Here is a 56,017-nt window from a genome sequence, read left to right as displayed (position 1 = left end):
GCCGCGGCCAGTGCAGCGAGACGATCTGGACCACTGACCTGTCCCACGAGTACGTGAAGATCAACGCCGAATACCGGACCTGATTCGCCGGTCACCGGGGCGAGGCCGTCCTGAGGGGCGGCCTTTCCCATACCCTCTGGAGCGCAACCATGAGTTACCAACTGATCATCGGCGACAAGCTGTATTCCTCCTGGTCACTGCGCGGTGCCCTGGCCCTTGAGCTTGCCGGCGTCGCGTATGAAGAAACGCTGATCAAACTCAGGCAGCCCGATACCCGCGCGCGCCTCCTCGCATTCTCCGCCACCGGCAAGGTGCCGCTGCTCAAGACCGAGCACGGCACCATCGCCGATTCGCTGGCGATCGGCGAATACCTGGCCGAGCGCCATCCCGAGGCGCAGCTCTGGCCCGCCGACATTGCCGCACGGGCGCAGGCGCGTTCGGCCTGCGCGCAGATGCACAGTGGTTTCGACGCCCTGCGCAGCCACATGCCGTTTGATCTGTCGCGTTCACAGCCGCTGGAAAACATGCCGCTGGAGGTGCAGGTGGACATCGACCGCATCGTCGCGCTGTGGTCCGAGTGCCGGCTGGTGGCCAAGGAGAGCGGGCCGTTCCTGTTTGGCAAGCCGAGCCTGGCTGATGCGTTCTTCGCGCCCGTGGCCGTGCGTCTGCGCACCTACCGGGTCGACGTGCCTGCCGAGGCCGCCCTGTATATCGAGACGATCTACCAATGGCCGGCCTTCCAGGCCTGGCAGAAAGCAGGCCTGGCGGAGCGGACAGGGTGAAACGCATTCATGTGGTGGCGGCCGTGATTCGGGGCGCCGATGGCCGAATCCTGATCGCCCGCCGTGCTGATACCCAGCACCAGGGCGGGCTCTGGGAGTTCCCCGGCGGCAAGGTCGAGGAGGGCGAATCCGTCGCTGCGGCCCTGGCGCGCGAGTTGCGCGAGGAGCTGGGCATCGAGGTGACAGCCTCGCGGCCATTGATCAAGGTGGGGCACGACTATCCCGACAAGCAGGTGCTGCTGGACGTCTGGGAAGTGTCGGGTTTCAGCGGCGAGCCGCACGGTGCCGAGGGCCAGCCCTTGGCGTGGGTGTCACCGCGTGAGCTTGCGCAGTACGATTTTCCCGAGGCCAACCAGCCGATCGTGGCCGCCGCCAGACTGCCAGACCAGTATCTGATCACCCCCGAAGGCCTCGAAGTGCCGCAGATGCTGCGCGGTATCCAGAAGGCGGTGGCCGGGGGGATCAGGCTGGTCCAGTTGCGCGCGCCGGACATGTACGACCCCAAGTACCGCGATGTGGCGGTGGATGCGGCGGGGTTGTGCGCCGGCAAGGCCCAGCTGATGCTCAAGGGACCGCTGGAATGGCTGGGTGATTTTCCGTCGGCCGGCTGGCATCTGACGGCCGCGCAGCTGCGCAAGTATGCGTCCAAGGGGCGTCCGTTCCCGAAAGAGCGCTGGCTGGCGGCGTCGTGCCATACCGCTGAAGAGCTGGCGTTGGCCGAGCAGATGGGCGTGGATTTCGTCACCTTGTCGCCGGTGCAGGCCACGCGGACGCATCCTGATGCCGTGCCGTTGGGATGGGATCAGGCTGCGGGCTTGATAGCCGGGTTCCGGCATCCGGTGTTCCTGCTGGGTGGGGTAGGGCCAGAAGACCGCGAGCGCGCCTGGCAGGCCGGGGCGCAAGGGGTTGCAGGGATTCGGGCGTTCTGGCCTGAGGGCTGAGATATGCGTTGATCTCTCCGGCCCCTTCGCTGGCAAGCCAGCTCCCACGGGCTCGGTGCAGACTTCCAAACCGGCGCTGTATCCCTAGCGTCAGCGCCGCGCTTGTGGGAGCTGGCTTGCCAGCGAAGGGGTCGGCATGGGCACTGCAAGACTCACGGCTTCACCGCCGCCTGCCACAACACCTCGGCCACCCCCTGGCGCCGCCCGATGATCCGCGCGGCAACAAACAGCAGGTCCGACAACCGGTTGATATACGCCAGCCCAACCCCCGCCAACGGCTCCTCCCGATTCAACTGCTGACACCGCCGCTCCGCGCTGCGCGCCACGCTGCGGCACACATGCGCCTGGGCAATCAGCCCCGAGCCACTGGGCAGGATGAAGTTCTCCAGCGGTCCTAGCTCATCGTTCCAGCGATCGATCGCCGTCTCCAGCCGATCGATTTCCACCTGGCTCAGCGCCTGATAGGTGGGCATCGCCAACTCGCCCCCCAGGTCGAACAGCCGGTGCTGGCAGGGCGCCAGAACCTCGATCACCTCGCTCAGCCCATGCTCGGCCAGTCCCGCCAGCAACACGCCCAGCTGACTGTTGAGGCTGTCCACCTCGCCAATGGCCTCGATGCGTGGATGGTCCTTGGGCACCCGGCGGCCATCGCCAAGGCCGGTTTCACCTTTGTCCCCGGTACGCGTGTAGATCTTCGACAGGCGAAAGCCCATGGTCGTGACTCCGTCTAGGCCTGCGCCACCGGCGCGGGCTGGGCGAGGGGCAGGCGCAGGGTGAAGCAGGTACCTTGTCCTGGCGTCGACTGCACTTCCATCTGGCCCTTGTGGTTGTTGGTGATGATGAAATACGACACCGACAGGCCAAGGCCCGTGCCCTGGCCGATCTCCTTGGTGGTGAAGAAGGGCTCGAAGGTGCGCTTGCGCACGGCCTCGGGCATGCCGACGCCATTGTCCTCGACCTGGATTTCCGCCCAGGGCGGGTTGAGGCGGGTGCGCAGGATTATCCGTCCAGGCTCCGCGCCTTCGGGACGCAGATGGATGGCCTGCGCGGCATTCTTCAGCAGGTTGAGGAGCACCTGTTCCAGCTCGTTGGCGGTGCACGGCACCGGTCCCAGGCCGGGATCGAACTGGCGCACGATCGCCTGGCCCTTGAAGTCGAAGCCGATGGCCAGGTCAAAGTCGTTGCCGGCGATCTCCAAGGCCTGGTCGATCAGTGCCGGCAAGTCGCACGGCACCAGCTGGCGGTTGCTGAGGCGGCTGAAGCTGAGCATGTGGGTGACGATCTTGGCAGCCCTCGCGCCGGCCTGCTGGATGCCGTCCAGCAGCTGCGGCACTTCGCGGCTCTCCAGGTAGCGATTGATGGTCATCAGGTCCAGGCCCAGCTCGCCGGCCTGTTGCTGGTTGCGCGGAAGCTCTGGCGAAAGGCGCCGGCGGATGTTCTGCACGTTGTGCAGGATCGCGCCAAGCGGGTTGTTGATCTCGTGGGCCATCCCGGCGGCCAGGCCACCCACCGAGAGCATTTTCTCGGACTGCACCATCATCTCCTCGAGCGACAGGCGCTGGGTGATGTCATCGATACGGATCACCACGCCACGCCCGCCACCGCCGGTCAGCGGGTAGAAGGTGAGGGCGTAGTGGCGGGATACATCCCCGTGGGTCCAGGTCACCCGCTCGATCTTCACCACCCGGTGTTTCTCGACGCTGTCGCGCAGTTGCGTGAGGTAGGGCTTGAGCGGCTCGAAAGCCAGGAAGATCGGCTGGTTCAACGCCTCGTCCAGTGGCGTTCCGGAAAGCACCGTGGCCTCGTGGTTCCACTGGGTGACGTAGAGCTGCTCGTCCAGAGCGATCAGGGCCGAGGGCATGGAGTCGATGATGCTGTTGAGGTAGTTCTGGAAACCCGTGAGCTTTTTCTCGATCTTGCTGCGCACCTGGACCTCGAGTTCCAGCTTGCGGTTGGTGTGACGGGTTTCCTCGGCCAGGCCCTGGGCCTGGTCAAACGCGTCCTGGAACTCGTCGCGGGTACGCTTGAGCTGCTGCTCGCGGGCCTCGATGCGCGAGAGCATGGTGTTGAAGGCGTCGGCCAGGCTGCCGATCTCGTCGTCGTTGCCACGGCGGGCGCGCAGGGCGTAATTCTCTTCGCGGGTCACCTGGCGTGAAAGCTGTTCGAGCTGATAGATCGGCTGGGTGATCAGGCGCTTGATCTGCCGGGCGATGACCAGCCACAGCAGTACGCTGAACACCAGGATCCCCAGGCTGGCGGTGAGGGTGCCGGTATAGAAGGTGGTCGGCAGCTCGCTGCTCGCCACCAGCAGCAGGTGGGCGGGCGGCTTGCCCGGACGTGGCAGGCGGATCAGCTGGGTGCTGCGAAACTCGGTAAGGCGCCAGCCATCGATGTTGCGAAAGCGTTTGGGCAGCGCCAGCGGCACGCCGTGCTGCAACTGCGCCAGCATGCTGCCATCGCTCCCGTAGAGGGCGGCGGCGCGCAGCGGCGAGTAACTGTCGAGCTCGTCGAGCAGGGCCGAGGCGTTTTCCGGTGAGTCCCCGGCGCGCGCGGCCAGCTGCGGGTTCGACACCAGCCGGCCGATGGTGTGCAAGGCCTGGGGCGCCATGCTTTCCTGGGTGATCCAGTAGGCGGCGCTGATGAAGGTCAGGTTGGCCACCAGCAGGATGGTCACCAGCAGCACCAGCAGGGCCGCCAGCAGTTTTTGCCCGACCGGCAGGTTGTCCAGGCGTTGGCGCAGGGTCATGGGCAAGGCAAGGTCCGCATCAGAGGGTTGAAGGGCTGTGCCCCTGTCAGTCGCCAGGCAGCCCGCGCGACGTGAGGTTATCGACCAGCCGCCGCTGCAACCGTTCCAGGTGCGGCAGCGCCTGGCCATGGCGGGCCGCGACACGGCACACATGGCCGAGCAGGTAGTGGACCTCGGTGCGGCGCCCGCCGCGCACGTCCTGGTACATGGAAGAGTAGTTGGCCGCGGTGGCCTGTATCACCCGCTGTACCTCGGCGTACAGGTCGTCGGCGGCTTGCGGCTGGCCGCAGCGCTGCAAGAGCTCGCCGAGTTCGCCGCACAGGGTCGCGATCTCGCACGGGTGCTCGAGCAGCCCACCATTGCGGCAGTCATTGAGCACGGTGAGGGGGTTGATCGCGCAGTTCAGCGCAAGTTTGCGCCACAGGCGGGTGAGGATGTCGACCGTCCATTGCGCGGGAATGCCTGCATCGTGCAAGTCCTCGAACCACTCCGGCACGCCGGGGTTGGCCGGATCGCCCAGCCAGTTGAAGCCGTGGCCGGCGAACCTGACCCGCCAGGCGTCTTCGCGGTAGGCGCCTTCGGTGCTGGAGGCGAAGATGCAGCGGGCGTGTGGGGCCTGCTCGGCGACCTCTTCCTGGCTGCCCATGCCATTCTGCAGCAGGACCAGTTCGGCGCCCGGCACCAGGCGCGGTGCCAGGCGCGCGACCGCGGGTGCGGCGTCGTAGGCCTTGCACGCCAGCACCAGGCGGTGGATCGGGCCGCTCGTCTCGGGGACCTGGGCCGGGACCGCATAGTGGCTGGCCTGGTCATGCTCGACCAGGGTCAGGCCGCCCGCCGCCTCGTACGCCTGCAGGCGCTGGCGGTCGCGCAGGATCAGCTGGACCGCCTTGCCGGCGCGTGCCAGCCGGCAGGCCCACAGGCTGCCCAGGCTACCAGCGCCGAGAATATGCCAGGTGCTGCTCATCTGCGTTTGCCAACCGTTTATAATGAGTCCGCATTTTAACCGTCAAACCCGCCGCGCTCCATCTTCAGACGAGCGCGCGTTTTTTATTTGGAGAACAACCATGCCTTCGTTCGACGTGGTATCGGAACTGGACAAGCACGAAGTCACCAACGCGGTCGAGAACGCCGTCAAGGAACTGGACCGTCGCTACGACCTCAAGGGCAAAGGCACCTTCGAGTTCAAGGACAAGGAGCAGACCGTGCTGCTGACCGCCGAGGCCGAGTTCCAGCTTGAGGCCATGGTCGAGATCCTGCGCCTGGCCCTGGTCAAGCGCAAGATCGACGTCAAGTGCCTCGAGGTCAAGGACGCCTATGCCTCGGGCAAGGAAATGAAACAGGAAGCCAAGTTCCGCGAGGGCATCGACAAAGAGCTGGCGAAAAAGATCGTCGCCCACATCAAGGACGCCAAGCTCAAGGTCCAGGCCTCCATCCAGGGCGAGCAGGTCCGTGTCACCGGCAAGAAGCGCGACGACCTGCAGGAAGCCATCGCGGCCCTGCGCGCCAAGGAATTCGACATGCCGCTGCAGTTCAACAACTTCCGCGACTGATCGGCCCGCCAGGAACCTGGGATATGACCTGATGTCCCAGTTTCCTGTGGCCGCTGCAATCCTGGCGGCCGGCTTTTACTGTTTCACGCCGCTTGGCATCAGGAGACGAACATGGATTTGAACGCTGAAGTGGATCACCTGGTCAGGACCTCCCAGGCCTGGCTTCCGTTGATCATGGAATACAGCAGCCGGGTGCTGCTGGCGCTGGTGACCCTGGCGATTGGCTGGTGGATCACCAACAAGCTCAGCGACAGGCTCGGCAAGCTGATAGGCCTGCGCAATTCCGACCCGGCCTTGCAGAGCTTCATCAGCACGCTGGCCAACATCATCATGAAGATCCTGCTGTTCGTCAGCGTGGCGTCGATGATCGGCATCGAGACCACCTCGTTCGTCGCGGCGATCGGTGCCGCGGGCCTGGCCATCGGCCTGGCGCTGCAGGGCAGCCTGGCGAACTTCGCCGGTGGCGTGCTGATCCTGCTGTTCCGTCCGTTCCGCCTGGGCGACTGGATCGAGGCGCAAGGCGTCAGCGGTACGGTCGACACCATCCAGATCTTCCATACCGTGCTGCGCACCGGTGACAACAAGACGGTGATCGTGCCCAACGGCAGCCTGTCGAACGGCATCATCACCAACTACAACCGCCAGCCCACCCGCCAGGTTGTGTTCAACGTCGGGGTCGATTACGACGCCGACCTGCAGAAGGCGCGTGCAGTGCTGCTGGAGCTGGCCAAGGACCCGCGCGTGCTGCCCGAGCCCGCGCCCCAGGCCGTGGTGTCGGAGCTGGGTGACAGCTCGATCACCGTCTCGCTGCGGGTCTGGGTGAAGACGCCGGACTACTGGAGCCTGATGTTCATGCTCAACGAGCAGGCCCGCGATCGTCTGAAGGCCGAAGGCATCGAGATCCCGTTCCCGCAGCGCGTGATCCGCGTGGTGCAGGAAGCGCCTGCGGCTCCAGGAGCGCCAGCAACTCAGGCAACTCCAGTAACGCCTGCCGCGCAGTAGTCCAGGCAATGCGAGGGGGCGCCGCGTCCCCTCGCATTTGTTCATGGCATGAACACCGCTTTTCTGGCATATAGCCCAGTCACTCGCCTGACCTGACGCCTGCCATGACCCCGCTGATCAACATCACCCCTCTGCGAGCCCTGGGTTTCGCGCTTACCCTGGCCCTCTTCGAACTGCTCACCTACCTGGGCAGCGATGTCATCATGCCCGCCATGCCCTCGGTGGTTGACGACCTGAACGCCAGTCCCGACTTCATCCCTCACGCACTCAACCTCTACCTGCTCGGCGGCGTGGTACTGCAATGGCTGATCGGCCCGTTGGCCGACCGCTACGGCCGCCGCCCCCTGTTGCTGACCGGCTGCGTGGTGTTTGGCATCGCTTGCCTGGCCACCTACTGGGTGGACGATATCGGCCTGTTCAACCTGCTGCGCCTGCTGCAAGGCATCGGCCTGGGCTTCGTGGTCACGGTCAGCTATCCGGCGCTGAACGAGGCCTTCAGCGAGGCCGATGCCGTGCGCATGATGGCGTTGCTGGCCAACATCGCGCTGCTCTCGCCGCTGCTGGGCCCGCTGGTCGGGACCTTGCTGCTGGAGATGATGGGATGGCGCTGGCTGTTCGTCGTGCTGGCGGTGGGGGCGGTGTTGACCTGGCTGGCGCTGTTGCGCTTCATGCCCGAAACCTTGGGTGTGCAGCGCCGCGACGGCTCGCGTCTGCCGTTCACGCCCATCGAACTGTTGCCCCTGCTGTCGGGCTATGGCCGGTTGCTGGCGAACCGGCGCTTCGTGGCCGGGAGCGCAGCGCTGGGCCTGGTCAGCCTGCCGCTGATCGGCTGGATCGGGCTGTCGCCGGTGCTGCTGATCCATGACGAGGGCTTGAGCACCTTGGCGTACGCGCTGTGGCAATTGCCGGTGTTCGGAGGGCTGATTGCCGGCAACCTGATCATCAACCGCATTGCCGACCGCTATCCGCTCACCAGCCTGGTCCGTGGCGCGCTCTGGCCCTACCTGCTGGGATTGGCTGCGATGGCCGTGCTCACGTGGATCTGGCCCACCGTCACCAGCCTGGTGGCGGGACTGTCGCTCAACGCTTTGGGCCTGGGCGTCGCCAACGCGGTGCTGTACCGGATGACGCTGTTCTCCAGCGACCAGAGCAAAGGCCTGGTCTCGGCGATGCTGGGCATGATCACCATCACCTTGCTAGGGGTCGGTGGCGCGCTGCTGGCGATGATCGGTGCCGGCGCCAGCCTGCTGCACTTCGCGGTGCTGGCGGGAATCGGCGGTGCACTGGCGCTGTGGCCCTTGTGGGTGCTGCTGGATGGACGCGAGGCGTCGGGGGAGGGGGCCGCGGCTCGGTAGCCCCCTGCGCGGGATTCAAGGCCGCTCGACGGCCTGTTCCTTGCCTTCATCCAGCGGCGCCTGGGTGCCGCGGCCTGCTTCCTGGCGCCACTGCAGGGCGATCAGGACCAGCGTCGGCACGCCAAGCAGGGCGGTGATCAGGAAGAAGTCGTGGTAGCCGAATTTCTCCACCATGACCCCCGAGTAACCGCCGATCAGGCGCGGCAGCAACAGCATGATCGAGCTCAGCAAGGCGTACTGGGTCGCCGAGAACTTGAGGTTGGTCAGGCTCGACAGATAAGCGACGAACGCCGACGTGGCCAGCCCAGAGCTGAAGTTGTCGAGCGAGATGGTGACGATCAGCATCTGCAGGTTCGGGCCCATGTCGGCCAGCATCAGGAACAGGATGTTGGTCGCCGCCGATGCCGCGCCGCCGATGAACAGGATCGGCATGATGCCGAACCGCACGATCAGCAGCCCACCGAAACCGGCGCCCACCAAGGTCATGATCAGGCCGAAGATCTTGCTGACGCTGGCGATCTGGTCCTTGGTGAAACCCTGGTCGATGTAGAACACGTTGGCCATCACGCCCATCACCGTGTCGGACATCCGGTAGGTGGCGATCAACCCAAGCAGGAGCAAGGCCTGCCAGCGATAGCGCAGGATGAAATCGTTGATTGGCGTGAGCACCGGCGCCAGGCCGCGGCGGCCCATGGCCGACAGGCACAGCCAGGTCAGCAGCGCGTAGAGGATCAGGCGCAGGAAGGCACGGTCCTGGAGCAGCAGGTCGAGCGGGGTGGAGTCGCCGAACATCACGCTGGCCCAGTCGGTGTTGTACATCTGGGTGAAGGTCGCGGGCACCGAGACCAGCAACACGATCAGCACGAACACCGAGGCCAGCTGGTGGACCAGGCCGTAGCGCGCCGCCGACAGCTGGGTGCGCAGCGGCACTGGCGGCTCACGCATCACCAGCGTGGTGAGCACCGCCGGCACCATGAGCAGCCCGAACAGCACATAGGTCCCGGTCCAGGCTTCGTGCAGGTAGCTGAAACCGGTGGAGCCGAACCATTCGGCGAAGAACAGCGCACCGGCGGTGGCCAGCAGCGCGGCGATACGGTAGCCGGCCATGTAGCTGGCCGCGAGCGCTGCCTGGCGCTGGTCATCGGCGATTTCAAGACGATAGGCGTCGACGGCGATGTCCTGGGTGGCCGAGGCGAATGCCACCAGTACCGCCAGGGCGATCAGCCAGGACAGGTGCTTCTGCGGGTCGCAGAAGCCCATGCCGACCAGGCCGATCACCACCAGCACCTGGGCCAGCAGCAGCCACGAGCGACGACGCCCCATTTTGCCGAGCAACGGCAGGCGCCACTGGTCAAGCAGTGGCGACCACACCCATTTGAAGGCATAGGCCAGGCCGATGAGGCTGGCGTAGCCGATGGTTTCACGGGCCACGCCAGCCTCGCGAAGCCAGACCGAGAGCGTGGAGAACACCAACATGTACGGCAGGCCTGCGGCGAAGCCGAGCAGCAGCAGCACCAAGGTAGACGGGCTGGCATAGGCAGCGAGCGCAGCGCGCCAGGTTTTACGGGGCATGGGCCAACATCTGCCTCAAGTTTGCGAAAACAAAGCGCGCACTCTAACCGCTGTGCTCCATTGGGCGCCAGCCGTGGCGCGTCATATCCACACGATTATTGTGCACGTTCACGCCCTCTGCACGCAGCCGGGCACGCTGTTCTTCGCCTGACGGGGTGCCGGGCTTCAGGCTCAGCCGGCCGCTGGCGCCGATGACCCGGTGCCAGGGCAGGCGGGTATCCTCCGGGAGCTGCCCCAGGGCCCGGCCGACCCAGCGCGCCGCGCGGCTCATGCCAGCGTATTCGGCCACCTGACCATAGCTGACGACCTTGCCGGCCGGGATCTGGTCGAGCACCAGATACAGTGCCATTCGTCGGGCATGTGCTTGTTCCGGTGTAAGGCTGGAGGACGCGGGCATCAAGGGCTACCGGGGAATGGGAGGGTGATGGGAATGCTGACGCCGGCAAATGAGAATTGAACTCGATGGCATCATGTTTGTCTTTCCTTGCTCTGGGCACGGGTATCTGGATAATGCCCGGCCTTTCTCGTCAGTTCGAGCCTTTCTCTTGCTTATGTATTCTAGATTCCTGTTGTGCGTTGCTGCAGCCACCCTGTGTACCCCGACCCTCGCCGACACCGTCTGGATGAAGAACGGTGACAAGCTGAGCGGCAAGATCAAGGTCTTCGATGGCGGCAAGCTGCTGCTGGAGACCGCCTATGGTGGTTCCATCCCTCTGGACTGGAAACAGATCAAGACCCTGGAAAGCGACCAGCAGTTGCTGGTCAAGCAGGATGCCTACACCGGCGAGAAGGCGAAGTCGCTGCAGGCGGCGGAGGACGGCAAGGTGACGCTGGCCAATGGCGACGCGCCAAAGACGGTCGAGCTCGCCAGCATCGCGCAGATCCTCAAGCCCAAGCCGGTCGTGGAAGACCTGGTGTGGAAGGGCAACGTCGACCTGGCGCTGGACTACAAGCGCGCCGAGAACGACACGGACGACTACGACGTCGGCTTCAAGACCACGGCCCGCCATGGCCGCTGGCGCCACACCGCCGAGGGCGAGTACAACCGCGAGACCGAGGACGACGTCACCAACACCAACAACTGGAGCGCCGAGTACGCTCTGGACCGCTTCATCACCGACAAGTGGTTCTGGCAGGGCCGCCTGAACTACAAGCGTGACCAGATCGAAGACCTGGCCCGCCAGCGCACGGTCGGTACCGGTCCTGGCTACCAGTTCTGGGACGACGAGCTGGGTGCCTTCTCCCTCGGCTCGCTGATCAACCGCACCGACTACCAGTACCGCGACGGTGGCAAGGACAACTTCTATTCCGCGGCCGTGAAGTGGGACTACAACCGCTACCTCATCGGCAAGACGGTCGAGCTGTTCACCAATGGCGAAGTGGGCAAGCCGCTGGGCGATGTTGCCAACTACTCCCTGGATGCCGAGATCGGCCTGCGCTACAAGGTCACCGAATGGGCTTCGCTCAACCTCAAGGCCGAGAAAGACATCATCAGCGGCACGGACGACAGCGACCTGGACAAGACCCGCTACACGGCAGGCTTCGGCGTAGCCTGGTAAGCGGCGGACGCGGGGTGGCTGGCACCTTCTGGTGATAATCATTATCTTGTCACCACCGTCCACCGCCCCAGGAGCTCCCCGTGAGTGACAACGCCATTCGGCCCGCGCGAGAACTGCTGCTCAAGGAATACCGCGGGGTCCTGTCGACCCATTCAAAGTCGATGCCCGGCTATCCCTTCGGCTCCGTGGTGCCGTACTGCCTCGACGCCCAAGGCCAGCCGCTGATCCTGATCAGCCGCATCGCCCAGCACACCCACAACCTGCGACAGGACCCAAAGTGCTCTTTGCTGGTAGGGGAGCGTGAAGCCGAGGACGTGCAGGCGGTCGGCCGCCTGACGGTGATGGCCGAGGCGCGCAAGCTGGTGGACGAAGCAGCGATCGAAGCGGCTGCCGAGCGCTACTACCGTTTCTTTCCGGATGCCGCCAACTACCACCGCGCCCACGACTTCGACTTCTGGGTGCTGCAGCCGGTGCGCCATCGCTACATCGGCGGCTTTGGCGCCATCCACTGGCTCGACCAGGTTACCCTCGCCAACCCGTTCGCCGGCAAGGCCGAGGCCAGCATGATCGAGCACATGAACGGCGACCATGCCAGTGCCATCGCCCACTACGTCGAACTCAGCGGCCTTCCCGGTACGCCAGCGGCGTGCCTGGTCGGCCTCGACAGCGAAGGGATGCACCTGCGCATTGGTCAGGGCGTGCATTGGCTGCCTTTTCCACGCATTTGCAATACGCCGATACAAGTCCGCGAAGCCCTGGTTTTGCTGGCTCGCGCTGAACAGTGGCCGACCGCGGCGAACGTCCAGGGTTGAAATAGCGACTGATCGTAACCATTTGAGGTCCTACAGGAAGGTTGACTTCCGTCGAGGAACCTTTGATGCGCGCTTTTCTACTGCTGTTTCTGATTTTTCCGGTGCTGGAGCTGTATGTCTTTTTCAAGGTCAGCACCGCGATAGGCTTCTTCCCCGCGTTGCTGCTGATCATTGCCGGCTCCGCGCTTGGTGTGCTGGTGATGCGCGTGGCGGGCCTGGCCACCGCCCTGCGCGCCCGTTCAAGCCTGCAACGCGGCGAGCTGCCAGCCGAGGACATGTTCCAGGGCCTGATGCTAGCCTTGGGCGGCGGCCTGCTGTTGATACCCGGCTTCATCAGCGATGTGCTCGGCCTGCTGATGCTGTTGCCGTTCACCCGCAAGCTGGTGGCGCGCAAGCTGCGCCAGCGTGTCGAGGCCCAGGCGATGCGCCAGCGGGCCTTCAGTGACGATCCGTTGAACCCGCAACCGGGCGCACCTGCCCGCCGCCCCGATGTGATCGAGGGCGAGTACAAACGCCGCGATTCCTGAACCCGGCGCTTCGTTACACGACGGTCCCCACTGCGGGGCCGTTTTTATTTGTAGGAAATTTCGCGAAAAATTTTATCGCCCCAGACTTGTAATTACCCTTGGCGGCCTCATGTATGGGTCACCGCAAGGTTTCTGGTCTTTTGCACCAGACATGACACACGTGGACCGCACTTGCGAGCCACACCGGCAACGCCGGAAAGCATCAACCCGCCGGTGTCGACACCGGCCGATGAAAACCACAATTGGGAGAGATCGACAATGAAGCTTCGTCCTCTGCATGACCGCGTAGTCATCCGTCGCAGCGAAGAAGAATCGAAAACCGCTGGCGGTATCGTCCTGCCGGGTTCGGCCGCTGAAAAACCAAACCGTGGCGAGATCGTCGCCGTCGGTACCGGCCGCGTCCTGGACAACGGCGAAGTACGTGCGCTGGCCGTGAAAGTGGGTGACAAGGTGGTTTTCGGCCCGTACTCGGGCAGCAACACCGTGAAAGTCGACGGCGAAGACCTGCTGGTGATGAGCGAGAACGAAATCCTCGCTGTCATCGAAGCTTGATTCTCCGGTTTCCCGTTACTTCAAGTATTAAGGATTAAACGATCATGGCTGCTAAAGACGTAAAATTCGGCGACTCCGCCCGTAAGAAAATGCTCGTTGGTGTCAACGTCCTGGCTGACGCTGTAAAAGCGACCCTGGGCCCGAAAGGCCGTAACGTGGTCTTGGCCAAGAGCTTCGGCGCGCCGACCATCACCAAGGACGGCGTTTCCGTCGCCAAGGAAATCGAGCTCAAGGACGCCTTCGAGAACATGGGCGCCCAGCTGGTCAAGGAAGTTGCTTCCAAGGCCAACGATGCTGCCGGTGACGGCACCACCACCGCTACCGTCCTGGCCCAGGCCATCGTCAACGAAGGCCTGAAAGCCGTCGCTGCCGGCATGAACCCGATGGACCTCAAGCGCGGCATCGACAAGGCCACCATCGCCGTTGTCGCCGAGCTGAAGAACCTGTCCAAGCCATGCGCTGATTCGAAAGCCATCGCCCAGGTAGGCACCATCTCCGCCAACTCCGACAACTCCATCGGCGACATCATTGCCGAAGCCATGGAAAAAGTCGGTAAAGAAGGCGTGATCACCGTCGAAGAAGGCTCGGGCCTGGAAAACGAACTGTCGGTCGTTGAAGGCATGCAGTTCGACCGTGGCTACCTGTCCCCGTACTTCGTCAACAAGCCGGACACCATGGTTGCCGAGCTTGAAGGCCCGCTGCTGCTGCTGGTCGACAAGAAGATCTCGAACATCCGCGAACTGCTGCCGGTTCTGGAAGCCGTTGCCAAGGCTGGCCGTCCGCTGCTGATCGTTGCCGAAGACGTCGAAGGCGAAGCCCTGGCGACTCTGGTCGTGAACAACATGCGTGGCATCGTCAAGGTTGCCGCGGTCAAGGCACCTGGCTTCGGCGACCGCCGCAAGGCCATGCTGCAGGACATCGCTGTCCTGACCGGCGGTACCGTGATCTCCGAGGAAATCGGCCTGAGCCTGGAGTCCGCTACCCTGGAGCACCTGGGTAACGCCAAGCGTGTGACCCTGTCCAAGGAAAACACCACCATCATCGACGGCGCTGGCGCCGAGTCCGACATCGAGGCACGCGTCAAGCAGATCCGTGCCCAGGTCGAAGAGACCTCCTCGGACTACGACCGTGAGAAGCTGCAAGAGCGTCTGGCCAAGCTGGCTGGCGGTGTTGCCGTGATCAAGGTCGGTGCAGGTACCGAAGTCGAGATGAAAGAGAAGAAAGCCCGCGTTGAAGACGCCCTGCACGCTACCCGTGCAGCCGTCGAAGAAGGCGTGGTGCCTGGCGGCGGTGTGGCCCTGGTTCGCGCCCTGTCGGCCATTCTCGACCTCAAAGGCGACAACGAAGACCAGAACGTCGGCATCGCCATTCTGCGTCGCGCCGTTGAATCGCCGCTGCGCCAGATCACTGCCAACGCCGGCGACGAGCCAAGCGTTGTCGCTGACAAGGTCAAGCAAGGTTCGGGCAACTTCGGTTACAACGCTGCTACCGGCGAGTACGGCGACATGATCGAAATGGGCATCCTGGACCCGGCCAAGGTGACCCGTTCGGCACTGCAGGCCGCAGCTTCGATCGGTGGTCTGATGATCACCACCGAAGCCATGATCGCTGACGCTCCAGTGGAAGCTTCTGCTGGCGGCGGCATGCCAGACATGGGCGGCATGGGCGGTATGGGTGGCATGGGCGGCATGATGTAAGCCAGCCTCACCTGCTGCAAGAAGAGCCCCGCCTTGTGCGGGGCTTTTTCATGGGCGGATGATATGCATACAGGTGCTGGTGATGGCGGCCATATGGCCTTAAGCTGCGCCCTGCCGCACAGGAGACCTTTGATGCGAATTCTACTGGTTGAAGACAACCGCGATATTCTGGCCAACCTGGCTGACTACCTCGGGATGAAGGGCTATACCGTCGACTGCGCCCAGGACGGGTTGTCTGGCTTGCACCTGGCCGCCACTGAACACTACGACCTGATCGTGCTCGACATCATGCTGCCCGGGATCGACGGCTACACCCTGTGCAAGCGCCTGCGCGAGGATGCCCGGCGCGATACGCCGGTGATCATGCTCACCGCCCGCGACCAGCTGGACGACCGCCTGCAGGGCTTCCGCTCCGGTGCCGACGACTACCTGCTCAAACCGTTCGCGCTGTCGGAACTCGCCGCGCGTATCGAAGCCGTGCTGCGCCGGGCCCAGGGGGGAGGGCGCCGCACCCTGCAAGTGGCCGACCTGGCCTACGACCTCGACACTCTCGAAGTTACCCGCGAGGGCCGGCTGCTCAAGCTCAACCCGGTGGGCCTCAAGCTGCTCGCCGTGCTCATGCAGAAGAGCCCCCACGTGCTGCGCCGCGAGGTGCTCGAGGAAGCGTTGTGGGGCGATGACTGCCCGGACAGCGACAGCCTGCGCAGCCACGTGCACCAGCTGCGCCAGGTGATCGACAAGCCCTTTGACAAACCGTTGCTGCATACCGTGCATGGCGTCGGCTATCGCCTTGCCGAGGGCCGTGATGGAGTTTAAGCAAAGCCTCGCCCAGCGCATCATCATCGCCTTCGCGCTGATGAGCGCGCTGGTCGCCGGAGCCTTCGCCTTCGGCATCGTCGCGACCGTGCACCTGGTCGAGGAGCGGCTGATCTCGGCCGTGCTCGGTGGGGACCTGCAACGCCTGTTGCGCATGGACAGCGTCAGCGACTGGAGCCACCGGCCCCGGCCCGACCAGCTGTTCTACTTCAGCGGCGGCCGGGACGAGTTCGCCCTGCCCCATGACCTGCGTCACCTGAACGCGGGCTTCCACGAAGTGTTTCGCGAGCAGCTGTCGTACCACGCCATGGTCGAGGTGGTGGACGGGCGGCACTACGTGCTGTTGCAGGACCAGAGCGACTTCGAGGAGCGCGAGCGGGTGCTGTTCGCCGTGGTGGTGGTGGGCTTCGTGCTCAGCCTGGCACTGGCGACCTTCCTCGGCTGGGTACTGGCACGCCGGGTGATGGCGCCGGTGATCCGCCTGGCGCGCCAGGTGCGCCATCGCGACCAGTTGCTGGGCCTTGCTCCGCCGCTCGCGCCGGACTACGCCGCGGACGAGGTCGGCCAGCTGGCGGCCGCGTTCGACGACACCTTGGGGCGGCTGCGCGACGCGCTGACCCGTGAGCGGCTGTTCACCAGCGACGTCAGCCACGAGCTGCGCACCCCCTTGATGGTGCTGGCCACCTCCTGCGAGCTGTTGCAGGAAAACCAGGCCCTCGACAAGCGGGCCCGCAGCCAGGTCGAGCGTATCGCCCGCGCCACCGAGGAAATGCGCGAACTGGTCAAGACGTTCCTGATGCTTGCCCGGGCCCAGCGCGATGAAGGCGCCGTGGCCTCGCGCGCATCGCTGCGCGAGGTGGCCGACGACCTGATCGGTGTCTGGCGCGACACGATCGAGCAGAAGGGCCTGAGCCTTTATTACGACGGCAGGGTCAGCGCCAGCCCAGCGCTGTACAACGCCACCTTCCTGCAGTCGGTGATGGGCAACCTGCTGCGCAATGCCGCGCATTACACCGACCACGGCTATATTCGCCTGAGCCTGGAACCTAACGGCTTCAGCGTCGAGGACAGCGGCGTGGGCATTCCGGAAGAGCAGCGCGAGGCGATGTTCATGCCATTCGTGCGCGGGGATGAGCGCCGCGGGGAAGGGCTGGGGCTGGGGCTGTCGCTGGTGCAGCGGATCTGCGATGACCAGGGCTGGCGGGTGACGCTGACCGCCACGCTGCCCCATGGCTGCCGGTTCCAGGTCGACCTGACCCAAGGTCCGGAGCGCCTTCCGGGCGATCATCACGCGCCGTCACACTGATGGCGCACAGTCATCTTTTGTCACCAATGTCTTCGCCATGTGACAGATTTTTCACAACCGCATGACCTGATTCCGACGCTTGCCTGCATAAGGTGTGCGCCTGGAATCAGGAGATGCTCATGCGTAGCCCCATCAAACTCGCCTTTTCCGACAAGTACGACAAGCAGCACGCCAAGGAGTACCTGCTCAAGCACCAGGACGGACTGGCGCGTCGCCTCTCGCACCAACGCGACGAGCAGATGGCCCGCCGCGCCCTGGCGCTTGCCGGCGAGCCAGGCCTGGTGCTGGACTTGCCGTGCGGCGCCGGGCGCTTCTGGCCGCTGCTGGCGGAAAAGCAGAACCGCGTGATCATTGGCGCCGACAATTCCGCCGCCATGCTCGAGACCGCCTGCGCCTCACAGCCGCCTCATGTCGTTGAACGGGTGAAACCGTTGCAGACATCGGCCTTCGCGATCGACCTGCCGGACAACGCGGTCGACAGCATCTTCTGCATGCGGCTGTTCCACCACATCGGTGATGCCGCCCATCGCAAGACGATCCTCAGTGAATTCCACCGCGTCAGCCGTGACAGCGTGATCGTCTCGCTGTGGGTCGATGGCAATTTCAAGGCCTGGCGGCGCAAGAAGCTGGAGCAACGCCGCAGCGCCAGGACCGAGCAGCCGCACTTCCAGAACCGGTTCGTGTTGCCGGGCGACACGGTCGAGAAAGAATTCGTCGACGCCGGCTTCCGCATCCAGGAACACCTGGACTTCCTGCCGTTCTACGCCATGTGGCGTGTCTATGTATTGCGCAAGGGGTAACAGCACATGGTGGTAGCACAAGGGCAGGGTCCGGATTTCGACTTCTACTGGCACAGGCAAGGGCGATGGGTCGAGGCGCCCAACCAGCGCCGCGGTGGCGAGAGCGGCGTGCAGCGACTGCATGACGAGTCTGGGCAGATGCTGTATGCGAAGCGCCAGATCGGGCACATCTACCGCAGCCTGCTGCACCCCTTCGGGCGGCCCACGGTATTGCGCGAGCTCCACGCCCTCAACCGCTTCGAGCAGCTCGGTGTGCGCGTGCCACGCATCGTCTATTGTGGCGTCGAGCGCGATGCCGAGCATCAGTGGCGCGCGCTGCTGGTGAGCGAGGCGCTGGACGGTTTCGTCGACATCGACAGCTGGTACCAGGGCGGCGCCCGTGAACACCATGGCCAGGCCCTGCATGAGCGGGTGCTGCAGGACCTGGCAGCGAACCTGGCGCGCATGCACCGGGGGCATTGGCAGCATGGCTGCCTGTATGGCAAGCACGTGTTCGTCAAGGTGACAGGCGAGGGCGCCGAGGCCACCGCCGAAGTGGCTCTGCTGGACCTGGAAAAGTGCCGCTGGCGCATCAGTTGCCAGCGCGCGGCGTACAACGACCTGCGGCAACTGCGCCGCCATTCGTCATTCAGCGATGGCGAATGGCGAAAGCTGCTCTACTTTTACCAGATGGCGTTTGGCAGCGCTGTCAAAGGGTTGGAGCAATGAAATTACAAATAGCTCGAGGTTTGTTTCTGATTTGCGCGCTGGCGGTCTGCACCGCGGCGGCGGCGGCGTGGGAGGAGCCTCGGACGATCGTGTTCAGCAAGGCCGAGGCTGCACGGCAATGCGCCTTGCCGCGTGTCGTCAAGCAAGAGGTGGCCGTCCAGCCGGACCAGGACCTGCTGCTGTTCCTGTTCGGCATGCGCCAGGGTCTGCGCTCGCAGGGGTGAGGCCATGGCCGGTACTGACTGCACTTATGGATGGCCCTGACTCAATTGGCTGTGTTCAGCCTTGGAACTCAGCAAGGTATAGACGCACGGCAACACAAACAGCGTGAATAACGTGCCGATCGACATCCCGGTGGCAATCACCATCCCGATGTCGAACCGGCTCTCGGCCCCGGCTCCCGTGGCCACGATCAGCGGCACCATGCCGAACACCATGGCAGCCGTCGTCATCAACACCGGCCGGAGCCGGATCGCAGCCGCCTCTTCAACCGCCTCGCGGGCACTCAAGCCTTTCTGTTCGCGCAGCTGGTTGGCGAACTCCACCACCAGGATCCCGTGCTTGCTGATCAACCCGATCAGCGTCACCAGGCCCACCTGGGTATAGATGTTCATGCTCGAGATGCCCAGAAACAGGGGTAGCAAGGCGCCGCAGATCGACAGGGGCACGGTCACCAGAATCACCAGCGGATCGCGGAAGCTTTCGAACTGCGCGGCCAGCACCAGGAAGATGATCGCCAGTGCAAGCCCGAAGGTGACCCACAAGGCACTGCCCTCCTGCACGAACTGGCGAGCCGGGCCCGCATGGTCGAACGAGAACCCTTGCGGCGCTTCCTCCTGGGCAATGGTCTGTATCGTCTCCAGTGCCTCGCCCATGCTCACCATCGGCACCCCCTGGATGATCGCCGAGTTCAGCTGCTGGAACTGGTTGAGCTGGCGAGGCCGTGCCCGGTCGCTGAGGGTGATCAGCGTCGACAGCGGCAGCAACTGGCCCTGGTCGTTCTTCACGTAGTAGCTGTTCAGCCAGCCCGGGTTGTCCCGGTACGGCCGTTCGACCTGGGCGATGACCTTGTAGCTGCGTCCCTCCAGGGTGAAACGGTTGATTTCCGCCTCGCCCAGCAATGTCGCCAGCGTGCCGCCAAGCACGTTCATCGACACGCCCATCTGCGCCGCCTTGGCGCGGTCGATGTCGACCACGACCTCGGGCTTGTCGAACGCCAGGTCAATGTCTAGAAAGGCGAACTTGCCCGAGGCCTGGGCGCGGTCCTTGATGCGCTGGGCCACTTCCAGCAGGGCTGGATAGTCACCGGCGGTGTTGATCACGAACTGGAAGGGCAGGCCTTCGCCGGTGCCAGGCAACGACGGCAGGTTGAAGCCAAAGACCTGCAATCCGCCGACCTGCTCAAGCTTGGCCTGCACCACCGGCAGCAGCTCCATCTGCGTGCGCTCGCGTTCGTTCCAGGGCTTGAGCAGGAAGCCGCCGATCCCCGATTGCACGCCGTTGAAGCCGTTGATCTGGAACGAGGAGTAGTACTCGGGAAAGGTCTTGAAGATGGCGGTGAACTCATTGGTGTAGGCGTTGAGGTAATCCAGGTTGGTCGGCTGCGGCGAGCTGCTCATCATGAAGATCACCCCTTGGTCTTCGTCGGGGGCGAGTTCGCTCTGGGTGAACATCAGCAGCACCGGGATCAGGCCCAGCACGATGACGGCGAACACCAGCACCACCGGACGGCTGTTCAGCGTGCCGTGCAGCAGGCGCTGATAGCGCTGCTTGAGCCCCTCGAACAGGCTGTCAAGGCGGTGGGCAAGGCCGCTGGGGTTCTGCTCGTGGCGCAGCAGGAAGGCGCACATCATGGGGGACAGGGTGAGGGCGACGATGCCGGAGATGATCACCGCGCCCGCCAGGGTCAGGGCGAATTCCTTGAACAGCGCCCCGGTCAGCCCTTCGAGGAATCCGATGGGCGCGTACACCGCCGCCAGGGTGATGGTCATCGACACCACGGGCATGGCGATTTCCCGCGCCCCTTCCAAGGCCGCTTCACGCGGCGCCTTGCCCTCCTCGATGTGGCGATGGATGTTTTCCACCACCACGATGGCGTCATCCACCACCAGGCCGATGGCGAGCACCATGGCCAGCAGGGTGAGCAGGTTCAGCGAGTAGCCCATCATCTGCATGAAGAACAGCACGCCGATCATCGACAGCGGGATGGTGACCACCGGGATCAGCACCGAGCGAAGGGCACCGAGGAACAGGAACACCACGACGATGACGATCAGCACGGCCTCGCCGAGGGTCTTGATCACCTCGTCGATCGACGCCTGGATGAACAGCGTGGCGTCGTAGGCGATCGACACCTTGAGGTTGGAAGGCAGCTGGCTTTCGAGCTCCGGCATGATCCGCCGCACTTCCTTGATGACCTCCAGCGGGTTGGCGGCTGGCGTCGCCTTGATGCCGATGTACACCGACGGGGTGCCGTCGAAGGAGCTGACCGTGTCGTAGTTCTCGGCGCCCATCTGCACCCGCGCCACATCGCCCAGCAGCACGCGGCTGTCGCCAGCGGTCTTGAGGGGCAGGGCAGCGAACGCCTCGGCCGACTTGAGCTCGGTGCTGGCGTTGATGCTGGTCACGACGTATTCGCCCTTGACCTCGCCCGCCGCCGACAGGAAGTTGTAGCGGCGCACCGCATCCGTCACATCCAGGGCGCTCAGGCCGTAACCCGCCAGCTTCACCGGGTCGATCCAGATGCGCATGGCGAACACCTGGTTGCCGAGGATTTCGGCTTCGGCCATGCCCGGCAGAGTCGCGAGCTTGGGCTGGATGACCCGTGACAGGTAGTCGGTGATCTGCGGGTTGCTCATCTCGTTGCTGTAGAAGCTCAGGTACATCAAGGCCGAGGCGTCGGCGGCCTCCTTGCTCAGCACCGGGTCTTCCGAGTCCTGCGGCAGCTGGTTGCGCACCTCGTTGGCCTTGGCCAGCAATTCGGTGAACAGGCGGTCGCTGTCGGCGCCGATGCGTGCGTAGATGGAGATGATCGAGAAATTCTGCCGGCTCACCGAGGTCATGTAGTCGATGCCTTCGGCGCTGGCCAGACTCTGCTGCAGGGGCTGGGTGATGTAGCCCTGGATGGTCTCGGCATTGGCGCCGGGGTAGGCGGTGGTCACCGTGATCAGCGCGTTCTCCATCTGTGGATACTGGCGGATCTGCAGCTTGCTCCAGGCCTGGAAGCCCAGCAGGACAATCAGCAGGCTGACCACGCTGGCCAGCACCGGGCGACGGATGAAGGGATCGGTAAAGGCCATGAGTGCCTCCGGGCTCAGTCGTCGCGCCGCGCGCTGTGGGCATCGGGTTGCGGGGTCTTGTCGGGGGTGATGCGGATCGCGGCGCCCTGAGTCAGTTTCAGCTGGCCTGCGGTGACCACCTGCTCGCCGGGCTTGAGGCCCTTGAGAATCACCACCAGGCCATCGCGGCGCTCGCCGGTCTCGACGGTGCGGCGGTCGGCCACCAGCGGCGGCTCGTGCTCGCCATCCTCGGCCTGCTTGCGCGCGACTACGTACACCGAGTTGCCATAGAGGGTGTAGGTGACCGCGCTTTCCGGTACCACCACCTGGGGCCGCGGGTCGGGCAGCAGCACCTGCAGGCTGGCGAACATGCCCGGCAGCAGCTTGCCCTCGGGGTTGGCCAGGGTCGCGCGGACCAGCAGGTTGCGGGTGCTTTCCTCGACCTTGGGGTTGATGGCGCTGAGGGTGGCGGGGAAGCGCTGGTCGGGGTAGGCCGCCACCTCGACCTGCGCCTGCTGGCCCAGGCTCAGGCGGGGCAGCGCCTGCTCGGGCACATTGAAGTCGACATACAGGCTGCTGATGTCTTGCAGCGTGGCGAGCACCGTGCCGCTGGCCAGGTAGTCGCCGATGTCGACCTGACGGATGCCGATGGTGCCGCTGAAAGGGGCGCGAATGCTCTTCTTGGCGAGCGAGGCCTTGAGCTGGTCGACCACGGCCTGGTTGCGCTGGAACTGCGCGCGCAGGCGATCGTATTCGCCGCGCGAGATGGCCTGGCTGCCGACCAGCTGGCTGCCCCGGCCGAAGTCGACCCTGGCAAGGCCGAGGTCGGCCTGGGCGGTGCCCAGCAGCGCGGTTTCCTGTTCGCTGTCCAGTTCGAGCAACAGCTGACCGGCCTTGACCTGTTGTCCGGATTCGAAGTGCAGCGCCTTGACGGTGCCAGCATTTTCCAGGCTCAGCTCCACGCCTTGCAAGGCCTTGAGGCTACCGACCGCAGGCAGGCGCTGTTGCCAGCTGCGCTCGACCGCGGCCGTGGCAGCGACACTGACCGGCGGCTTGGGGGCTGAGAACATCTGGACCTGCCGGTAGATGGAAAAGGCCTTGTACCCCCCCAGCATCAGCACGATCAGTACAACGACAGCCAACATGATCAGCATGCGGCGGCGCAGCATAGTCCGGTTCCTTGGCGATCTGGTTATGGTTTGTCAGGCACGACTGCGGGCCATCCTGGCCCTGTGCGGGTGGGATGAGTATTGCTGGTTTTTTGGAGAGTGAGGTGTCAATCAGGGCCTCTTCGCTGGCAAGCCAGCTCCCACAGGTACAGCGTGGGCCTCAAGAGCACCGCTGTAGCTGTGGGAGCTGGCTTGCCAGCGAAGAGGTCAACCGAGATGCATCAGACCAGATGCAAATGGTTGTCCCAGAACCCGGACGGCAGCTCCAGTGGCTGCCCGGCCAACTGCGCCTTGCGGCAATCATACAACCGGCACCGCCCTTGCCCGGACGTCACCACGAACCCATCGGCCACCGCGCCCACCCCGGCGCAATCGGGCATCGGCGCGTCCAGGCGAACCTCGGCACTGTCCAGATCCCAGATGAACAGCCGGTTGGCCCGCGGTGCGGTCAGCGCCACCAGGCGCAGCTCGCTGTGGACGGCGACGCTGGCGGTGTAGTTGGCCATCGACTGCAACTGCCGCTCTGGCACCGGGAACGCCTGGAACGGCTGCCCCGGCCGTTTGATGGCGATCAGCTCGGCCGTCTCCTCGCCACCGCCCATGAACTGCTGGCCGGCGACGATCGTGCCGTCGGCGCCGATCGCCAGGTGGCGCACGCTGTTCATCTGCTGCCCCAGCACCTCCTTGCTCAGCAAGGTGCCATCGCGCTGCATCAGCACCAGGCTTGGCTCCATGGCGTCCAGGTTCATCTCCACGCGGCTTTCGGCCTCGGTACGGATACCGCCGTTGGCCACCACCAGGGTCTCGCCGTCGGGCATCCACGACACCTGGTGCGGGCCGATGCCATGGGTGGACACCTCGCCGCTGTAGTGCAGGCGCTCACCTTCGAAGCGATACACCCCCAGCACGCCGCGTCCCGGGTCTGTGGTGTCGTTCTCGGTGGTGTAAAGCCATTCACCGTCCTTGTGGATCACCGCATGGCCGTAGAAATGCCGGTCGGGCTGGGAGGTGATGGTCTGCAGCAGCCGTCCGTCGCGCAGGTCGACCAGGTAGCTTTCGGTACCCGGTCGACGTGCCACGAACAGCGCCAGTGGCAGCGCGGGATGGTTGACGATGTCGTGGCAGCGCTGGCCCACCTCGGTGGCGAACACCTGGGTGCCGTCCAGGCGATAACCGACGGCATAGTGCTTGCCGTCGCCGTCATCGCGCGCCGACAGCAGCAGCGGCTCGCTGCCCTTGCTGCGAAACAGGCTCCAGCCGCCCAGGGTGAGGGCGCTGAGCACTACGCTACCGAGTTTGATCGCCTGGCGTCGCAACATGTCAGTCACCATCGTTGGCATTGAAGCCCAGCTGGATGTTCAACGCCTTGGCCAGCTCGCCTTCGTGCAGGCGGTGGACGACGTTGAGGCTGTCGTAGATCTGGTTCAGGGTCTGTTTGCCAGCGTCGTCGGCCAACAGCTCGCCCAGCGACTTCTGGTTGCTTTCGAACATCTTGAGCGAGGTCGCGTAGGCATCGTCGATCTTCTGCGCCAGGGCGTCCTGGTCGCTGCCCAGCAGGCCGCGCAGGCCTTTGTTGTCGACCCCGACCCACAGCGCCTGTGCCGCCTTGAGGCTGGCCTCGAGGCTCTTGATCGAAGCGTGGCTGCGCCAGGCTTCGGCCTGCAGCGGCTGGGCGATACCCTTGCTCTGACGGCCCATGGGCGCGCCGAGCTTTTTCTTCAGGGTGTCGAGCGCGGTCACCTGCGCACGCAGCAGGTCGGCGATCGCCTCGTGCGAGTCAGCGTAGCGCTGATTCGGGAACTTGGTCATCTGCGCGAGCATGCCGTCGGTGTTGTTCCAGCCTTTGAGGATCTCCTCGGCCAGGGCCTTCTGATGGTCGCCGATGGCCACCAGCAGCGGGCAGTAGCGGGCTTTCTGCTCAGGCGTGGCGACGTCGGGCTTGCTGTCGAAGAGGATATACTCGTAGGCCGAGAGGCCGCGTACCACGACGCTGGACTTGCCCAGTGTCTCGGCATTCACAGGCTTGTCGCCATTGACCAGTTGCTCGACCTGGCGGCCGACCAGGTTTTTCTTGTCTGGCCAGAACTGCACCTGCCAGGCGCGGTTGCCTTCGGCCAGAGGGCCGACCAGCAGCGGTTGCAGCTCGGCCCAGGCTTTCTGCGCGGCGAGGAAGTCGTTGCGCGCGGCGTCCAGGCTCTGCTTGCCTTCGCAGAAGGCAAGGGCACTGGCGGCCAGCTGGCGGTCAGCTTCGACCCAGCGGCTGTAGGTGGGCAGGATCACCTGCTTGGCGATGGCGGCGGACGTCACGGCCTGTGGATCCTGCGGCGAGCACGCCCCGAGGGCGAGTGCGGCGAGGCTGGTGAACAACAGTTTGGGTCGGAACATGCCCGGCTCCTTGCGCGTTTTAAAGTGAGTTCAGGAACGCCAGCAGCGCGGCGCGCTGCTCGGCATCGAAGGTCAATACCTGCTGGCGCGCCGCTTCCGCCTCGCCGCCGTGCCAGAGCACAGCCTCGAGCAGGTTGCGGGCGCGCCCGTCATGCAGAAACTGGGTGTGGCCACTGACCGTGCCGGTCAGGCCGATGCCCCAGAGAGGCGGGGTCCGCCAGTCCTGGCCACCGGCGGCGAATTCGCTGCGGTGGTCGGCAAGGCCGGGGCCCATGTCGTGCAGCAGCAGGTCACTGTAGGGACGAATGACCTGGTTCGCCAGTTCAGGCTCGGCAGCGTCGGCGGCCGTGGTGAACTGCGGGGTATGGCAGCCTTGGCAGCCGGCCTTGAAGAACAGGTTCTTGCCTGCCAGCACCTGTGGGGCGTCGACCTGGCGACGCGCGGGCACGCCAAGGTTGCGGGTGTAGAACGACACCAGGCGCAGGATGTTGTCGCTGACTTCCTTGTCGCCGTCGGTGCCGTCGCCATTGGGCGCCGCCAGGCAGTCGAGCTGGGCCGGCATGCAGTCGTCGACCGGGCGCAGCGTGGTGGTGAGGCCCATGTCGCCTGAAAACGCATGCACGTTCTGCTGGTTGATGTTCGGCTGTCCGGCCTTCCAGCCGAAGCGGCCCAGCACGGGGGCACCCAGCACATCGTCCCAGACCCGGTTGGGCCGTCCGCGGATGCCATCGCCATTGCGATCGTGCGGATCGGCGTTGGCCAGGATCGCGGCCTCGGGGATGGCCTCGAGCAGGCCCAGGCCGATCATCGGTGGCGCGACACGCGCCGAAAACCGTGTGTCAGGGTGCATCGGCCCGTAGCCGAGCTGGGTGACCTGCAGGTGTGGGCGGCGCAGCTCGACCTGGGTGCCGTCCTTGAAGGTGACGGTCTGGTGGCTGTACTCGACCCGGACCTTGCCCTCGGGCGCGATGCCGGGGATGGCCATGTCCTGCAGCTGGGTGCCGTACACCGGCTCGGGGACGACGCCCAGTTGCTCGATGATCTTCGCGTATTCGGGCCGGTCGGGAATCGACAGGCGCACCAGCATCGACACCGCGTTGCGGGCATCAGGCTCGGGCGGATGGCCGCGGCCGTCGCGCACGTGGCAGTTCTGGCAGGCGTTGGTGTTGAACAGCGGGCCCAGGCCATCGCGCGCGGTGGTGGTGGAGGGCGCGATCACCCAGGGGCTGCGAAAAAAGCTGTTGCCCACGCTGAAGTCCAGGCGCCGCTCGGGGCTCAGGTTGGCCGAGGGCATGGAAAACGCATTGCGGTCGGCGCGCTGCACCGTCGCCTTGCCACCCGACAGCGCCTCGCCCGGCTCGGCCTGGGTGAAACGCGGCGCGTCATCACAGGCGGCCAGGGCAATGGCCAGCAGCAAGGGGCTGAGACGGAGCAGGGACATCAGGAATCCTGGGCTTGGGCAAAAAACCGGCGTGCAAGCTTAGCAGGCTAACGGGGTATGAATAAGAGGGATTTGCGTTTGCTGGATGAAATTGCCACCAGGGATGTTGGCTCCCACAAGGCTTGCTGCAAAAAAAGGCGGCCGTTCGGCCGCCTCTTGTGGAGCACGCAGCCAATCAGAATTCGTGATCAGCGGTGTCCGGGTTCAGGTTGGAAATCCCCAGCTTGCCCGCGGCCTGCTCGATCGCACCGGTCTGCTTGACCAGGGAGGCGATGGCGTCACGCACGATCTGGTTGCCCGCGGCGTTGTCCGGGGCGATCAGCTGGTCGTAGTGCTCGCCCTTGAGGGCATGGTCGACGATCAGCTGGATCTTGGCTTCGGTGGCTTCCAGGTCGGCCTTGAGGGTGGTGTCGGCGGCCGGGTCTGCCTTGGCCACCAGCGAGGACAGGCTCGGGCCGGTCACCTTGGAGCCGTCGGGACGGGTGTACTCGCCCAGGTAGACGTTGCGGATGCCCTTGGCGTCAAAGAAGTGCGAGTAGTGGGTGTTGTCGCTGAAGCAGTCCTGCTCGTCTTCCGGCGAGTTGGCTTCCAGCGAGACTTTCATGCGCTCGCCGGCCAGTTCGCCCAGCGACAGGCTGCCCATGCCGAACAGCATCTTGCGCAGGCCGTCGGTGGCAGGCTCGGCTTCGAGCTTGGCGCGGTAGTTGTCGGCAACGTTCGGCGCCCAGTTGGCGAGCATTTCCTCGAGGTCGCTGACCAGCAGGTCGGTCACGGCCTTGAGGTAGGCGCGACGACGCTCGTTGTGGCCACCCGTGGCGCCCGCGCCTTCGAGGTAGTCCGACGCTGGGCGGTTGCCCGCGCCTGGGCCGGTGCCGTTCAGGTCCTGGCCCCACAGCAGGAACTCGATGGCGTGGTAGCCCGTGGCGACGTTGGCTTCGGAGCCGCCCAGCTCGTTCAGGCTGGCGAGCTTCTCGGGGGTGATGTCCTTGACGTCGACCTTGTCTTCGCCGACCTGGATCTCGGTATTGGCGATGATGTTGGCGCCGGCGGCCGGGTTGCCCAGGGCGTGCTCGTAGCTGGCATCGACGTAGTCGATCAGGCCTTCGTCCAGCGGCCAGGCGTTCACCTGGCCTTCCCAGTCGTCGATGATGGTGTTGCCGAAGCGGAAGGCCTCGGTCTGCAGGTACGGAACGCGCGAGTCGGCCCAGGCCTGCCTGGCGGCTTTCAGGGTGTCGTCGTTGGGCGTGGCCAGGAAGGCATCGATCGCGGTCTGCAGGGTCTTGGCGGTGCTCAGCGAGTCGCTGTACACGGCGTGGACCATCTCGGCGTAGTGCTTGACCACGGCCTGGGCAGCGGCTTCATCGACGGCAGGGGCCGGCGCCGCGGCAGGGGTGCTGGTGGCGGTAGCAGGTGCCTGGGCTTGCGGGGCGGCAGCCTTCTCGTCCTTGTCGCCGCAACCGGCGAGGGAGATGGCGATGGCCAGCAGACTGGCGGAGGCCAGAGGCATACGAATCATTATTGGTTTCCTGCGTCGTGTGGTTGGACTGGGGTGCCGGAGGCACGCGAAACCGCAACATGATGCGAAAGATTTGCATTTGGTGTAAAGGGCCGCGCACGGAAATCTGCAAATGCCCCCTCGTGGTGCAGCGCCGCGGGCCACAAGGGCTACAGCGCGCTGACCCGGTTGCGTTGCGCGTGCTTCAGGAAGGTGGTCAGGTCACGGGCCGGCAGCGGCTTGCTGTAGTGGTAGCCCTGACCTTCGTGGCAGCCCTGGGCAATGATGTAGCTTTCCTGCTCGGCGGTTTCCACGCCCTCGGCGATCACCTGCATGCCCAGGCTCTTGCCCAGCTGGATGATGGCTCGGACGATGGTCGCATCGTCATCGTCGTCGAGCAGGTCCTGGACAAAGCTCTTGTCGATCTTGATCTTGTCCAAGGGCAGCGACTTGAGGTAGCTGAGCGACGAATAGCCGGTGCCGAAATCGTCGATGGCGATCAACGCGCCCGAGCGGCGTAGGCTGAGCAAGTGCTGGGAGGCGGTGCTGATGTCTTCCATCAGGCCGGTCTCGGTCACCTCAAGCTCCAGGCTGCGCGGGGGCAGGCGGTAGATCTGCAGGAGGTTGTTCACCACCCGGGGCAGTTCGCTGTGGTGCAGTTGCACGGTGGACAGGTTGACGGCCATGCGCAGCTCGCCAAAGCCTTGGTCGTGCCATTCGCGCAGCTGGCGGCAGGCCTGGTCGAGAATCCACTCGCCAATCGCGATGATGCTGCCGTTCTGCTCGGCCAGGGGAATGAACTGGTCCGGCGGGACCAGGCCCAGCTGCGGATGCTGCCAGCGCAGCAGGGCCTCGACGCCGACCACGCGGTGATCGCGGTAGCTGATCTGCGGCTGGTACACAAGGAACAGCTGGTTGCGTGGCAGGGCCTCGCGCAGGTCCTTTTCAAGTTCGCGGCGGCGGCGCATCTCGCTGTCGACGCTGGCGACGTAGAACTGGTAGCGGTTGCGCGAGCGGGCCTTGGCCAGGGTCATGGTCTGCTCGGCTTTTTGCAGCAGCTTTTCGGTGCTGTCGCCGTCTTCAGGGAACAGGGTGATGCCGATGGTGGCGCGCAGGCGAATCACCTGGTCGCCCAGGGCAAAAGGCGCTTCCAGGTCGTCGAGAATGTTCTGGGCCAGCCCGGCCGCCTCGTAAGGCTGCTCGATATCGGCCTGGACCAGCGCGAACTGGTCGCCGCCCAGTCGCGCCAGGGCGCCGAGACGGCCGCTGTGGGCGCGCAGGCGGTCGGCCAGGGCCAGCAGCAACTGGTCGCCGGCCAGGTAGCTGAACTGCTCGTTGACGCCCTTGAAGTCGTCCAGGCCGACGCAGAGCACCGCCACCCTGCGCTGCAGGCGGCCGCCGTCGACCAGGATCTTGTCCAGCTGCTGCTGCAATTGCTGGCGATTGGGCAGGCCGGTCAGGAAGTCGTACTGCGCCATGCGTTGCAGGCTGTTCTCGGCCTCGTGGCGCAGGTGGGTATTGCGATCGATCGAGGCGAGCAACTGGTTGGCGGTATCGACCCACAGGCCCAGCTCGTTCTTCTCGTGGCCCCTGAGCAGCGGGATCTGGTGCTGGCTGGGGCGATCAGGATTGATCTGCGTGAGGTGCTCGATGATCTTCGACAGTGGCTTGGTCAGCAGCCAGTGGTAGACCAGGTAAAGCACCAGCCCCATGGCGAGCGCGCGCAGCACGCCCGAGATGAAGATGATCACGGCATTGACCAGGAAGCCTTCGCCGTAGGCGGCGCTGTCGAGGGTGATGCTGAGGTCGCCGTAATACTCGCTGTAGGGGCCGCGGCCCACCAGCTGGGTGCTGAAGCTGCGTTCCTGGCCAAGGATCAGGTCGGTGAGCCAGCGCGTGTCGGTTTGCTGCAGCGGACGCGACTTCTCGGCCAGCATGGTCTCGTTGGGGTGTCCGATGGACGCCATGCGCACCGACTCGTCCTGGAACAGGCCTTCCATCACCTGCATGCCCATTTCCCGGTCGAGGCTGTAGACCGCCTGGGTCGAGGGATCGCGGAACATGTCGAGGATCCGCTGCGCGTCGCTGGCCACGGCGTGGCGCGTCTTGTAGGCGTCATAGACGATCTGCGCGCAGCTCAGCACAACGCCCACCGCCAATGCCGACAGCAGCACGACCCTGAGCAACTTGACCGACAAGCTATGCCTGAATTCCAGCTTCAATGGGGTTTCCTTAATCCATGCGCATAGCGGCCTTTTTGCCAGCGGCCTGGCGGCACACCTTCGGTCGGACCCGGCACTCGGGTCGGCCTGAGTGTATCGGTCAAGCAGCCTTGCGACTTGAATGCTGTGGCAATCTTTCCCAGGTCTTGATGTTAGCGCGCTCTGAGCCCCGATCAAGGGGGTCAAGGGGGGTAGCAGGCGAAAAAAAACCCGGCCAGGCCGGGTTTTTTTCAAGCAGGCCTGGATCAGGCCTTGAAGGTCTTGCCTTCGAACTGCTCGGCAACGAACTGCCAGTTGACCAGGTTCCAGAACGCCTCGACGTACTTCGGACGCACGTTACGGTAGTCGATGTAGTAGGCGTGTTCCCAGACGTCGCAGGTCAGCAGCGGGGTGTCGCCGCTGGTCAGCGGGTTGCCGGCGCCAATGGTGCTCGCCAGGGCAAGGGAGCCGTCGGCTTTCTTGACCAGCCAGCCCCAGCCGGAGCCGAAGGTGCCAACGGAGGTCTTGGTGAACTCTTCCTTGAATGTGTCGAACGAGCCGAAGGCTGCGTTGATCGCCTCGGCCAGTGCGCCGGACGGCTGGCCACCGGCGTTTGGCGCCAGGCAGTTCCAGTAGAACGTGTGGTTCCAGACTTGAGCGGCGTTGTTGAAGATGCCACCCGAAGAGGTCTTGACGATCTCTTCCAGGGTCTTGCCTTCGAATTCGGTACCTGGGATCAGGTTGTTCAGGTTCACGACATAGGTGTTGTGGTGCTTGTCGTGGTGGTACTCCAGGGTTTCCTTGGAGATGTGCGGCTGCAGGGCATCATGGGCGTACGGCAGCGGCGGCAATTCAAAAGCCATGGTGATTCTCCTAATCAGGTCTGTTGCGGTTTGCGCAAGGCCGATCACGGGCGGCCGGTATGCATCGGCGAGTTTGTACTCTTTGCGACGCAGGGGTCCGATCATAGCACCGGCCCCCGCGCTTAACCACGCAACAAGTATAGGGGATAGAGGTTCCGCGATCCGGTCCCGGACAAGGACGGGCGGGCCGTTCAGCTCATGATCAGCTGCGCGGCCACCGCGAACATCATCACCGCCACCATCAGGTCGAGCATCCGCCAGGTGCCGGGGCGCGCCAGCCACGGAGCCAGCCAGGCCGCGCCCAGGGCCAGGGTGAAGAACCACAGCAGCGACGCGCTGGCGGCGCCGGCCACATAGGCACCAGGCACGCTCTGCTGGGCGCCGAGCGAGCCGATCAGCAGCACGGTGTCCAGGTACACGTGCGGGTTGAGCAGAGTGACCGCCAGGGCACTGAGCAACACCGCGCGGCGCGAGCGCAGGCCCTGGCCCTGCTGCTGCTCCAGGCTCTGCCGTGAGCAGGCCCGGCGCAGCGCCTTGCTGCCGTACCAGAGCAGGAACACCGCGCCCCCCCAGCGGGCAACGGCCAGCAGCGTTGGATTCTGGGCCAGCACCGTGGCCAGCCCGAACACACCCGCGGCCACCAGCAGCGCGTCGCACAGCACGCACAGCGCCGCCACGGGCAGGTGGTGCTCGCGGCGCAGGCTTTGCGCCAGGACAAAGGCGTTCTGGGTGCCAATGGCCATGATCAGGCCGAGGGCCACCAGCAGTCCGTTGGTATAGCTTTGCCACATAGGGTGATGCTCCACAGGCACCGGCTGAACGCGGGTGCGGAATATCGAAGAAGATGCTGGCTATTGTGGGCATTGGAGCGGTATAAGAAAAACCAATAATCCTGATCAGGCATTAGCAAAACCGATGTTCGACTACAAACTGCTGGCCGCGCTGGCCGCCGTGATCGAGCAAGGTGGTTTCGAACGCGCCGCGCAGGTGCTGGGGCTTTCGCAATCGGCGGTCTCCCAGCGCATCAAGCTGCTCGAGGCGCGGGTTGGCCAGCCGGTGCTGGTGCGTGCCACGCCGCCTAGCCCAACCGATACCGGCCGCCAGTTGCTCAACCATGTGCAGCAGGTGCGCCTGCTTGAGCGAGACCTGCAACGGCAGGTTCCGGCGCTTGACGAAGAGGGCATGCCGGAGCGGCTGCGCATCGCGCTCAACGCCGACAGCCTGGCGACCTGGTGGGCACAGGCGGTTGGGCCGTTCTGTGTCGGTCAGCCGTTGTTGCTGGACCTGGTGGTGGAGGATCAGGACGTCGGCCTGCGGCGCATGCGTGCTGGTGAGGTGGCTGCCTGTCTGTGCAGCAGCGAACGGCCCGTGGCCGGCGCGCGCAGCGTGCTGCTGGGTGGCATGCGCTACCGCGCGCTGGCAAGTCCCGCGTTCATGCAGCGCTATTTCCCCCTGGGCCTGGACATCCAGCGCCTGCCGCGCACGCCTGCGCTGGTGTACGGCCCGGATGATTTCCTGCAGCACCGCTACCTGGCGTCCCTGGGTATCGAGGACAGCTTTGTGCACCATCTGTGTCCCTCGTCCGACGGTTTCCTGCGCATGCTTGAAGCCAGCCTTGGCTGGGGCCTGGTGCCGGAGTTGCAGGCAAGCGAGCAACTGGCCAGTGGGCAACTGGTGGAAATTCACGCCAATACGCCCATCGACGTGCCCTTGTACTGGCATCATTGGCGCACGGGCGGGCAGTTGCTCAGCCAGTTGACCGAACACCTGCGGCGCACCGCGGCGCGGTGGCTGGTGCCCTTGTAGGCGCCAGCGGCGTCAGTTGCATCTGTAATCTGGCAAGGCGGAGTCTTACATGCGAATTCTGGTCACTGGCGCAAGCGGCTTCATCGGCGGGCGCTTTGCGCGTCTTGCTTTGGAGCAGGGCCTGGAGGTGCGCGTCAATGGCCGGCGTGCCGAGGGCGTCGAGCATCTGGTGCGGCGCGGCGCGCAGTTCATGGCGGGCGACCTGGCCGACCCGGAGCTTGCGCACCGGGTCTGCCACGGCGTTGATGCGGTTGTGCACTGCGCCGGGGCGGCGGGTCACTGGGGACGCTACCAGGACTTCTACCAGGGCAACGTGGTGGTGACCGAAAACGTTGTCGAGGCCTGCCTCAAGCAGCAGGTGCGGCGCCTGGTGCATTTGTCGTCGACGGCGATCTATTTCAACGGCCGTTCGCGCGTGGCTGTCCGCGAAGACCAGGTGCCGCGGCGCTTCCACGACGCTGTTGGCGCGACCCGCCACCTGGCCGAGCAGAAAGTCTTCGGCGCCCAGGAGTTCGGTCTCGAAGTGCTGGCTCTGCGCCCGGCGCTGGTCACCGGCGCAGGCGATTCAAGCATCTTCCCGCGGCTGCTCGAGAGGCAGCGCAAGCACCGTCTGGCGATTATCGGCAACGGCCTGAACAAGGTCGATTTCACCAGCGTCCATAATCTCTGCGACGCGCTGCTCAATGCCTTGTTCGCCGATGAGCAGGCCCTCGGCAAGGCCTACAACATCAGCAATGGCCATCCGCTGCCGCTGTGGGATGTGGTGAACTACGTGATGCGCCAGATGCACCTGCCCCAGGTCACGCGCTACCGCTCCTGCGGCCTGGCCTACAGCCTCGCCGCCCTCAACGAGGCTGCCTGCATGCTGTGGCCCGGCCGGCCGCAGCCGACCCTGTCGCGCCTCGGCGCGCAGGTGATGAGCAAGGACTTCACCCTGGACATCAGCCGCGCCCGGCAGTTGCTGGACTATCGGCCTCGAACCAGCCTGTGGTCGGCGCTGGACGAATTCTGCACCTGGTGGAAAGGCCAGCCCGTCACCTATTGAGCCGCTGTCTGCTGCGATCATCCATGAGATCGCCACGTGAGCGGTTTATACTGGCCCCTTTGGTATGACTACTGCGGTTAAGGCCCCCATGCGCAACGATGCCCGAGAAGACTACGACGACGTACCGACCCTGCGCGCCGGCACGCGTGATGACGATGAACTGCTGCCCGCGCGGATAGCCCGCAGCCGTGAGAAGGCCGCCCGGCCAGCATCGGTCGGGCCTTTGTGGGCGCTGTTGTGCGCATCGTTCATCGCCTTGGCGGGTCTTGGCTGGTGGAGCTTCCAGCAGATCTCGCTGATGGAGCAGCAGCTGGTCGCCACCCAGGAAAGCTTTGCCCGCATCAGCGAAGAGGCCGCCGGACGGCTGCAGGCGATCAGCGGCAAGTTCGCGGCCAGCGAGTCGAGCGTCTCCAGCGAAAGCGAAGCGTTGAAGTTGCAGATCCGCCAGTTGCAGGCTGGCCTGACGGAGCAGGGCACCCAGCAGCAAGGCGTGGCCGGCCAGGCCCAGGACCTGGGCAAGCGCCTGGAGCAGGCGCTTGCCGCTGCCGGCGAGCAGCAGAAAGCCTTCGAGGCGCTGCAGCAAGCCAATACCCAATTGCAGACGCAATTGCAGACGCAGTTGGCTGAGGTCGGCACCCAGCTTGCCGCGCTAAAGGCCGCGCAGGTCGATGGCGGCAAGATCGACACCCAGCTCCAGGGCCTGAACAGCGAGATCGCCGCGTTGAAAAAGCAAGGCAACCCCAACACTGCGATCCAGAGCCTGGAGCAGGATGTGCTGGTGCTCAAGAGCCAGCTCGACAACCGCCCGGCGCCTGCCGCCGCAGCCGCCAGCGGCGCGTCGGTGCAGGAATTCGACGCGTTCCGCGGGCAGGTCACCCGCAACATCAGCACCTTGCAGAGCCAGATCCAGAACCTGCAGAAGCAGATCAACGCGCGTTGAACAACAGGCTGACCCTTGCAGTGCCTGTCAGGGCCCCTTCGCTGGCAAGCCAGCTCCCACAGCTATCGCGGTGCTCTTGGGGCCCACGCTGTACCTGTGGGAGCTGGCTTGCCAGCGAAGAGGCCCTACCTGGCACTGCAAGGCAGGCCCGGCAGGCTAGCGTGGCCCGACAGCTGCGGCGTTACAACCGCGGGTAGTCGATATACCCCACTGGTCCTTTGGCATAGAACGTCTCGGGCCGCGCCTCGTTGAGCGGTGCATCGGCGGCCAGGCGTGCGGGCAGGTCGGGGTTGGCGATGAAGGGCACGCCGAACGCCACGGCGTCGGCCGTGCCGTTGGCCAGGGCGGCATTGGCGCTAGCCTTGTCGAAACGCTCGTTGACGATATACGGCCCGCCAAACGCTTCCTTGATCAGCGGCCCGATGCTGTCGTCCGCTTCCTTCTCACGCGAGCAGATGAACGCGATCCCGCGCTTGCCCAGCTCACGGGCGACGTAGGTGAAGGTCTCGGCGCGGTCGGCGTCGCCCATGTCATGGCTGTCGGCCCGCGGGGCCAGGTGCACGCCCACGCGGTTGGCGCCCCAGACTTCGATCGCGGCGTCGGTCACTTCGAGCAGCAGGCGGGCGCGGTTTTCCAGCGAGCCGCCGTAGGCGTCGGTGCGCTGGTTGGTGCTGCTCTGCAGGAACTGGTCGAGCAGGTAGCCGTTGGCCCCGTGAATCTCGACCCCGTCGAACCCCGCAGCCTTGGCATTCTCGGCGCCGACGCGGTAGGCCTCGATGATGTCTGCGATCTCGGCGGTTTCCAGCGCCCGCGGCGTTGGAAACTCGGTGATGGGCCGCACCAGGCTGACGTGCCCCTTGGGCTGAATGGCGCTGGGCGCGACCGGCGTCTCGCCGTCGAGGTAGCTGGGATGCGAGATGCGGCCTACATGCCACAGCTGCAGGAAGATACGCCCGCCCGCCGCATGCAGGGCCTTGGTCACGTTGGTCCAGCCGCGTACCTGGTCGTTGGACCAGATACCCGGTGTGTCGGGATAACCTACCCCCATCGGCGTCACCGAGGTGGCTTCGCTGAGGATCAGCCCGGCACTGGCGCGCTGCACGTAGTACTCGGCCATCAGGGCGTTAGGCACGCGGCCTTCATCGGCGCGGCAGCGGGTGAGCGGGGCCATGATGATGCGGTTCGGCAGTTCGAGATCGCCCAGGGTCATAGGGTCGAAAAGCGTGGTCATGCGGTGTACCTCGCAGCTATCAATTGGAAGTGGGCGCCAGTTCGGCGTCGTTGCCGCCCTGGTTGAACGTCAGAGCTCCTGGCTCATCTGCTCGAGAAAAGCCTGGATGGTGTGCTCGTTGCGTTTGAAAAAGTGCCACTGACCGATCTTCTGGCTGGTGATCAGGCCCGCGCGCTGCAGGGTGGCCAGATGGGCGGAAACAGTGGACTGCGACAGGCCGCAGCGTTGATCGATCTGCCCGGCGCACACGCCGTGCTCGGTGCTGTGGTGCTGATCGGGAAACTGCCCGGAAGGGTCCTTGAGCCATTTGAGGATGTCGCGCCGTACCGGGTGGGACAGGGCTTTGATCATTTCGTCGAGATCGAGAGACATGGCGGGGCTCGTGGTGTAGCGTTATATCGCGATAGAACGAAATATAAATCGGTATTTCGCGATAGCCAAATATGAAAGGGTTATCGGTCGAGCGCCAATCGCTATATCGCGTTATAACGATATACATCCTGCAGATGCTAGACTGCCGGAATGAATTACCTCGCGCACCTTCATCTTGGCGGCCCCGCGCCGCAACAACTGCTTGGCAGCCTGTATGGCGATTTCGTCAAAGGTTCGCTCGAGGGCCGCTTCGAGCCCGCGCTTGAGGCCGCCATCCGCCTGCACCGCTCCATAGACAGCTACACCGACAGCCACCCATTGGTGATCGCTGCCTTGGCGCGGTTTCCCCGTGAGCGGCGGCGATATGCCGGCATCGTCCTCGACGTGTTCTTCGACCATTGCCTGGCGCGGCATTGGAGCGACTACGCGGAGCAGCCACTGGAACAGTTCACCCGGCGGTTCTATCAGGTGCTGCTGGCCGAGCCGCAACTGCCCGGGCGGCTGGCCGGCATTGCGCCGTTCATGGCGGCGGATGACTGGCTGGGGGCGTATGGAGACTTCGCCACGCTTGAACAGGTGTTCAAGGGCATAGCGCGGCGGTTGTCGCGACCGGAAGGGATGGCCGGCGTGATGAGTGAGCTGGAGCGGTTGTACGAGCCGTTGCTGGAAGACTTTCGGGCGTTCTATCCGCAGCTGCAGGGGTTCGCCGCGACCCGGCGCGTGGATGGCCTCTGAATTTTGTGGTGCGATGGCCGGCCTGTTCGCCGGACCGCAGCGAAGAGATCGGCCGGTGCTCTGCAAGCATTCAGGCGGCCCGCATTTGACGGCGCGGCGCCATTTCATCCTGCTTCACGCCAGACAGCGCTGCCTGCACAGCCAGTTGAGCCTCGAACGCCAGCGCCGCCCGTTCACGGTTTCGGGTGGGAATCGGCTCCAGCACGCTGATCCGCACCTCGGCCACGTCCTCGCCCAACAGCCGCATCAAGTGCGAAACCAGATCATCGTCACCCACGAACGGCGCTATCCGGTCGCGCTCGCCCTCGCGCACGTACCGGATCGCCATGGGCTGCAGGGGGATCCCTTCGTCGATGGCCCCCGCCAGCAAACGTCCATGGAAGGTACGCACGCCCTGCCCATCAGTGGTCGTTCCCTCGGGGAAGATCAACAGGGGCTGGGCCTCGCGCAGTTGCCCACCGATCTGCTCGCGCAGCCGCTGCCCGTCGCCACCACCGCGCCGGATGAACAACGTGCCGGCCTTGAGCGCCAGCCAGCCCGCCACCGGCCAGTGCCGTACCTCGGCCTTGGACAGGAACGACAGCGGCGTGAGCATGCCCAGCAGCGGGATGTCGGTCCATGACACATGGTTGCTGACCCAGAGCATCGGCTGGCGTGGCACGTGGCCGATCACCGTTACTCGAAAGGGCAACGCAGCGCACAAGCGGCGCATGAACAGCTGGCTCCAGCGCTGGCGGCGTGCATGCGTGGCGCCCAGGCCCAGGCGCTCGCCCAGGCTGAAGCAGCAGGCCATGCCCAGTCCCAGCAGGATCACCAGCAGCACGCGCGCGAGACGGGCGAGCATCCGCAGCCGCCGCATCACACCGCCGCCTTGAAGTGACGGGCATAGCGCGGGCACAGGTCGTCGCGCTTGAGCAGGATGAACACGTCGGCGACCTGGAAGTCCTCGTCCCAGCACGGCTCGCCACAGATCTTCGCGCCCAGGCGCATGTACGCCTTGAGCAGCGCAGGCATCTCGGCAATCACGTTGGAGGGCAAGGCCAGGCTTGGCAGCGGATTCCTGGGCTCGGCGCGCAGGTGCTCGGTGCACAGGTAACGCTCGCGCAGGCGCTGCATGACCGCGTGGGCCTGTACGCCGCCATCCTGCATGGGGATGCTGGCGCAACCCATCAGGTAGCTGTAGCGGCCTTCGTTGAGGATCTCGGCCAGTTCCCCCCACAACACGGCGATCGTGCCGCCGTTGCGGTAGGCGGGGTCGACGCAGGTGCGGCCAAGCTCGAGGATCGGGCCTTGCAGCTGGACCAGGCCGTGCAGGCTGAACTCCTCTTCGCTGTAGAATCGCCCCAGGCTGCTGGCGGCCTGGTGATCGAGCAGGCGGGTGGTGGCCACCAGGCGGCCAGTGCTCAGGTCGCGCACGCCGATATGGCGGCAATGAACATCGTACTCGTCAATATCCAGGCCCTGTTCGGCGCCTTTGAGGCGGGCCTTGAATTCGCCGCTGAACACCTTGTAACGCAAGGCTTGCGCCTCATGCAGGGCGGCGGCTCCGATCAGGCGTTCGGCGTGCAGACGGCGTGCGTTGCTGCTGTCGCCGGAGCGTGCGATTCGAGTCATTGCGTGTCTCCCTAATCCAGCCATCGGGGTACGGCCGGTCGGCCCTGTAGCGCAAGGTCAGCCTAGGTAGATGGAGTGTCACCCCCGTGAATCTTCGGTGATGCTTGCATGACAGGCCGCGAGGGTTGTCGCTTGCTGCCGTGGAGGCGGTTGGGTAAGGTTGACGGCCTCGTGTGTAGAGATTCCCCATGTTCAACCTGCCCCGTCTCCTGCTTGCCCTGCTGGTGGTTCTGAGCCTGCCGGCCCAGGCCAACTGGCACCTGGATGGCGAGTCGTCGCGCCTGTCGTTCGTCACCAGCAAGAACGGCGATACTGCCGAGGTCCATCGGTTCCTGGTGCTGCACGGCAAGGTCGACCGCAAGGGCGCCGCGCGGCTGAGCATCGAGATGGACTCGGCCAACAGCGGCGTCCCGCTGCGTGACGAGCGCATGCGCAACGACCTGTTCGAATTTGCCCGTTTCCCGGAGGCCACCGTGCAGGCCCAGCTTGACCTGCGGCCGATCAATGACCTGGCCAACGGTGCTCAGCTCGAGTTGCGCCTGCCCCTGACGGTGACCCTGCATGGCCAGAAACACAGCTACAACGCCTTGCTGCTGGCCACGCGGCTGGACGAGCGGCGTTTCCAGGTAGTAACGCTCGAACCGCTGATGCTGCGCGCGGAAGACTTTGACCTGATGCCGGGGCTGGCGGCCCTGCGCAAGATGTCCGGCGTTGCTTCCATCAGCCCGTCGGTACCGGTGAGCGCGGTGCTGATCTTCAACGCCCGCTGACATGGCCGGGCCGGTTTTCCCTTGGCGTGACGGCAACCAGTTCGAACTGCTGATCGATGGCCCTGCGTTTTTTCCACGCATGCTGCTGGAGATCGTGCGCGCCGAGTTCCAGGTCGACCTGGAGCTCTATCTGGTCGAGGCGGGCGGCTGTGCCGAGGCCATGGTCCAGGCTCTGGAACAGGCCGCCTCGCGCGGCGTGCAGGTGCGCTGCCTGTTCGATGACTACGGCGCCGCGGCCTTCAATACCGCGCTGCGGCAACGCCTGGTCGACGCAGGCGTCGAGCTGCGCTGGTACAACCGCCTGAGCTGGCGCCGAGGCGTGCGCAACCTGTACCGCGATCATCGCAAGCTGCTGCTGGTCGACCAGCGCTGGGGCGTGGTCGGCGGCACTGGCGTCACCGACGAGTTCTGGAAGCCGGGCGACGACGTCAGCGAGTGGCACGAAGTGATGGTCGAGATGCAGGGCCCCATCGTCACCGACTGGCAGCTGCTGTTCGACCGCCAATGGCACGCCAACACCCGGCGCACCGCCTGGAAGCCGCCCGACGGTTTCGGCCTGCCGCGCTTGCCACGGGTGCCGGCCATAGGGCCCGGCGTAGGCCGGGTCGCCTATGCCGATGCCCGTCAGCACCGGGATATCCTGCGCGCGCTGGTGAGGGCACTGAACAGTGGCAGCCAGCGCATCTGGCTGGCGACCCCGTATTTCCTGCCGACCTGGAGCGTGCGCCGGTCATTGCGCCGCGCCGCTGCCCGGGGCGTCGATGTACGCCTGCTGCTGACCGGCCCGCGCACCGACCACCCCTCGGTGCGCTATGCCGGCCACCGTTACTATCCGCGGCTGCTTCGGGCCGGGGTGAAGATCTTCGAATACCAGCCGTGCTTCCTGCACCTGAAGATGGTGCTGGTCGATGACTGGGTGAGCATCGGCTCGTGCAACTTCGACCACTGGAACCTGCGCTTCAATCTCGAAGCCAACCTCGAGGCGCTCGATCCACCGCTCACCGCGGCGGTGGCGGCGAGCTTCGAGCGTGACTTCGCGCAGAGCCTGGAAGTGAACCTGGACAACTGGCATGCCCGGCCGCTGTGGCGACGGTTCAAGCAGCGCGTGTGGGGGTTGCTGGACCGGATGGTGGTGCTGCTGCTCGACCGGCGCAACTGAGGGTCGCCCAAACGAAAACGCCCGGCATATGCCGGGCGTTCCTGTTTCAGCCGTGCAGCGCTTACTTCACTTCAACCGCCAGGCTTTCGGCGATCTTGTTCTGCCACAGCGCGGGGCCGGTGATGTGCACCGACTCACCGTTGCTGTCGACCGCCACGGTGACAGGCATGTCCTTGACCTCGAACTCGTAGATCGCTTCCATGCCCAGCTCGGCGAAGGCCACTACCTGCGACTTGCGGATCGCCTGCGCGACCAGGTACGCGGCGCCGCCGACGGCCATCAGGTACACCGCCTTGTTGTCCTTGATCGCGTCGATGGCGGTCGGACCGCGCTCGGACTTGCCGATCATGCCCAGCAGGCCGGTCTGCTCGAGGATCTGGCGGGTGAACTTGTCCATCCGCGTGGCCGTGGTCGGGCCCGCGGGACCAACCACTTCGTCACCGACCGGATCGACCGGGCCGACGTAGTAGATGAAGCGGCCCTTGAGGTCGACCGGCAGTTCTTCGCCGCGGTTGAGCATCTCGACCATGCGCTTGTGGGCGGCGTCGCGGCCGGTGAGCATCTTGCCGTTGAGCAGGACGGTCTCGCCCGGCTTCCAGCTCTGCACGTCTTCCGGAGTCAGGGTGTCGAGGTTGACCCGACGGGCCGACGGGCCGGCTTCCCAGACGATTTCCGGGTAGGCGTCCAGCGACGGCGCCTCGAGTTCGGCAGGACCGCTGCCGTCGAGCACGAAGTGGGCGTGACGGGTGGCCGCGCAGTTGGGGATCATGCACACCGGCAGCGAGGCCGCGTGGGTCGGGTAGTCCATGATCTTGACGTCGAGCACGGTGGTCAGGCCGCCCAGGCCCTGGGCACCGATGCCCAGCTGGTTGACCTTGTCGAACAGCTCCAGGCGCATCTCCTCGATGCGGTTCTGCGGGCCGCGGGCCTTGAGCTCGTGGATGTCGATCGACTCCATCAGCACTTCCTTGGCCATGACCGCGGCCTTCTCGGCGGTGCCGCCGATGCCGATGCCGAGCATGCCAGGCGGGCACCAGCCAGCGCCCATGGTCGGAACGGTCTTGAGCACCCAGTCGACGATCGAGTCGGACGGGTTGAGCATGACCATCTTCGACTTGTTCTCCGAGCCGCCGCCCTTGGCCGCCACGTCGACTTCCACGGTGTTGCCCGGGACGATGGAGTAGTGGATGACTGCCGGGGTGTTGTCCTTGGTGTTCTTGCGGGCACCGGCCGGGTCGGCCAGGATCGAGGCGCGCAGGACGTTCTCGGGCAGGTTGTAGGCGCGGCGCACGCCCTCGTTGATCATGTCGTCCAGGCTCATGGTCGCGCCATCCCAGCGCACGTCCATGCCCACGCGCACGAACACGGTGACGATACCGGTGTCCTGGCAGATCGGGCGGTGGCCGGTTGCGCACATGCGCGAGTTGATCAGGATCTGGGCGATGGAGTCGCGCGCAGCAGGCGACTCTTCACGCAGGTAGGCCTCGTGCATCGCCTGGATGAAATCAACGGGGTGGTAGTACGAGATGAATTGCAGGGCGTCGGCGACGCTCTGAATCAGGTCGTCTTGCTTGATCACGGTCATGCAGCGCGCTCCTCTTTAAGACGGGAACATTCGTATAGGCGCTTCGACGTAGCCGACCAGCGTGTCGAATGCCTTGCAAGGGGGCGTCGGCACGTGGGGGCCGGCGCAAAAAAGGCGCGGCAGTATAGCGCGCATCCGGGACGGGTACACCTGCGCGTGGTCTGGACAAAGGTCGGAGCTGGCGGGCTTTTTTTGCACCGTTGGCTGTCCTGGCCATGGCTTTGGTCCTACAGTGGCGTTCATTCCAACTGGAGCAAGACCAATGCCCGAACTCTGCGTGGGCGAGCGCCGCTGGGCGGTGCCGGCCGGCAGCAACCTGCTCGATGCCCTGAATGCCGCGGGCTGCAACGTGCCCTACAGCTGTCGTGCGGGCAGTTGCCATGCCTGCCTGGTGCACTGCCTGGAGGGGCAGCCGCTGGATGCGCTGCCTGACGCGCTGGATGCGCACAAGCGCGCGCAAGGCTGGCGCCTGGCTTGCCAGTGCCGCGTCGAGGGCGACCTGCGGGTGGCGGTGTTCGACCCGACCACCGATGGCGTGCCCGCGCAGGTCACCGGCCTGGACTGGCTGGACGGGCAGGTGCTGCGCCTGCGCCTGCAACCGCGGCGCCCCTTGCGCTATCACGCCGGACAGCATCTGGTGCTGTGGAATGCGGCAGGCGTCGCGCGGCCGTATTCGCTGGCCAGCCTGCCTGGAGAGGACGCTTTTCTCGAGTTTCATCTGGATTGCCGACGGCCGGGGGCGTTCTGCGACAGTGCGCGGACGTTGCGCCTCGGCGATGAGCTGCGCCTGGGCGAACTGCGGGGTGGGTCGCTGCACTATGACCCGGACTGGCAGGACCGGCCGTTATGGCTGCTCGCCGCGGGGACCGGGCTGGCGCCGTTGTGGGGGATCTTGCGGGAGGCATTGCGGCAGGGGCATGCGGGGGAGATTCGGGTGATGCATGTGGCAGTGGGGCATTATCTGGGGGAACCGCTGGAGGCGCTGGCTGCGGCTCATGCGAACCTGAAGGTGGAACTGGTGGGAGCAGAGCGGCTGGACGAAGCGCTGGCGGCGTTGCGCGTAGCGTCACGCCAGACAGTGGCGCTGCTGTGCGGGGCCCCGGGAAGCGTGGAGCGGTTTGCGCGCAGGTTGTTCATCGCGGGGTTGCCGCGGGGGCAGGTGTTTGCGGATGTGTTTACCGAACATGCCCAGTGACTCAAAGGGCCCCGTCGCTGGCAGGCCAGCGACGGGGCCCTTTGAGGCCAGCATCAGACCAGCGGATCACCCACGTGCAGGATCTTCATCCCGTTGGTGCCGCCAATGGTGTGATAGCTGTCACCCTTGGTCAGGATCACCCAGTCACCTTGCTCGACCAGGCCACGCTGCAACAGCTCGTCGACCGCCGCCTGGCTGACCTTGTCGGCCGGCAGGGCCGCCGGGTCGAAGGCGATGGGGTAGACGCCACGGAACATCGAGGCGCGGGCCTGGGTGGCGCGGTGCGGCGAGAGTGCGTAGATCGGCACGTGCGAACGCAGGCGCGACATGATCAACGGGGTGTAGCCACTTTCGGTGAGGGCGATGATCGCCTTGACGCCAGGGAAGTGGTTGGCGGTATACATCGCCGCCAGGGCGATGCTCTCGTCGCAGCGTTCGAAGGTGGTGTACAGGCGATGGCTGGACTTCTGGTTGGTCGGGTGCTTTTCGGCGCCCTGGCAGATGCGGGCCATGGCCTGGACGGCTTCGATCGGGTAGCTGCCGGCGGCGCTTTCGGCCGACAGCATCACGGCGTCGGTGTTGTCGAGCACGGCGTTGGCCACGTCGGACACTTCGGCGCGGGTCGGCATCGGGTTCTGGATCATCGACTCCATCATCTGGGTCGCCACGATCACCGCCTTGTTGTTGCGCCGCGCGTGCTGGATGATCTTCTTCTGGATGCCGATCAGCTCGGCGTCGCCGATCTCCACGCCGAGGTCGCCACGAGCAACCATCACCGCGTCACTGGCGGCGATCAGGCCATCGAGGGTCTCGTCGTCGGCCACGGCCTCGGCGCGCTCGATCTTGGCCACCAGCCAGGCGGTGCCGCCGGCCTCGTCACGCAGGCGACGGGCGTACTGCATGTCGCTGGCGTCACGCGGGAACGAAACGGCCAGGTAGTCCAGGTCCATTTCCGCGGCCAGCTTGATGTCAGCCTTGTCTTTCTCGGTCAGGGCCGGCGCGGTCAGGCCGCCACCCTTGCGGTTGATGCCTTTGTGGTCCGACAGCGGGCCGCCGATCAGCACCACGCAGTGCAGCGAGTCCGCGGTGGCGGTTTCGACGCGCATGACCACGCGGCCGTCGTCGAGCAGCAGTTCGTCACCGACGCCGCAGTCCTTGACCAGGTCCGGATAGTCGATGCCGACGATTTCCTGGGTGCCTTCGGTCAACGGGTGAGCCGTGGAGAAGGTGAAGCGGTCTCCGACCTTGAGTTCGATGCGCTTGTTGCTGAACTTGGCGATGCGGATCTTCGGACCCTGCAGGTCGCCCAGCAGCGCCACATGGCGGCCATTCTTGGCGGCGATGTCGCGGATCAGGCGGGCGCGAGCCTTGTGCTCGTCCGGGGTGCCATGGGAGAAGTTCAGGCGGGCGACGTCCAGGCCCGCAAGGATCAGCTGTTCGATCACTTCCGGCGAGTTGCTTGCCGGGCCCAGGGTGGCGACAATTTTTGTACGGCGAATGGTCATGCACAGACTCCTATAGTGAAGCGCAGCGAAAGGCTACTCCTGTATCGCGCTGTAGTCATTGTTCAGTTGCACTACCTGGGGCGAGCCGCGAGGTGCAAGCTGCAGGCCACCAGCAGCAAGCCGTACGTCGACGCAGTGGTGCGCTGACGCCAGCCTGCCGCTTGAAAGTTGCAGCTTGATGCTGAAGATCCGCGGTGCCGGGCCGATACAGTGCCCAGTAGAGGAGATTGCCCATGCGAGCCCTGATCATCCTGGCCATGGCGGCCAGCGCCACCGGTTGTACCCGCTGGTCCATGGACCACCACCTGAACAATGCCTACCGCGCCTATGACCGTGGTGATTGCGCCCGCGTGATGCTGGAGCTGTCGCAGGTCGACCGTGCCAGCCGCGCGCGGCCATTCGTCCACCCGGAGGTATCGCTGCTGCGCGGCCAGTGCCTGGAGCGGCAGAAACTTTACGTGGATGCCGCGCAGACCTACCAGTACCTGATCCAGCGCTACCCCGACAACGAGTACACCTACCGGGCCAGCGCACGCCTGCAGACCCTCGAGAAGCTGGGCCATTACCGCGCCGCAGAGCCCGCCATCGCGCACCCGGCGCCCGCCCCTTGGCGTTAATACCAATGTGCGCTGTACTCCTTGTGCCCAGGCTCGTGCGCTGAACTAGACTGTAAAGATCCTGGAGCACTTCGTTCACCCACCGACAGCGACGAGCATCATGCATATCGAGCGTCACATCGAACGCCACCAGCTTCCGTTCTACCTGACGGTGTTCAACCGGGTGACGGATCAGTCGATCGGCTACCTGGGCAACGTCTCGGCCGACGGCCTGATGCTGATCAGCCTGCTGCCCGTGCTGGTGGGCCCTGTCTACGAGCTGCAACTGAAGGTGCCGCTGCCGGCGGGCGGTTTCCAGTTCATCAACATGACGGCGAGCTGCCTGTGGTGCCGCGAAGACCAGACCCCAGGGCACTACGATTCGGGCTTCACCCTGCTGCAACCACCGGTCGAGTACGAAGACTTCATCCGCACCCTGCGGGACTACTTCAGCTTCCGTCCTGTCAACGCCTCCGCCTGAGGGTGGCTCCCGGGGGCAAGTCGCCCTAGACTCTGGTCGACCTTGTTACAGGAAGACCCCGTGAGCTCCAGCATCTTCTGGCACGACTACGAAACCACCGGCATCAACCCCCGCTGTGACCGGCCCCTGCAGGTCGCAGGCGTGCGCACCGACCTCGACCTCAACGAGATCGAAGCGCCAATCAGCCTCTATTGCCAACCCAGCGACGACATCCTGCCGCACCCGGCCGCCTGCCTGGTGACGGGTATCACCCCGCAGCAACTGGCCAGCCACGGCATGGGCGAGGCCGAGTTCATGACCCGCGTGCATGCCGAACTGTCGCGCCCTGGGACCTGTGGCGCGGGCTACAACACCCTGCGATTCGACGATGAGGTGACCCGCTACAGCCTGTACCGCAACTTCTTCGACCCTTATGCCCGAGAGTGGCAGGGCGGCAACAGCCGTTGGGACCTGATCGACGTGGTGCGCTGCGCCTATGCCCTGCGCCCCGAGGGGATCAACTGGCCCCAGCAGGAAGGGCGCACCAGCCTGCGCCTTGAGCTGCTGAGCAAGGCCAATGGCATCGACCATGGCCATGCCCACGAAGCCCTGTCGGACGTGCGGGCGACCATTGCCCTGGCCCGGCTGGTGCGCGAGCGCCAGCCCAAGCTATATGACTGGTTGTTCCAGCTGCGCAGCAAACACAAGGTGATGGAACAGATCCGTCTGTTGCAACCCTTGGTGCATATCTCTGGGCGCTTCTCGGCCGCACGCAATTACCTGGGCGTGGTATTGCCATTAGGGTGGCATCCACGCAACCGCAACGCCCTGATTGTTTGCGACTTGCATCAGGAAACCCTGCCCTTGTTGCAGGAAAGTGCTGACAATTTGCGTCAGCGTTTATACGCGCGGCATGACGAACGGGAACCCGGGCAATTTCCGGTACCTCTGAAGTTGGTGCATATCAATCGCTGTCCAGTACTGGCGCCGTTAGCGGTGTTGCGTGACCAGGATCAACAGCGCCTGGGTCTGGATATGTCGCTGTATCAATCACGCGCCGAGCAGTTGGCCAATCAGCACGGCATCTGGAAAGACAAGCTCGATCACATCTACAGTGGCGATGAATTCGCGCCCTGCGAGGATCCTGAGCAGCAGTTATATGATGGTTTTCTCGGCGAGCGGGACCGTCGCCTATGTGAGCAAGTACGCACCCTTGACCCTGCGCAGTTGGGGCGGGGGCAGTGGATGTTCGATGACCAGCGATTGCCCGAGTTGTTGTTCCGCTACCGTGCGCGAAACTTCCCCGAGACGCTGGACATTCAGGAGCAGCAGCGCTGGCAGGCATTTTGCCAGCAACGCCTGAGCGACCCACAGATGGGCGCGCCCAACACCTTGGGCGACTTCGAGAACGCCTGGCAGGTCAGCTGGGCCGCGGCCAGCGAGCCCCAGCGCCAGGTGCTGGAGGCCTGGCGGCAGCATGTTCAGCGATTGAAGTCACAGTTGAATATGTGTATTTGAATAAACAAAAAACGCCAGCAAGCTGGCGTTTTTTCATGTCAATGGCGATATCGACACGCGTGGGATTCAGCCCAGCAGGGTGAACCAGCTTTCAACTTCATCGCCACCCCATTTGGCTTTCCACTCTTTCAGCGTCTTGTGGTTGCCACCTTTGGTTTCAATCACTTCGCCGTTGTGTGGGTTCTTGTACTGCTTGACCTTGCGGGCACGCTTGGTGCCGGTGGTCTTGGCGACGCCGCGAGGCGCCTTGTTCAGTTTGGCATCCGGGTCGAGCAGGGCAATGATGTCACGCAGGGACTTGGAGTGTTTGCCCATCAGGGTGCGCAGTTCGCCTTCGAATTCCAGCTCTTTCTTCAGCTTGTCGTCTTGCGACAGGTTCTGCAGGCGAGCTTGAAGTTCCTTGATGGCTTCTTCGGTGGCGCGATATTCGTTGATCAGGGACATAATGCGATCCTTGGTACATGTAGAGTCAGGGAGACAGTGACGTAATAATAATCAGCCGGTACTCTCAAGTAAACAATTAAAAAAGCAATTAAACCCATATTCGTGTGCGCAAGAGACCTTTTCAGGTTAAAAAAATTTTACATATCTACACATTTAGTCACTTCAACTTTGCCGGGCAGGGCCATGGCACGCGCTGCCCGCCGTGTGCGCGGGTCGATGCCTCGACGTCATGCCGGTTCGGTAATGATTACTGCAGATTTCCTTGCCAGTCGCTAGAATGAGCGCCTTTGCGAAGTTCTGGAGTCCTTTTTCATGCGCACCTACCGACTGGTGATTGCGTGCCCCGACCGCGTAGGCATCGTGGCCAAAGTCAGTAATTTCCTGGCGTCCTATAACGGCTGGATCAACGAGGCCAGTCATCACTCCGATGAACAGAGCGGTTGGTTCTTCATGCGCCACGAGATCCGTGCGCAAAGCCTGCCGTTCGATATCGAAGCCTTCCGCGAGGCGTTCTCGCCGATCGCCGAGGAATTCTCGATGACCTGGCAGATCACCGACTCCGCGCAGAAAAAACGCGTGGTGCTGATGGCCAGCCGTGAATCCCACTGCCTGGCCGACCTGCTGCACCGCTGGCACACCAAGGAGCTGGACTGCGATATTCCTTGCGTGATTTCCAACCACGACGACCTGCGCAGCATGGTCGAGTGGCACGGCATCCCGTTCTACCATGTGCCGGTCGATCCGCAGGACAAGCAGCCCGCGTTCGCCGAGGTCTCGCGCCTGGTCAAGGAGCATGGCGCCGATGTGGTGGTGCTTGCCCGCTACATGCAGATCCTGCCGCCGCAGCTGTGCCGTGAATACGCCCAGCAGGTGATCAACATCCATCACAGCTTCCTGCCTTCGTTCGTGGGTGCCAAGCCGTACCACCAGGCATCGCTGCGCGGCGTGAAGCTGATCGGCGCGACGTGCCACTACGTGACCGAGGAGCTGGATGCGGGCCCGATCATCGAGCAGGACGTGGTGCGGGTCAGCCACAGCGACAGCATCGAGGACATGGTCCGCTTCGGCCGTGACGTCGAGAAGATGGTGCTGGCCCGCGGCCTGCGCTACCACCTCGAAGACCGCGTGCTGGTCCACGGCAACAAGACCGTGGTCTTTGACTGAAGCCGTTCAGCCTGCCTGGCGCCAGCGCTCCAGCAAGGGGCGTGCGAGCAGGCAGACAAACACCGGCCCGCCGGCGATCAGGTAGAAATAGTAGGTGACTGCCCGCCAGATCAGGATGGCCGCGGCGGCGGTCGAACTGCCCACCAGCGGTGACAGCAGGGTGGCCGAGGTCAGCTCGGCCGCCCCCGCGCCACCCGGCAGCAGGCTGAACTGACCCGCGCTCAGTGAAAGCATCTGCACCAGAAAGCTCGGTACCCACTGCAGGTCGGTGCCCAATCCCCGCAATACCAGGTACAGCACGCTGAAGCGCAGGCCCCAGTGCGCGCAGGTGAGGGCGAACACCAGCGCCAGCGTGCGCTTGGGCAGCCGCCAGGTCTGCGCCAGTGCCTGGAAGAAGTGCAACAGCTTGCGCGTCCAGCGCTGCCTGCGCCTGTGCGAGACTCCCAGGCGGCGCAGCCACCTGCCATTGAAGCGCAGCATCCCGCGTCGATAGCGCAGCAAGCCAATGATCATCGCCATGCCCGCGCACAGCAGCAGGGCGCTGCTCAGCAACATGGCCTCCTGGCTGCGGCCCAGGCTGTGGAACACGGCGTAGGCGGCAATGCCGAGCATCGCGCAGAAAAAGAACACCAGGTCGTTGAGCTGGTCCATGGCGAATACCGCGCCACTGTGCGCCGCTGCGATGCGTTCGCGCGCGAGCAGGGCCATCAGGGTCAGCGGTCCGCCGCTGCCGCCCGGGGTGGTGCAAATGGCGAATTCGGTGGCCATCACCACCCCCAGGCTCCTGAACCGGCCCAGCTGTTCGCCCTGCTGGCCGAGCAGCAGCCGCAGGCGCATGGCGTTGATGATCCAGCACAGCAGGATCATCCCCAGCAGCGTCAGCATCAGGCCGGGGGCAAAGGCGCGCAGACGGGGCAGCAATTCGCTGCCGCCGAGCAGGGCGGGAACCAGCACCGCGAACAGCAGGGCCAGGCCGAGCCAGACAAAGCGATTCACGACGCGAGCCTGTGGTCCAGCCACGCGGATTTGGTCATTGGCACGCGGCCTTCGGCAAGCAGGTCCTTCAGGGTCTGGAGCCAGTAGTCGCGAGACGTCGCGTGACGCATGTCGACCGGGTGCAGCCCCAGACGAAGGGTGGGCGCTTGCTGCTGGCGGCGGCGCTGCCAGTCGCTGATCACCCGCGACACGCCGCGGCGCCAGGCGCTGCCAGCGCTCCAGACAAGCCCGGGCGCCTTGATGGGGGTGAAATCAGGCAGTCGATAAAGGTGCTGGGGCGTGCTGGTGTAGCGCAGCGGCAGGCCGCGCAAGGCTTGCCGGGTGCCTTCGCTCATCAGCCAGGCCGGAGCCACGAAGCCGGCCAGTGGCCAGCCCTGGCGTTCGAACAGCGCCATCCCGGCGTGCAGGCGTTCCAGTGCCTGGGCCTCGTCCAGCCCGTAGAACTCGCCTTCGTGGGTGTAGACGCGGCGCATGAAATAATCGCCTGGGGTGCGCGGCGCCGGGCCGTCATCGCTGTGATAGTAGCCATGCAGCGCCAGCTCATCGCCTTGCGCCAGGCGCCATTCGAGCAACCTGCAAAAACCGGGCGAGTGGGTCAATGCATTGCGCCGATGAAAATCGGGCACCACCAGCCATGTCATCGGGACCTGCCCCAGCGCATCGACAGCTTCGACAAAGGGCTGGTAGTCGGGCCAGGTTTCGGGGGCGACATCGTGCAGCACCAGCATCACGCTGCGTGCCGGGACCTGAAGGTTGGCATCAGGCATGGGCGAGTGCCTGCGGCTGATGACCAAGCACGGCCTGATAGTGGCCAAGCAACCCGGTGACCACGCTGTCCCACGAATAGTGCTGCTCGACGTGGCGCCGGGCCTGGGCGCCAAGCTTGCGCACGCCTGCCTCGAAGGCCTCGCGAACGGCATTGGCCATCGCCTGGCCGTCGTTGGGCTTGCACAGGCGGCCGCACTGTTCGTTGACGATCTCGGTGAACGCCCCGGCCGCGACCGCCACCACGGGCGTGGCGCTGGCCATGGCTTCGAGGATCACCAGGCCAAAGGTTTCCTGATCCCCGGCATGCACCAGCAGGTCGGCGCTGGCAAACAGCCGTGCCACTTCGGTGCCTGGGCAGAAATGGTTGATCACGCTGACGTTGTCCGGCACCGAAGCGGGCATGTTCGAGCCCACCAGCAGCAAATGGTAGTGCGAGCCGAGGTGCCTCATGCACTCGAGCAGCACGGGCAGGTTCTTCTCCCGCGAGCCGCGGCCGCCGAACACCAGCAGGCGCGCGGTGTCGGGGATCCCCAGCTGTGCCCGCAGGTGCGGATCGCGGCGCTCGGGGTTGAAGGTGGCCAGGTCGACGCCGAGGCGCTGCACATGCACATTGCCCACGCCCAGGCGGCGCAGCTTGTCAGCCATCACCTGGCTGGGCGCAAGCACCCGGTCGAAGTTGCCGTAGAGCTTGCTGACATAGGCCTCGACATTGGGCGTGAACCAGTTGCCCATGCGATTGCTGACCAGCAGCGGCAGGTCGGAATGGTAGAACCCGATCACTGGCACATCCAGCTGGCGCCGCGCATCCAGTGCGGCCCAGGCGGTCAGGTACGGGTCGCCAACCTCGATCAGGTCTGGCTGCAGGCGGCGCAAGGTGTTGCACCAGGGGGCCAGCCTGACCGGGAAACGATAGCCCTTGCCAAAGGGCAGGGCGGGAGCAGGGACCTGGTAGACGCCATTTTCATGGCTGGCGCTGGCTCCCGGGATCAGCAGGCTGTGGCGAACGCCGGACATGGCGTCGAGACGGCGGTGTTTGGCATCAAGATAGGTACGTACGCCACCGCTGGCGGGGGCGTAGAACATGGTGATGTCAGCAATGTGCACGATCAGCGTCCCTCCGAGATCGTCTTTCTGGACTGTCATCGGGCGGTAATGAACCGGCGATGACACGCCTAAAGGTGGACCTACTGGAAGGATAGTTTGTTCGAAAAGAGTGGGGGCGGGCCGCTTTGCGACCCTTCGCGGCACAAACCGCTCCCACAGGTGATGGCGATGGCACAAGGCCGCTCCCGCAAGGGAGCGGCGGGGATCAGATCCTGAAGCTGCCCACCAGGTGCTTCAGGCGCACGGCCTGCTGCTCCAGGTCGCTGCAGGCGCGCAGGGTGGACTGCAGGTTCTCGACACCTTCCTGGTTGAGCATGTTGATCTCGTTGATGTCCATGTTGATCGACTCGACCACGGCGGTCTGTTCTTCGGTGGCGGTGGCCACCGACTGGTTCATGCCGTCGATCTCGCCGATGCGCTGGGTCACGCTGTCCAGGCGCTCGCCCGCCTGGTTGGCGATCGAGACGCTGTCCTGGCTGTGGCGCTGGCTCTGGTCCATGGTCTCGACCGAATCACGCGCGCCGACCTGCAATTCCTCGATCATGTTCTGCACCTGTTGCGCTGACTCCTGGGTGCGGTGGGCCAGGTTGCGCACCTCGTCGGCGACCACCGCGAAGCCACGGCCGGCTTCACCGGCGCGAGCAGCTTCGATGGCCGCGTTGAGCGCCAGCAGATTGGTCTGCTGCGAAATGCTGGTGATCACCTCGAGGATCTGGCCAATGTTCACGGTCTTGCTGTTGAGCGTTTCGATGTGCGCGCTGGAGGTGCAGATCAGGTCCGACAAACGGTTCATCGCCTGGATGTTGCGTTCGACCACCTGCTGGCCTTCCTCGGCCAGGTGACGGGCGGAGCTGGCCTGTTGCGATGCCTGCGCGGCGTTATGGGCGATTTCCTGGGCGGCGGCGCCGAGTTCGTTGATGGCCGCGGCCACGCTATTGGTACGGTTGGCTTGCTCGTCGGAGTTGGTCATCGACGAGTTCGAGGCGCTGATGACCCGCAGGGCCACTTCGTTGACCTGCTCGGTCGCCGAGGACACCTCGCGGATCGAGCCATGGATACGCTCGACAAAGCGGTTGAAGGCATTGCCCAAGGTGCCGAACTCGTCGTGGTTCTGGATTTTCAGGCGCTTGGTCAGGTCGCCTTCGCCTTCGGCGATGTCTTCCATGGCGCGGGTCATGGTGTGCAGCGGCTGCAGCAGCACGTTGATCAGCAGGCCAAGCAGGGCGATGATGATGACGACCGCGACCAGCGTGGCGATGACCGCCGAGGCGCGAAAATCGCTCAGCATCGAGAAGGCCTTGCCCTTGTCCACCGACAGGCCGATGTACCAGTTGGCGGACGGCAGTCCCTTGACCGGGGTGAAGGTCATCAGGCGGGTCGCGCCATCCTGCTCGACTTCGGTCAGCTGATTGGAAAGTGTCGGCGTATTGCGCGGGAATACATCCGACAGGGACTTCATCACCAGGTCCTTGTCCGGATGGACCAGGATCTTGCCTTGATCATTGACCAGGAAGGCATAGCCCATGCCGCCGAAGTCCAGCGAGTTGATGATCTGCACCAGGCCGTCCAGCGCCAGGTCGCCACCGACCACGCCGACACTGCGCGAGGCATTGCCGAGAATGCCAATCACCATCTTGTTGGTGGTCATGTCCATGTAAGGTTCGGTCAGGATCACCCCATTGGCGTTCATCCCGTCCTTGTACCAGGGCCGTACGCGCGGGTCGTAGCCATCTGGCATCTTTGAGTCGGGACGAACGATGAAGCTGCCATCGACTCCGCCCAGGTAGACGGTCAGGAAGCTGGACGTCAGCGCGCCCTGGCCCATCAGCGTGCCGGCATTGGCAGGGTCTTGCGCGATGTTCTGCGCAAGGTTCTCGACCAGCTTGATACGGCCTTCGAGCAGGCTGCGGATGTTGGTCGACGTGGACTCGCCCATTTCCTGAAGATAACTCTCCAGGTCGGCGCGAATCGCATTACGCTGCAGGTAGTCGTTGTAGAGCGTGAACAGGCTGAAGGCGAGGATCACGATAAGTGATGCGGCCAGCAGAATCTTGTGGCTGAAACGAAGGTTTTTGTTCATTGGCGTATCGGGTCCACTGAGAAGCACTTGGGGTGGGTATCGGCCACGCGGGGACAAAGCTTGAGCAGAGGATGAAAAAACATGTCTGATTCTTCACAGATCGTCCTGGGCAGCGACCCTGCGGGCCAGCCCGTCAGCCAGGCCATGCGCCTGGCCAACCGTCATGGCCTGGTGGCCGGTGCGACCGGCACTGGCAAGACCGTGACCCTGCAGCACCTGGCCGAGGTCTTCAGCGACGCTGGCGTCGCGGTATTCGCCGCGGATGTGAAGGGCGATCTCTGCGGGCTGGGCGCGGCAGGCGCGCCCCAGGGCAAGGTTGCCGAGCGCATCGCCGGCATGCCCTGGCTGGCTCACCGGCCGCAGGCGTATCCGGTCAGCCTGTGGGACATCGACGGCAAGTCCGGGCACCCGCTGCGCACCACCATCAGCGAGATGGGCCCGTTGCTGCTGGGCAACCTGCTGGAACTCACCGACAGCCAGCAGGCCGCGCTGTATGCCGCCTTCAAGGTGGCTGACCGCGAGGGCTTGTTGCTGCTCGACCTCAAGGACCTGAAGGCGCTGCTCGTCCACCTCAAGGACAACCCCCAGGTGCTGGGCGAGGACAGCGCGCTGATGACCAGCGCCTCCACCCAGGCGCTGCTCAGGCGCCTGGCGACGCTGGAGCAGCAAGGCGCCGAGGCGCTGTTCGGCGAGCCTGCCCTGCAGCTCGAAGACCTGCTGCGTCCGGACCCGGACGGGCGAGGGCGGATCCACCTGCTCGATGCCAGCCGCCTGGTGCATGAGGCGCCCAAGGTCTACGCGACGTTCCTGCTGTGGCTGCTGGCCGAGCTGTTCGAGCAGTTGCCCGAGCGTGGGGATGCCGACAAGCCGGTGCTGGCGCTGTTCTTCGACGAGGCTCACCTGTTGTTCAACGGCACGCCCAAGGCGCTGCAGGACCGGCTTGAGCAGGTGGTGCGGCTGATCCGTTCCAAGGGGGTGGGGGTGTTTTTCGTGACCCAGTCCCCTGGGGATTTGCCTGATGCTGTGCTGGCGCAACTGGGGCTGCGGATCCAGCATGGGCTGCGGGCGTTCACGGCCAAGGAGCAGAAATCGCTGAGGGCGGTGGCGGAGGGGTTTCGGCCTAATCCGGGGTTCGATGCGTTGGCGGTGTTGACCGAGCTTGGGATTGGGGAGGCGCTGGTGGGGACGTTGCAGGACAAGGGGACGCCTGGGATGGTGCAGCGGGTGCTGATTGCGCCGCCACAGTCGCGGATCGGGGCGCTTTCGGCGGTGGAGCGGGGTGGGGTGGTTAGTGGCTCGCCGTTGGTTGGGCTGTATGACAGGGTGTTTGATCGTGAGTCGGCGTATGAGTTGCTCAATGCTCGCAAGGGGGA

At 64.7% G+C, this 56,017-nt stretch carries 52 protein-coding genes and 2 pseudogenes (1 of these 54 cut by a window edge); 28 read left to right on the top strand and 26 right to left on the bottom strand.

Annotated elements, in window-relative coordinates; translation table 11 throughout:
- The 3 genes from argJ to VJS90_RS07590 all read left to right on the top strand — a co-directional run.
- Window positions 1–83, top strand: partial view of a bifunctional glutamate N-acetyltransferase/amino-acid acetyltransferase ArgJ gene (gene argJ / locus VJS90_RS07600; RefSeq protein ID WP_324120616.1) — the 3' end only. The gene continues 1,135 nt to the left of window position 1, outside the view; 83 of the gene's 1,218 nt are visible here — the last part of the coding sequence; the start codon falls outside the window, past its left edge; the stop codon is at window positions 81–83.
- 66 nt (window positions 84–149) lie between these two features.
- Window positions 150–782, top strand: a complete 633-nt coding sequence (locus VJS90_RS07595) for a glutathione S-transferase family protein (RefSeq protein WP_324120614.1) — start codon at window positions 150–152, stop codon at window positions 780–782.
- Window positions 779–1,723, top strand: coding sequence for a Nudix family hydrolase (locus tag VJS90_RS07590; RefSeq protein ID WP_324120612.1), 945 nt, complete (start codon window positions 779–781; stop codon window positions 1,721–1,723). Before VJS90_RS07595 ends, VJS90_RS07590 begins: the two co-directional genes overlap by 4 nt.
- Window positions 1,724–1,875: 152 nt before the next feature.
- Here the strand turns inward: VJS90_RS07590 and VJS90_RS07585 are convergent, their stop codons facing one another.
- Genes VJS90_RS07585 through VJS90_RS07575 form a run of 3 tightly spaced genes read right to left on the bottom strand, consistent with a single transcriptional unit; the run spans window position 1,876 to window position 5,433 of the window.
- Window positions 1,876–2,436 (bottom strand): cob(I)yrinic acid a,c-diamide adenosyltransferase, encoded by a 561-nt coding sequence (locus VJS90_RS07585; RefSeq protein ID WP_324120610.1) that lies wholly within the window; start codon window positions 2,434–2,436, stop codon window positions 1,876–1,878.
- Window positions 2,437–2,450: 14 nt separating this feature from the next.
- Window positions 2,451–4,469: an ATP-binding protein gene (locus tag VJS90_RS07580; RefSeq protein WP_324120608.1), complete on the bottom strand. Its 2,019-nt coding sequence runs from the start codon at window positions 4,467–4,469 to the stop codon at window positions 2,451–2,453.
- A 46-nt stretch (window positions 4,470–4,515) separates the two neighbouring features.
- Window positions 4,516–5,433 carry a putative 2-dehydropantoate 2-reductase gene (locus VJS90_RS07575; protein WP_324120606.1) on the bottom strand — a complete coding sequence of 306 codons (918 nt, stop codon included), beginning with the start codon at window positions 5,431–5,433 and terminating at the stop codon, window positions 4,516–4,518.
- A gap of 100 nt (window positions 5,434–5,533) precedes the next feature.
- Between VJS90_RS07575 and VJS90_RS07570 the strand changes: the two genes are divergently transcribed.
- The 3 genes from VJS90_RS07570 to VJS90_RS07560 all read left to right on the top strand — a co-directional run bounded on the left by VJS90_RS07570 (window position 5,534) and on the right by VJS90_RS07560 (window position 8,376).
- On the top strand, window positions 5,534–6,019 hold the full coding sequence (locus VJS90_RS07570) for a YajQ family cyclic di-GMP-binding protein (RefSeq protein WP_324120604.1): 486 nt from the start codon (window positions 5,534–5,536) through the stop codon (window positions 6,017–6,019).
- Between the two features lie 111 nt (window positions 6,020–6,130).
- A complete protein-coding gene (locus tag VJS90_RS07565; RefSeq protein WP_324120602.1) occupies window positions 6,131–7,021 on the top strand; it encodes a mechanosensitive ion channel family protein in 891 nt (296 codons plus the stop codon).
- A 104-nt stretch (window positions 7,022–7,125) separates the two neighbouring features.
- On the top strand, window positions 7,126–8,376 hold the full coding sequence (locus VJS90_RS07560; protein WP_324120600.1) for an MFS transporter: 1,251 nt from the start codon (window positions 7,126–7,128) through the stop codon (window positions 8,374–8,376).
- A 15-nt stretch (window positions 8,377–8,391) separates the two neighbouring features.
- Here the strand turns inward: VJS90_RS07560 and VJS90_RS07555 are convergent, their stop codons facing one another.
- Complete coding sequence (locus VJS90_RS07555) at window positions 8,392–9,948, bottom strand: AmpG family muropeptide MFS transporter (protein WP_324120598.1); 1,557 nt, start codon at window positions 9,946–9,948, stop codon at window positions 8,392–8,394.
- 43 nt (window positions 9,949–9,991) lie between these two features.
- A complete protein-coding gene (locus tag VJS90_RS07550; protein ID WP_324120596.1) occupies window positions 9,992–10,345 on the bottom strand; it encodes an MGMT family protein in 354 nt (117 codons plus the stop codon).
- Window positions 10,346–10,499: 154 nt separating this feature from the next.
- On the opposite strand from VJS90_RS07550, the gene VJS90_RS07545 reads away from it, so the two are divergent.
- The 10 genes from VJS90_RS07545 to VJS90_RS07500 all read left to right on the top strand — a co-directional run bounded on the left by VJS90_RS07545 (window position 10,500) and on the right by VJS90_RS07500 (window position 18,949).
- Complete coding sequence (locus VJS90_RS07545) at window positions 10,500–11,507, top strand: DUF481 domain-containing protein (RefSeq protein WP_324120594.1); 1,008 nt, start codon at window positions 10,500–10,502, stop codon at window positions 11,505–11,507.
- A gap of 80 nt (window positions 11,508–11,587) precedes the next feature.
- Window positions 11,588–12,319, top strand: a complete 732-nt coding sequence (locus VJS90_RS07540) for a HugZ family protein (RefSeq protein ID WP_324120592.1) — start codon at window positions 11,588–11,590, stop codon at window positions 12,317–12,319.
- A 65-nt stretch (window positions 12,320–12,384) separates the two neighbouring features.
- A complete protein-coding gene (locus tag VJS90_RS07535; protein ID WP_324120590.1) occupies window positions 12,385–12,846 on the top strand; it encodes an FxsA family protein in 462 nt (153 codons plus the stop codon).
- A gap of 258 nt (window positions 12,847–13,104) precedes the next feature.
- Entirely contained in the window at window positions 13,105–13,398 is a 294-nt protein-coding gene (locus VJS90_RS07530; RefSeq protein WP_166569127.1) for a co-chaperone GroES, read from the top strand.
- A gap of 44 nt (window positions 13,399–13,442) precedes the next feature.
- Window positions 13,443–15,095 (top strand): chaperonin GroEL, encoded by a 1,653-nt coding sequence (groL, locus tag VJS90_RS07525; protein ID WP_324120588.1) that lies wholly within the window; start codon window positions 13,443–13,445, stop codon window positions 15,093–15,095.
- Between the two features lie 132 nt (window positions 15,096–15,227).
- On the top strand, window positions 15,228–15,911 hold the full coding sequence (gene colR, locus VJS90_RS07520; protein ID WP_324120586.1) for a two-component system response regulator ColR: 684 nt from the start codon (window positions 15,228–15,230) through the stop codon (window positions 15,909–15,911).
- Window positions 15,901–17,217, top strand: a complete 1,317-nt coding sequence (locus VJS90_RS07515; RefSeq protein WP_324120584.1) for a HAMP domain-containing sensor histidine kinase — start codon at window positions 15,901–15,903, stop codon at window positions 17,215–17,217. Before colR ends, VJS90_RS07515 begins: the two co-directional genes overlap by 11 nt.
- Window positions 17,218–17,336: 119 nt before the next feature.
- Complete coding sequence (locus tag VJS90_RS07510) at window positions 17,337–18,017, top strand: class I SAM-dependent methyltransferase (protein ID WP_324120582.1); 681 nt, start codon at window positions 17,337–17,339, stop codon at window positions 18,015–18,017.
- 6 nt (window positions 18,018–18,023) lie between these two features.
- Complete coding sequence (locus VJS90_RS07505) at window positions 18,024–18,725, top strand: lipopolysaccharide kinase InaA family protein (protein ID WP_324120580.1); 702 nt, start codon at window positions 18,024–18,026, stop codon at window positions 18,723–18,725.
- Window positions 18,722–18,949, top strand: a complete 228-nt coding sequence (locus VJS90_RS07500; protein WP_324120578.1) for a hypothetical protein — start codon at window positions 18,722–18,724, stop codon at window positions 18,947–18,949. The genes VJS90_RS07505 and VJS90_RS07500 overlap by 4 nt, the downstream gene beginning before the upstream one ends.
- Before the next feature lie 24 nt (window positions 18,950–18,973).
- On the opposite strand, the gene VJS90_RS07495 is transcribed toward VJS90_RS07500, so the two are convergent.
- From VJS90_RS07495 to VJS90_RS07455, 9 genes are all read right to left on the bottom strand, one after another.
- Window positions 18,974–22,024, bottom strand: coding sequence for a multidrug efflux RND transporter permease subunit (locus VJS90_RS07495; protein WP_324120577.1), 3,051 nt, complete (start codon window positions 22,022–22,024; stop codon window positions 18,974–18,976).
- A gap of 14 nt (window positions 22,025–22,038) precedes the next feature.
- Window positions 22,039–23,172, bottom strand: a complete 1,134-nt coding sequence (locus VJS90_RS07490; RefSeq protein ID WP_324120575.1) for an efflux RND transporter periplasmic adaptor subunit — start codon at window positions 23,170–23,172, stop codon at window positions 22,039–22,041.
- Between the two features lie 221 nt (window positions 23,173–23,393).
- A complete protein-coding gene (locus VJS90_RS07485; protein WP_324120573.1) occupies window positions 23,394–24,491 on the bottom strand; it encodes a DUF1513 domain-containing protein in 1,098 nt (365 codons plus the stop codon).
- Window position 24,492: 1 nt separating this feature from the next.
- Window positions 24,493–25,557 (bottom strand): imelysin family protein, encoded by a 1,065-nt coding sequence (locus VJS90_RS07480; RefSeq protein WP_324120571.1) that lies wholly within the window; start codon window positions 25,555–25,557, stop codon window positions 24,493–24,495.
- A 19-nt stretch (window positions 25,558–25,576) separates the two neighbouring features.
- Window positions 25,577–26,998, bottom strand: a complete 1,422-nt coding sequence (locus VJS90_RS07475) for a di-heme oxidoredictase family protein (RefSeq protein WP_324120569.1) — start codon at window positions 26,996–26,998, stop codon at window positions 25,577–25,579.
- A gap of 175 nt (window positions 26,999–27,173) precedes the next feature.
- Window positions 27,174–28,514, bottom strand: a complete 1,341-nt coding sequence (locus VJS90_RS07470; RefSeq protein ID WP_324120567.1) for an imelysin family protein — start codon at window positions 28,512–28,514, stop codon at window positions 27,174–27,176.
- A gap of 149 nt (window positions 28,515–28,663) precedes the next feature.
- Window positions 28,664–30,715, bottom strand: coding sequence for a putative bifunctional diguanylate cyclase/phosphodiesterase (locus VJS90_RS07465; RefSeq protein WP_324120565.1), 2,052 nt, complete (start codon window positions 30,713–30,715; stop codon window positions 28,664–28,666).
- A gap of 245 nt (window positions 30,716–30,960) precedes the next feature.
- Window positions 30,961–31,557 (bottom strand): superoxide dismutase, encoded by a 597-nt coding sequence (locus tag VJS90_RS07460; protein WP_324120563.1) that lies wholly within the window; start codon window positions 31,555–31,557, stop codon window positions 30,961–30,963.
- 191 nt (window positions 31,558–31,748) lie between these two features.
- Window positions 31,749–32,348: a LysE/ArgO family amino acid transporter gene (locus VJS90_RS07455; RefSeq protein WP_324120561.1), complete on the bottom strand. Its 600-nt coding sequence runs from the start codon at window positions 32,346–32,348 to the stop codon at window positions 31,749–31,751.
- A 124-nt stretch (window positions 32,349–32,472) separates the two neighbouring features.
- On the opposite strand from VJS90_RS07455, the gene VJS90_RS07450 reads away from it, so the two are divergent.
- From VJS90_RS07450 to VJS90_RS07440, 3 genes are all read left to right on the top strand, one after another.
- The gene (locus tag VJS90_RS07450; protein WP_324120559.1) at window positions 32,473–33,363 is read left to right on the top strand and encodes a LysR family transcriptional regulator ArgP; all 891 of its coding nucleotides are present in this window, start codon (window positions 32,473–32,475) and stop codon (window positions 33,361–33,363) included.
- A gap of 49 nt (window positions 33,364–33,412) precedes the next feature.
- The gene (locus tag VJS90_RS07445) at window positions 33,413–34,408 is read left to right on the top strand and encodes an NAD-dependent epimerase/dehydratase family protein (protein ID WP_324120557.1); all 996 of its coding nucleotides are present in this window, start codon (window positions 33,413–33,415) and stop codon (window positions 34,406–34,408) included.
- A gap of 88 nt (window positions 34,409–34,496) precedes the next feature.
- Window positions 34,497–35,348, top strand: a complete 852-nt coding sequence (locus VJS90_RS07440; protein WP_324120555.1) for an ATPase — start codon at window positions 34,497–34,499, stop codon at window positions 35,346–35,348.
- A gap of 181 nt (window positions 35,349–35,529) precedes the next feature.
- Here the strand turns inward: VJS90_RS07440 and VJS90_RS07435 are convergent, their stop codons facing one another.
- A complete protein-coding gene (locus tag VJS90_RS07435) occupies window positions 35,530–36,579 on the bottom strand; it encodes an alkene reductase (protein ID WP_324120553.1) in 1,050 nt (349 codons plus the stop codon).
- Window positions 36,580–36,648: 69 nt separating this feature from the next.
- Window positions 36,649–36,951, bottom strand: a complete 303-nt coding sequence (locus tag VJS90_RS07430; protein ID WP_324120551.1) for a helix-turn-helix transcriptional regulator — start codon at window positions 36,949–36,951, stop codon at window positions 36,649–36,651.
- A 150-nt stretch (window positions 36,952–37,101) separates the two neighbouring features.
- Between VJS90_RS07430 and VJS90_RS07425 the strand changes: the two genes are divergently transcribed.
- Window positions 37,102–37,686: an ACP phosphodiesterase gene (locus VJS90_RS07425; protein WP_324120549.1), complete on the top strand. Its 585-nt coding sequence runs from the start codon at window positions 37,102–37,104 to the stop codon at window positions 37,684–37,686.
- Between the two features lie 70 nt (window positions 37,687–37,756).
- Here VJS90_RS07425 and VJS90_RS07420 read toward each other — a convergent pair whose 3' ends face one another.
- Window positions 37,757–38,545, bottom strand: coding sequence for a lysophospholipid acyltransferase family protein (locus VJS90_RS07420; RefSeq protein ID WP_324120547.1), 789 nt, complete (start codon window positions 38,543–38,545; stop codon window positions 37,757–37,759).
- The gene (gene olsB, locus VJS90_RS07415; RefSeq protein ID WP_324120545.1) at window positions 38,545–39,300 is read right to left on the bottom strand and encodes an L-ornithine N(alpha)-acyltransferase; all 756 of its coding nucleotides are present in this window, start codon (window positions 39,298–39,300) and stop codon (window positions 38,545–38,547) included. Before olsB ends, VJS90_RS07420 begins: the two co-directional genes overlap by 1 nt.
- Window positions 39,301–39,488: 188 nt before the next feature.
- On the opposite strand from olsB, the gene VJS90_RS07410 reads away from it, so the two are divergent.
- Complete coding sequence (locus VJS90_RS07410; protein WP_324120543.1) at window positions 39,489–40,070, top strand: YceI family protein; 582 nt, start codon at window positions 39,489–39,491, stop codon at window positions 40,068–40,070.
- Between the two features lies 1 nt (window position 40,071).
- On the top strand, window positions 40,072–41,229 hold the full coding sequence (locus VJS90_RS07405; RefSeq protein WP_324120541.1) for a phosphatidylserine/phosphatidylglycerophosphate/cardiolipin synthase family protein: 1,158 nt from the start codon (window positions 40,072–40,074) through the stop codon (window positions 41,227–41,229).
- A 61-nt stretch (window positions 41,230–41,290) separates the two neighbouring features.
- Here VJS90_RS07405 and VJS90_RS07400 read toward each other — a convergent pair whose 3' ends face one another.
- Entirely contained in the window at window positions 41,291–42,814 is a 1,524-nt protein-coding gene (locus VJS90_RS07400; protein WP_324120539.1) for a fumarate hydratase, read from the bottom strand.
- Window positions 42,815–43,076: 262 nt separating this feature from the next.
- Here VJS90_RS07400 and VJS90_RS07395 point away from each other — a divergent pair, with 262 nt between their 5' ends.
- Window positions 43,077–44,009 carry an iron-sulfur-binding ferredoxin reductase gene (locus VJS90_RS07395; protein ID WP_324120537.1) on the top strand — a complete coding sequence of 311 codons (933 nt, stop codon included), beginning with the start codon at window positions 43,077–43,079 and terminating at the stop codon, window positions 44,007–44,009.
- Window positions 44,010–44,062: 53 nt separating this feature from the next.
- Here VJS90_RS07395 and pyk read toward each other — a convergent pair whose 3' ends face one another.
- The gene (pyk, locus tag VJS90_RS07390; RefSeq protein ID WP_324120535.1) at window positions 44,063–45,514 is read right to left on the bottom strand and encodes a pyruvate kinase; all 1,452 of its coding nucleotides are present in this window, start codon (window positions 45,512–45,514) and stop codon (window positions 44,063–44,065) included.
- A 233-nt stretch (window positions 45,515–45,747) separates the two neighbouring features.
- On the opposite strand from pyk, the gene VJS90_RS07385 reads away from it, so the two are divergent.
- From VJS90_RS07385 to sbcB, 3 genes are all read left to right on the top strand, one after another.
- Window positions 45,748–46,131 (top strand): tetratricopeptide repeat protein, encoded by a 384-nt coding sequence (locus VJS90_RS07385; protein WP_324120531.1) that lies wholly within the window; start codon window positions 45,748–45,750, stop codon window positions 46,129–46,131.
- Between the two features lie 100 nt (window positions 46,132–46,231).
- Entirely contained in the window at window positions 46,232–46,591 is a 360-nt protein-coding gene (locus VJS90_RS07380) for a PilZ domain-containing protein (RefSeq protein WP_324120529.1), read from the top strand.
- Window positions 46,592–46,651: 60 nt separating this feature from the next.
- Window positions 46,652–48,088 carry an exodeoxyribonuclease I gene (sbcB, locus tag VJS90_RS07375; RefSeq protein ID WP_324120527.1) on the top strand — a complete coding sequence of 479 codons (1,437 nt, stop codon included), beginning with the start codon at window positions 46,652–46,654 and terminating at the stop codon, window positions 48,086–48,088.
- Between the two features lie 66 nt (window positions 48,089–48,154).
- On the opposite strand, the gene mvaT is transcribed toward sbcB, so the two are convergent.
- Entirely contained in the window at window positions 48,155–48,532 is a 378-nt protein-coding gene (mvaT, locus tag VJS90_RS07370) for a histone-like nucleoid-structuring protein MvaT (protein WP_324120525.1), read from the bottom strand.
- 312 nt (window positions 48,533–48,844) lie between these two features.
- On the opposite strand from mvaT, the gene purU reads away from it, so the two are divergent.
- A complete protein-coding gene (gene purU / locus VJS90_RS07365; protein ID WP_324120523.1) occupies window positions 48,845–49,696 on the top strand; it encodes a formyltetrahydrofolate deformylase in 852 nt (283 codons plus the stop codon).
- 6 nt (window positions 49,697–49,702) lie between these two features.
- Here purU and VJS90_RS07360 read toward each other — a convergent pair whose 3' ends face one another.
- The 5 genes and pseudogenes from VJS90_RS07360 to VJS90_RS21845 form a co-directional block, all read right to left on the bottom strand.
- On the bottom strand, window positions 49,703–50,692 hold the full coding sequence (locus tag VJS90_RS07360) for a lysylphosphatidylglycerol synthase transmembrane domain-containing protein (RefSeq protein ID WP_324120521.1): 990 nt from the start codon (window positions 50,690–50,692) through the stop codon (window positions 49,703–49,705).
- Window positions 50,689–51,459 (bottom strand): DUF2334 domain-containing protein, encoded by a 771-nt coding sequence (locus tag VJS90_RS07355; protein ID WP_324120520.1) that lies wholly within the window; start codon window positions 51,457–51,459, stop codon window positions 50,689–50,691. The genes VJS90_RS07360 and VJS90_RS07355 overlap by 4 nt, the downstream gene beginning before the upstream one ends.
- A complete protein-coding gene (locus VJS90_RS07350) occupies window positions 51,452–52,603 on the bottom strand; it encodes a glycosyltransferase family 1 protein (RefSeq protein WP_324120518.1) in 1,152 nt (383 codons plus the stop codon). Before VJS90_RS07350 ends, VJS90_RS07355 begins: the two co-directional genes overlap by 8 nt.
- Window positions 52,604–52,769: 166 nt before the next feature.
- A pseudogene (locus VJS90_RS21850) lies at window positions 52,770–53,366 on the bottom strand (methyl-accepting chemotaxis protein); the annotation flags it as partial.
- A gap of 261 nt (window positions 53,367–53,627) precedes the next feature.
- Window positions 53,628–54,500 (bottom strand): annotated as a pseudogene (locus VJS90_RS21845) (HAMP domain-containing protein); the annotation flags it as partial.
- A 225-nt stretch (window positions 54,501–54,725) separates the two neighbouring features.
- Here VJS90_RS21845 and VJS90_RS07340 point away from each other — a divergent pair.
- A partial coding sequence (locus tag VJS90_RS07340; protein ID WP_324120514.1) for a helicase HerA-like domain-containing protein occupies window positions 54,726–56,017 on the top strand: 1,292 nt, incomplete at its 3' end.

The organism is Pseudomonas sp. (genome assembly GCF_035277045.1).
Classification (GTDB): Bacteria; Pseudomonadota; Gammaproteobacteria; order Pseudomonadales; family Pseudomonadaceae; genus Aquipseudomonas.
Note: the sequence above shows the minus strand (reverse complement) of the source record. Positions and strands in the feature narration are given on the sequence as shown.

Excerpts from the sequence above, each read along its gene's own strand:
- VJS90_RS07595 (WP_324120614.1), top strand. The coding sequence starts at position 150 with ATGAGTTACCAACTGATCATCGGCGACAAGCTGTATTCCTCCTGGTCA.
- VJS90_RS07585 (WP_324120610.1), bottom strand. The coding sequence starts at position 2,436 with ATGGGCTTTCGCCTGTCGAAGATCTACACGCGTACCGGGGACAAAGGT.
- VJS90_RS07580 (WP_324120608.1), bottom strand. The coding sequence starts at position 4,469 with ATGACCCTGCGCCAACGCCTGGACAACCTGCCGGTCGGGCAAAAACTG.
- VJS90_RS07575 (WP_324120606.1), bottom strand. The coding sequence starts at position 5,433 with ATGAGCAGCACCTGGCATATTCTCGGCGCTGGTAGCCTGGGCAGCCTG.
- VJS90_RS07570 (WP_324120604.1), top strand. The coding sequence starts at position 5,534 with ATGCCTTCGTTCGACGTGGTATCGGAACTGGACAAGCACGAAGTCACC.
- VJS90_RS07565 (WP_324120602.1), top strand. The coding sequence starts at position 6,131 with ATGGATTTGAACGCTGAAGTGGATCACCTGGTCAGGACCTCCCAGGCC.
- VJS90_RS07560 (WP_324120600.1), top strand. The coding sequence starts at position 7,126 with ATGACCCCGCTGATCAACATCACCCCTCTGCGAGCCCTGGGTTTCGCG.
- VJS90_RS07555 (WP_324120598.1), bottom strand. The coding sequence starts at position 9,948 with ATGCCCCGTAAAACCTGGCGCGCTGCGCTCGCTGCCTATGCCAGCCCG.
- VJS90_RS07550 (WP_324120596.1), bottom strand. The coding sequence starts at position 10,345 with ATGCCCGCGTCCTCCAGCCTTACACCGGAACAAGCACATGCCCGACGA.
- VJS90_RS07545 (WP_324120594.1), top strand. The coding sequence starts at position 10,500 with ATGTATTCTAGATTCCTGTTGTGCGTTGCTGCAGCCACCCTGTGTACC.
- VJS90_RS07535 (WP_324120590.1), top strand. The coding sequence starts at position 12,385 with ATGCGCGCTTTTCTACTGCTGTTTCTGATTTTTCCGGTGCTGGAGCTG.
- VJS90_RS07530 (WP_166569127.1), top strand. The coding sequence starts at position 13,105 with ATGAAGCTTCGTCCTCTGCATGACCGCGTAGTCATCCGTCGCAGCGAA.
- groL (WP_324120588.1), top strand. The coding sequence starts at position 13,443 with ATGGCTGCTAAAGACGTAAAATTCGGCGACTCCGCCCGTAAGAAAATG.
- colR (WP_324120586.1), top strand. The coding sequence starts at position 15,228 with ATGCGAATTCTACTGGTTGAAGACAACCGCGATATTCTGGCCAACCTG.
- VJS90_RS07515 (WP_324120584.1), top strand. The coding sequence starts at position 15,901 with ATGGAGTTTAAGCAAAGCCTCGCCCAGCGCATCATCATCGCCTTCGCG.
- VJS90_RS07510 (WP_324120582.1), top strand. The coding sequence starts at position 17,337 with ATGCGTAGCCCCATCAAACTCGCCTTTTCCGACAAGTACGACAAGCAG.
- VJS90_RS07505 (WP_324120580.1), top strand. The coding sequence starts at position 18,024 with ATGGTGGTAGCACAAGGGCAGGGTCCGGATTTCGACTTCTACTGGCAC.
- VJS90_RS07500 (WP_324120578.1), top strand. The coding sequence starts at position 18,722 with ATGAAATTACAAATAGCTCGAGGTTTGTTTCTGATTTGCGCGCTGGCG.
- VJS90_RS07495 (WP_324120577.1), bottom strand. The coding sequence starts at position 22,024 with ATGGCCTTTACCGATCCCTTCATCCGTCGCCCGGTGCTGGCCAGCGTG.
- VJS90_RS07490 (WP_324120575.1), bottom strand. The coding sequence starts at position 23,172 with ATGCTGCGCCGCCGCATGCTGATCATGTTGGCTGTCGTTGTACTGATC.
- VJS90_RS07485 (WP_324120573.1), bottom strand. The coding sequence starts at position 24,491 with ATGTTGCGACGCCAGGCGATCAAACTCGGTAGCGTAGTGCTCAGCGCC.
- VJS90_RS07480 (WP_324120571.1), bottom strand. The coding sequence starts at position 25,557 with ATGTTCCGACCCAAACTGTTGTTCACCAGCCTCGCCGCACTCGCCCTC.
- VJS90_RS07475 (WP_324120569.1), bottom strand. The coding sequence starts at position 26,998 with ATGTCCCTGCTCCGTCTCAGCCCCTTGCTGCTGGCCATTGCCCTGGCC.
- VJS90_RS07470 (WP_324120567.1), bottom strand. The coding sequence starts at position 28,514 with ATGATTCGTATGCCTCTGGCCTCCGCCAGTCTGCTGGCCATCGCCATC.
- VJS90_RS07460 (WP_324120563.1), bottom strand. The coding sequence starts at position 31,557 with ATGGCTTTTGAATTGCCGCCGCTGCCGTACGCCCATGATGCCCTGCAG.
- VJS90_RS07455 (WP_324120561.1), bottom strand. The coding sequence starts at position 32,348 with ATGTGGCAAAGCTATACCAACGGACTGCTGGTGGCCCTCGGCCTGATC.
- VJS90_RS07450 (WP_324120559.1), top strand. The coding sequence starts at position 32,473 with ATGTTCGACTACAAACTGCTGGCCGCGCTGGCCGCCGTGATCGAGCAA.
- VJS90_RS07445 (WP_324120557.1), top strand. The coding sequence starts at position 33,413 with ATGCGAATTCTGGTCACTGGCGCAAGCGGCTTCATCGGCGGGCGCTTT.
- VJS90_RS07440 (WP_324120555.1), top strand. The coding sequence starts at position 34,497 with ATGCGCAACGATGCCCGAGAAGACTACGACGACGTACCGACCCTGCGC.
- VJS90_RS07435 (WP_324120553.1), bottom strand. The coding sequence starts at position 36,579 with ATGACCACGCTTTTCGACCCTATGACCCTGGGCGATCTCGAACTGCCG.
- VJS90_RS07430 (WP_324120551.1), bottom strand. The coding sequence starts at position 36,951 with ATGTCTCTCGATCTCGACGAAATGATCAAAGCCCTGTCCCACCCGGTA.
- VJS90_RS07425 (WP_324120549.1), top strand. The coding sequence starts at position 37,102 with ATGAATTACCTCGCGCACCTTCATCTTGGCGGCCCCGCGCCGCAACAA.
- VJS90_RS07420 (WP_324120547.1), bottom strand. The coding sequence starts at position 38,545 with ATGCGGCGGCTGCGGATGCTCGCCCGTCTCGCGCGCGTGCTGCTGGTG.
- olsB (WP_324120545.1), bottom strand. The coding sequence starts at position 39,300 with ATGACTCGAATCGCACGCTCCGGCGACAGCAGCAACGCACGCCGTCTG.
- VJS90_RS07410 (WP_324120543.1), top strand. The coding sequence starts at position 39,489 with ATGTTCAACCTGCCCCGTCTCCTGCTTGCCCTGCTGGTGGTTCTGAGC.
- VJS90_RS07405 (WP_324120541.1), top strand. The coding sequence starts at position 40,072 with ATGGCCGGGCCGGTTTTCCCTTGGCGTGACGGCAACCAGTTCGAACTG.
- VJS90_RS07400 (WP_324120539.1), bottom strand. The coding sequence starts at position 42,814 with ATGACCGTGATCAAGCAAGACGACCTGATTCAGAGCGTCGCCGACGCC.
- VJS90_RS07395 (WP_324120537.1), top strand. The coding sequence starts at position 43,077 with ATGCCCGAACTCTGCGTGGGCGAGCGCCGCTGGGCGGTGCCGGCCGGC.
- pyk (WP_324120535.1), bottom strand. The coding sequence starts at position 45,514 with ATGACCATTCGCCGTACAAAAATTGTCGCCACCCTGGGCCCGGCAAGC.
- VJS90_RS07385 (WP_324120531.1), top strand. The coding sequence starts at position 45,748 with ATGCGAGCCCTGATCATCCTGGCCATGGCGGCCAGCGCCACCGGTTGT.
- VJS90_RS07380 (WP_324120529.1), top strand. The coding sequence starts at position 46,232 with ATGCATATCGAGCGTCACATCGAACGCCACCAGCTTCCGTTCTACCTG.
- mvaT (WP_324120525.1), bottom strand. The coding sequence starts at position 48,532 with ATGTCCCTGATCAACGAATATCGCGCCACCGAAGAAGCCATCAAGGAA.
- purU (WP_324120523.1), top strand. The coding sequence starts at position 48,845 with ATGCGCACCTACCGACTGGTGATTGCGTGCCCCGACCGCGTAGGCATC.
- VJS90_RS07355 (WP_324120520.1), bottom strand. The coding sequence starts at position 51,459 with ATGCCTGATGCCAACCTTCAGGTCCCGGCACGCAGCGTGATGCTGGTG.
- VJS90_RS07350 (WP_324120518.1), bottom strand. The coding sequence starts at position 52,603 with ATGACAGTCCAGAAAGACGATCTCGGAGGGACGCTGATCGTGCACATT.